General features: G+C 71.0%; 55 protein-coding genes and 1 pseudogene (1 of these 56 running past the window's edge). 28 read left to right on the top strand and 28 right to left on the bottom strand.

Annotation, left to right across the window (positions count from 1 at the left end):
• The 12 genes and pseudogenes from mreD to IL992_RS36190 all read right to left on the bottom strand — a co-directional run.
• Positions 1-128 carry the 5' portion of a rod shape-determining protein MreD gene (gene mreD / locus IL992_RS36245; protein ID WP_193207823.1) on the bottom strand. It extends 409 nt beyond the left edge of the window, so the window shows 128 of its 537 coding nt (coding positions 1-128); its start codon is at positions 126-128; its stop codon lies beyond the left edge, outside the window.
• Entirely contained in the window at positions 128-1000 is an 873-nt protein-coding gene (gene mreC / locus IL992_RS36240; RefSeq protein WP_193207822.1) for a rod shape-determining protein MreC, read from the bottom strand. The genes mreD and mreC overlap by 1 nt, the downstream gene beginning before the upstream one ends.
• Positions 997-2031 (bottom strand): rod shape-determining protein, encoded by a 1035-nt coding sequence (mreB, locus tag IL992_RS36235; protein ID WP_226874401.1) that lies wholly within the window; start codon positions 2029-2031, stop codon positions 997-999. Before mreB ends, mreC begins: the two co-directional genes overlap by 4 nt.
• A 1333-nt stretch (positions 2032-3364) precedes the next feature.
• A pseudogene (locus tag IL992_RS36225) lies at positions 3365-3995 on the bottom strand (response regulator); the annotation flags it as partial.
• An 8-nt stretch (positions 3996-4003) separates the two neighbouring features.
• Positions 4004-4288, bottom strand: a complete 285-nt coding sequence (locus IL992_RS36220; protein ID WP_193207821.1) for an ATP-binding protein — start codon at positions 4286-4288, stop codon at positions 4004-4006.
• A 175-nt stretch (positions 4289-4463) separates the two neighbouring features.
• The gene (gene speB, locus IL992_RS36215) at positions 4464-5477 is read right to left on the bottom strand and encodes an agmatinase (protein WP_193207820.1); all 1014 of its coding nucleotides are present in this window, start codon (positions 5475-5477) and stop codon (positions 4464-4466) included.
• 35 nt (positions 5478-5512) lie between these two features.
• A complete protein-coding gene (locus tag IL992_RS36210) occupies positions 5513-7135 on the bottom strand; it encodes a PH domain-containing protein (protein WP_319019053.1) in 1623 nt (540 codons plus the stop codon).
• On the bottom strand, positions 7132-7599 hold the full coding sequence (locus IL992_RS36205) for a PH domain-containing protein (RefSeq protein WP_319019052.1): 468 nt from the start codon (positions 7597-7599) through the stop codon (positions 7132-7134). The genes IL992_RS36210 and IL992_RS36205 overlap by 4 nt, the downstream gene beginning before the upstream one ends.
• A 132-nt stretch (positions 7600-7731) precedes the next feature.
• Positions 7732-8571 carry an LLM class flavin-dependent oxidoreductase gene (locus IL992_RS36200; protein WP_319019051.1) on the bottom strand — a complete coding sequence of 280 codons (840 nt, stop codon included), beginning with the start codon at positions 8569-8571 and terminating at the stop codon, positions 7732-7734.
• Positions 8572-8737: 166 nt separating this feature from the next.
• Entirely contained in the window at positions 8738-8869 is a 132-nt protein-coding gene (locus IL992_RS47970) for a hypothetical protein (RefSeq protein ID WP_256863183.1), read from the bottom strand.
• 129 nt (positions 8870-8998) lie between these two features.
• Positions 8999-10438 carry an MFS transporter gene (locus IL992_RS36195; RefSeq protein ID WP_193207818.1) on the bottom strand — a complete coding sequence of 480 codons (1440 nt, stop codon included), beginning with the start codon at positions 10436-10438 and terminating at the stop codon, positions 8999-9001.
• Between the two features lie 103 nt (positions 10439-10541).
• Positions 10542-10985, bottom strand: a complete 444-nt coding sequence (locus IL992_RS36190; RefSeq protein ID WP_193207817.1) for an ATP-binding protein — start codon at positions 10983-10985, stop codon at positions 10542-10544.
• Positions 10986-11136: 151 nt separating this feature from the next.
• Between IL992_RS36190 and IL992_RS36185 the strand changes: the two genes are divergently transcribed.
• The 5 genes from IL992_RS36185 (at position 11137) to IL992_RS36165 (ending at position 12951) form a co-directional block, all read left to right on the top strand.
• Positions 11137-11988, top strand: coding sequence for a helix-turn-helix domain-containing protein (locus IL992_RS36185; protein WP_193207816.1), 852 nt, complete (start codon positions 11137-11139; stop codon positions 11986-11988).
• On the top strand, positions 11985-12206 hold the full coding sequence (locus tag IL992_RS36180; RefSeq protein WP_193207815.1) for a DUF397 domain-containing protein: 222 nt from the start codon (positions 11985-11987) through the stop codon (positions 12204-12206). Before IL992_RS36185 ends, IL992_RS36180 begins: the two co-directional genes overlap by 4 nt.
• Before the next feature lie 120 nt (positions 12207-12326).
• Positions 12327-12473: a hypothetical protein gene (locus IL992_RS36175; protein ID WP_159454895.1), complete on the top strand. Its 147-nt coding sequence runs from the start codon at positions 12327-12329 to the stop codon at positions 12471-12473.
• Positions 12474-12485: 12 nt separating this feature from the next.
• The gene (locus tag IL992_RS36170) at positions 12486-12713 is read left to right on the top strand and encodes a DUF6158 family protein (protein WP_193207814.1); all 228 of its coding nucleotides are present in this window, start codon (positions 12486-12488) and stop codon (positions 12711-12713) included.
• Positions 12706-12951: a helix-turn-helix domain-containing protein gene (locus IL992_RS36165; RefSeq protein ID WP_193207813.1), complete on the top strand. Its 246-nt coding sequence runs from the start codon at positions 12706-12708 to the stop codon at positions 12949-12951. Before IL992_RS36170 ends, IL992_RS36165 begins: the two co-directional genes overlap by 8 nt.
• A 196-nt stretch (positions 12952-13147) precedes the next feature.
• On the opposite strand, the gene IL992_RS36160 is transcribed toward IL992_RS36165, so the two are convergent.
• Complete coding sequence (locus IL992_RS36160; RefSeq protein ID WP_193207812.1) at positions 13148-13519, bottom strand: hypothetical protein; 372 nt, start codon at positions 13517-13519, stop codon at positions 13148-13150.
• Positions 13520-13649: 130 nt separating this feature from the next.
• Between IL992_RS36160 and IL992_RS36155 the strand changes: the two genes are divergently transcribed.
• Positions 13650-14642, top strand: a complete 993-nt coding sequence (locus tag IL992_RS36155; protein ID WP_193207811.1) for a LacI family DNA-binding transcriptional regulator — start codon at positions 13650-13652, stop codon at positions 14640-14642.
• Between the two features lie 79 nt (positions 14643-14721).
• Here IL992_RS36155 and IL992_RS36150 read toward each other — a convergent pair whose 3' ends face one another.
• Positions 14722-17550, bottom strand: a complete 2829-nt coding sequence (locus IL992_RS36150; protein WP_193207810.1) for a discoidin domain-containing protein — start codon at positions 17548-17550, stop codon at positions 14722-14724.
• A gap of 345 nt (positions 17551-17895) precedes the next feature.
• Between IL992_RS36150 and IL992_RS36145 the strand changes: the two genes are divergently transcribed.
• The 6 genes from IL992_RS36145 (at position 17896) to IL992_RS36120 (ending at position 26612) form a co-directional block, all read left to right on the top strand.
• Positions 17896-18906, top strand: coding sequence for a LacI family DNA-binding transcriptional regulator (locus IL992_RS36145; RefSeq protein ID WP_079319737.1), 1011 nt, complete (start codon positions 17896-17898; stop codon positions 18904-18906).
• 728 nt (positions 18907-19634) lie between these two features.
• On the top strand, positions 19635-21014 hold the full coding sequence (locus tag IL992_RS36140; protein WP_193207809.1) for an extracellular solute-binding protein: 1380 nt from the start codon (positions 19635-19637) through the stop codon (positions 21012-21014).
• Between the two features lie 100 nt (positions 21015-21114).
• Positions 21115-22038, top strand: a complete 924-nt coding sequence (locus IL992_RS36135) for a carbohydrate ABC transporter permease (RefSeq protein ID WP_193207808.1) — start codon at positions 21115-21117, stop codon at positions 22036-22038.
• An 11-nt stretch (positions 22039-22049) separates the two neighbouring features.
• Positions 22050-23027, top strand: coding sequence for a carbohydrate ABC transporter permease (locus IL992_RS36130; RefSeq protein WP_079319734.1), 978 nt, complete (start codon positions 22050-22052; stop codon positions 23025-23027).
• Between the two features lie 43 nt (positions 23028-23070).
• Positions 23071-24639 carry a glycoside hydrolase family 13 protein gene (locus tag IL992_RS36125; RefSeq protein ID WP_193207807.1) on the top strand — a complete coding sequence of 523 codons (1569 nt, stop codon included), beginning with the start codon at positions 23071-23073 and terminating at the stop codon, positions 24637-24639.
• Positions 24636-26612 (top strand): glycosyl hydrolase family 28-related protein, encoded by a 1977-nt coding sequence (locus IL992_RS36120; protein ID WP_193207806.1) that lies wholly within the window; start codon positions 24636-24638, stop codon positions 26610-26612. The genes IL992_RS36125 and IL992_RS36120 overlap by 4 nt, the downstream gene beginning before the upstream one ends.
• 74 nt (positions 26613-26686) lie before the next feature.
• Here IL992_RS36120 and IL992_RS36115 read toward each other — a convergent pair whose 3' ends face one another.
• The 3 genes from IL992_RS36115 to IL992_RS36105 form a co-directional block, all read right to left on the bottom strand.
• Positions 26687-26890, bottom strand: coding sequence for a DUF397 domain-containing protein (locus IL992_RS36115; RefSeq protein ID WP_182901120.1), 204 nt, complete (start codon positions 26888-26890; stop codon positions 26687-26689).
• A 108-nt stretch (positions 26891-26998) separates the two neighbouring features.
• Positions 26999-27214, bottom strand: a complete 216-nt coding sequence (locus IL992_RS36110) for a DUF397 domain-containing protein (RefSeq protein ID WP_193207805.1) — start codon at positions 27212-27214, stop codon at positions 26999-27001.
• A gap of 62 nt (positions 27215-27276) precedes the next feature.
• A complete protein-coding gene (locus IL992_RS36105; protein WP_193207804.1) occupies positions 27277-28140 on the bottom strand; it encodes a helix-turn-helix domain-containing protein in 864 nt (287 codons plus the stop codon).
• 364 nt (positions 28141-28504) lie between these two features.
• Between IL992_RS36105 and IL992_RS36100 the strand changes: the two genes are divergently transcribed.
• Positions 28505-28783 carry a hypothetical protein gene (locus tag IL992_RS36100; protein ID WP_193207803.1) on the top strand — a complete coding sequence of 93 codons (279 nt, stop codon included), beginning with the start codon at positions 28505-28507 and terminating at the stop codon, positions 28781-28783.
• On the top strand, positions 28780-29373 hold the full coding sequence (locus IL992_RS36095; protein WP_193207802.1) for a hypothetical protein: 594 nt from the start codon (positions 28780-28782) through the stop codon (positions 29371-29373). The genes IL992_RS36100 and IL992_RS36095 overlap by 4 nt, the downstream gene beginning before the upstream one ends.
• Before the next feature lie 27 nt (positions 29374-29400).
• Here the strand turns inward: IL992_RS36095 and mscL are convergent, their stop codons facing one another.
• The gene (gene mscL / locus IL992_RS36090) at positions 29401-29829 is read right to left on the bottom strand and encodes a large conductance mechanosensitive channel protein MscL (protein ID WP_193207801.1); all 429 of its coding nucleotides are present in this window, start codon (positions 29827-29829) and stop codon (positions 29401-29403) included.
• 42 nt (positions 29830-29871) lie between these two features.
• Here mscL and IL992_RS36085 point away from each other — a divergent pair, with 42 nt between their 5' ends.
• A complete protein-coding gene (locus IL992_RS36085) occupies positions 29872-30660 on the top strand; it encodes a class I SAM-dependent methyltransferase (protein ID WP_319019050.1) in 789 nt (262 codons plus the stop codon).
• 66 nt (positions 30661-30726) lie between these two features.
• Here the strand turns inward: IL992_RS36085 and IL992_RS36080 are convergent, their stop codons facing one another.
• Positions 30727-32199, bottom strand: a complete 1473-nt coding sequence (locus IL992_RS36080) for a serine/threonine-protein kinase (protein WP_319019049.1) — start codon at positions 32197-32199, stop codon at positions 30727-30729.
• Positions 32186-33190, bottom strand: a complete 1005-nt coding sequence (locus tag IL992_RS36075; RefSeq protein ID WP_030510556.1) for a LacI family DNA-binding transcriptional regulator — start codon at positions 33188-33190, stop codon at positions 32186-32188. The genes IL992_RS36080 and IL992_RS36075 overlap by 14 nt, the downstream gene beginning before the upstream one ends.
• Positions 33191-33551: 361 nt before the next feature.
• On the opposite strand from IL992_RS36075, the gene IL992_RS36070 reads away from it, so the two are divergent.
• On the top strand, positions 33552-34280 hold the full coding sequence (locus IL992_RS36070; protein WP_193207799.1) for a DUF305 domain-containing protein: 729 nt from the start codon (positions 33552-33554) through the stop codon (positions 34278-34280).
• Between the two features lie 27 nt (positions 34281-34307).
• Here the strand turns inward: IL992_RS36070 and IL992_RS36065 are convergent, their stop codons facing one another.
• Positions 34308-34940 (bottom strand): hypothetical protein, encoded by a 633-nt coding sequence (locus IL992_RS36065; protein WP_193207798.1) that lies wholly within the window; start codon positions 34938-34940, stop codon positions 34308-34310.
• Positions 34941-35096: 156 nt separating this feature from the next.
• On the opposite strand from IL992_RS36065, the gene IL992_RS36060 reads away from it, so the two are divergent.
• The 3 genes from IL992_RS36060 to IL992_RS36050 all read left to right on the top strand — a co-directional run bounded on the left by IL992_RS36060 (position 35097) and on the right by IL992_RS36050 (position 40473).
• Positions 35097-35780 (top strand): response regulator transcription factor, encoded by a 684-nt coding sequence (locus tag IL992_RS36060; protein ID WP_193207797.1) that lies wholly within the window; start codon positions 35097-35099, stop codon positions 35778-35780.
• Between the two features lie 28 nt (positions 35781-35808).
• Positions 35809-37134 carry a sensor histidine kinase gene (locus IL992_RS36055; RefSeq protein ID WP_193207796.1) on the top strand — a complete coding sequence of 442 codons (1326 nt, stop codon included), beginning with the start codon at positions 35809-35811 and terminating at the stop codon, positions 37132-37134.
• A gap of 87 nt (positions 37135-37221) precedes the next feature.
• Positions 37222-40473 (top strand): BTAD domain-containing putative transcriptional regulator, encoded by a 3252-nt coding sequence (locus IL992_RS36050; RefSeq protein WP_193207795.1) that lies wholly within the window; start codon positions 37222-37224, stop codon positions 40471-40473.
• Positions 40474-40475: 2 nt separating this feature from the next.
• Here IL992_RS36050 and IL992_RS36045 read toward each other — a convergent pair whose 3' ends face one another.
• The gene (locus IL992_RS36045) at positions 40476-41081 is read right to left on the bottom strand and encodes a hypothetical protein (protein ID WP_193207794.1); all 606 of its coding nucleotides are present in this window, start codon (positions 41079-41081) and stop codon (positions 40476-40478) included.
• 153 nt (positions 41082-41234) lie between these two features.
• Complete coding sequence (locus tag IL992_RS36040) at positions 41235-42095, bottom strand: SDR family oxidoreductase (protein ID WP_193207793.1); 861 nt, start codon at positions 42093-42095, stop codon at positions 41235-41237.
• Positions 42096-42171: 76 nt separating this feature from the next.
• On the opposite strand from IL992_RS36040, the gene IL992_RS36035 reads away from it, so the two are divergent.
• The 5 genes from IL992_RS36035 to treZ all read left to right on the top strand — a co-directional run bounded on the left by IL992_RS36035 (position 42172) and on the right by treZ (position 49912).
• Positions 42172-42543: a winged helix-turn-helix transcriptional regulator gene (locus IL992_RS36035; protein WP_193207792.1), complete on the top strand. Its 372-nt coding sequence runs from the start codon at positions 42172-42174 to the stop codon at positions 42541-42543.
• 54 nt (positions 42544-42597) lie between these two features.
• Positions 42598-43362 (top strand): oxygen-binding di-iron domain-containing protein, encoded by a 765-nt coding sequence (locus tag IL992_RS36030; RefSeq protein WP_193207791.1) that lies wholly within the window; start codon positions 42598-42600, stop codon positions 43360-43362.
• A gap of 286 nt (positions 43363-43648) precedes the next feature.
• A complete protein-coding gene (glgX, locus tag IL992_RS36025) occupies positions 43649-45805 on the top strand; it encodes a glycogen debranching protein GlgX (protein ID WP_193207790.1) in 2157 nt (718 codons plus the stop codon).
• A gap of 182 nt (positions 45806-45987) precedes the next feature.
• Positions 45988-48186, top strand: coding sequence for a malto-oligosyltrehalose synthase (gene treY / locus IL992_RS36020; protein WP_193207789.1), 2199 nt, complete (start codon positions 45988-45990; stop codon positions 48184-48186).
• 28 nt (positions 48187-48214) lie between these two features.
• On the top strand, positions 48215-49912 hold the full coding sequence (gene treZ, locus IL992_RS36015; RefSeq protein WP_193207788.1) for a malto-oligosyltrehalose trehalohydrolase: 1698 nt from the start codon (positions 48215-48217) through the stop codon (positions 49910-49912).
• Positions 49913-49914: 2 nt separating this feature from the next.
• On the opposite strand, the gene IL992_RS36010 is transcribed toward treZ, so the two are convergent.
• Genes IL992_RS36010 through IL992_RS36000 form a run of 3 tightly spaced genes read right to left on the bottom strand, consistent with a single transcriptional unit; the run spans position 49915 to position 50861 of the window.
• Positions 49915-50124, bottom strand: coding sequence for a hypothetical protein (locus IL992_RS36010; RefSeq protein WP_193207787.1), 210 nt, complete (start codon positions 50122-50124; stop codon positions 49915-49917).
• Entirely contained in the window at positions 50112-50330 is a 219-nt protein-coding gene (locus IL992_RS46945) for an NAD(P)-binding protein (RefSeq protein WP_404804813.1), read from the bottom strand. Before IL992_RS46945 ends, IL992_RS36010 begins: the two co-directional genes overlap by 13 nt.
• Before the next feature lie 51 nt (positions 50331-50381).
• Complete coding sequence (locus IL992_RS36000; RefSeq protein WP_193207786.1) at positions 50382-50861, bottom strand: PIN domain-containing protein; 480 nt, start codon at positions 50859-50861, stop codon at positions 50382-50384.
• A gap of 145 nt (positions 50862-51006) precedes the next feature.
• Between IL992_RS36000 and IL992_RS35995 the strand changes: the two genes are divergently transcribed.
• The 3 genes from IL992_RS35995 (at position 51007) to IL992_RS35985 (ending at position 54264) form a co-directional block, all read left to right on the top strand.
• Positions 51007-52998 (top strand): N-6 DNA methylase, encoded by a 1992-nt coding sequence (locus tag IL992_RS35995; RefSeq protein ID WP_319019048.1) that lies wholly within the window; start codon positions 51007-51009, stop codon positions 52996-52998.
• Between the two features lie 11 nt (positions 52999-53009).
• A complete protein-coding gene (locus IL992_RS35990) occupies positions 53010-53366 on the top strand; it encodes a nucleotide pyrophosphohydrolase (protein ID WP_319019047.1) in 357 nt (118 codons plus the stop codon).
• Positions 53367-53442: 76 nt separating this feature from the next.
• Positions 53443-54264, top strand: a complete 822-nt coding sequence (locus tag IL992_RS35985) for a hypothetical protein (RefSeq protein WP_193207784.1) — start codon at positions 53443-53445, stop codon at positions 54262-54264.
• On the opposite strand, the gene IL992_RS35980 is transcribed toward IL992_RS35985, so the two are convergent.
• Positions 54215-54727 (bottom strand): ATP-binding protein, encoded by a 513-nt coding sequence (locus tag IL992_RS35980; RefSeq protein WP_193207783.1) that lies wholly within the window; start codon positions 54725-54727, stop codon positions 54215-54217. The two genes, IL992_RS35985 and IL992_RS35980, sit on opposite strands and share 50 nt — an antisense overlap.
• Before the next feature lie 226 nt (positions 54728-54953).
• Between IL992_RS35980 and IL992_RS35975 the strand changes: the two genes are divergently transcribed.
• The gene (locus IL992_RS35975; protein WP_193207782.1) at positions 54954-55319 is read left to right on the top strand and encodes a hypothetical protein; all 366 of its coding nucleotides are present in this window, start codon (positions 54954-54956) and stop codon (positions 55317-55319) included.
• Positions 55320-55369: 50 nt separating this feature from the next.
• Here IL992_RS35975 and IL992_RS35970 read toward each other — a convergent pair whose 3' ends face one another.
• Positions 55370-55735 (bottom strand): nuclear transport factor 2 family protein, encoded by a 366-nt coding sequence (locus IL992_RS35970; protein ID WP_193207781.1) that lies wholly within the window; start codon positions 55733-55735, stop codon positions 55370-55372.
• Positions 55736-55931: the final 196 nt, after the last annotated feature.

The raw sequence follows: 55931 nt of genomic DNA, 5'->3' as shown, positions 1-55931 counted from the left end.
GCGAGCGCGATGACGCCGACCAGCACGACGTCGGGCCCGCCGCCGGGCAGCGACAGGCCGTTCACCACGGCGACCTGGAGCACCGGTGCGACGAGGACGACGAGAACGGACAAGACGACCGCCTTCATCAGGCCCCCTTCGCCTTCTTCGAGCCGCCCTCGTCTCTGTCCGCGGCTCTGTCCTCGTCTCTGTCCGCGTTTCTGTTCTCGTCCCCGGCCTTCGCCGTGCTCCCGTCGGCGGACGCGTCCGTCGCCGTGCCGTCCGGCTGCGGTCCCAGCACCACGGTGACGAGGTCGAGCGCGGTGAACCGGGCGAAGGGACGCACGAGCGCCGTCCTGGTCAGCGCGTCCGGCGCGGGCTCGGCCGTGACCACCGTGCCGATCGGCACGTCCGGCACGTACGGCCGCATGTCGCGCGAGCCCAGCGTCACCACCCGGTCGCCGGGCTTCACCTCGGCCGAGGGGTTGAGCAGGCTCAGCCGCAGCAGCCCGCGCTCGGGGACGCCGGTCACCAGGCCGACCTCTCGCGAGCCCTCGAGCCGCGCGCCGATCGAGGCACCGGAGGCCGTGGCCAGCTGGACCGTCGCCGTGCCGGGCCCGGCTCGCAGAACCCGGCCGACCAGCCCGTTCCCGTCGAACACGGTCATGTCGCGGGCAACGCCGGCGTCGGCGCCGGTGTCGACGGTGACCGTGCCGTCCCGGCCGAAGCCGATGACGTGGGCCGGCACGGCCCGGTAACCGTCCGCCTGAGCGGGGGAGGGCGTCGTCCCGCGGGCGGCCAGCAGGTCGGCGCGCAGCCGGGCGTTCTCGCGTTCGAGCTCCTCCAGGCGGCGCTCGCCCGACACCCAGCGGACGCCGGCGGACGCCGCGTCCTCCAGCCCGCCGTACACGGCCGCCCCGAACGCACGCAGCGGGCCGAGCGGGGTGACGGTGTCGGCGACGATCAGCGCGGCGGAGACGAGCGCCAGCAGCGCGGGCGCCCGGCGACCGGCGGCCCTCATCTGCGCGTTTCGGGGAGGAACACGTCCTGCATGTCGTCGAAGCGCTCGACGCACCGGCCCGCGCCCAGCACCACCGACTGGAGCGGCTGGTCGACGAGGTGGATCGGCATGCCGACGGCCTTCTCCAGCCGTTCGGCCAGCCCGTCGAGCAGTGCGCCGCCGCCGGTCAGCACGATGCCGTTGTCGATCAGGTCGCCCGCCAGCTCGGCCGGGCACTGGTCCAGCGTGCTCTGCACGGCGTCGACGATCGTCTGGACCTGGTCCTCGATCGCCTCCCTGACCTGCGCCCGGTTGATCGTCGCGGTCTTCGGCAGGCCGGTCACCAGGTCGCGGCCCCGGATCGGCAGCGGTGTGGTGTCGTCGCCACCCGGCCGCGCGCTGCCCAGCTTGATCTTGATGTGCTCGGCCGTGCGCTCGCCGAGCATCAGGGAGTGTTCCTTCTTGACGTAGTTGACGATCGCCTCGTCGAGCTCGTCGCCGCCGACCCGCACGGACTTCGACACGACCACCCCGCCGAGCGAGACGATCGCGACCTCCGTCGTGCCGCCGCCGATGTCCACGACCATGTTGCCGGTCGTGTCGCCCACGTTGAGTCCCGCGCCGATCGCCGCGGCCATCGGCTCCTCGATGATGTGGACGCGGCGGGCGCCCGCCTCGTACGCCGCCTCCCTGACCGCGCGCTGCTCGACGCTCGTGGTGCCGCTCGGCACGGCGACGACGACCCGGGGCTTGGCCAGGTAGCGGTTCTTGTGCGCCACCTGGATGAAGTGCCGCAGCATGCGCTCGGCCGCGTCGAGGTCGGCGATCACGCCGTCCTTGAGCGGGCGCAGTGTGGCGATGTGGGGCGGGGTCCGCCCGATCATCTCCTTCGCCGCGGTCCCGACCGCGACGATCCTGTCCGTGTGCAGGTTGATCGCCACCACCGAGGGCTCGTCGAGTACGACGCCCTTCTTGCGCACGTACACGAGCGTGTTGGCCGTGCCGAGATCGACCGCCATGTCCCGGCCGAGCAATCCCCACGGGAAACCCATCGCCGACCAGCTTTCAGAGAGGAGGGAGAGCACGCGTGATCGCTGCCCGGCGGCCCCGCCTCTAAACAGAACGGTCCTTCCCGTACGAACCGGACCGCTAGGCGACGCTGAGATAGAGGTCTCTCGCCAGCTTCGTCACCCGCTCGGCCGACTGCGTGAAGGACGCCCCCGAGGGCTGCAGGGTGAGCACCACCATGATCAGCCGGTCGCCGATCACGCCAGTAGTGTGGAGCACCGGACGGCCGAAATCAACCGGGTTGCCGCCCATTGTGACCGCCCCGATACGGTACGACGTCGCCCTCGCGCGGGTGCACCTGACGGGAGGAACCGCGCCATACCCGGACCAGCCCTGCTTGATCGCCCAGGGCCGGGGAACGGCCCTGGGGATGCCGAAGAACTGGTCGAAGCCGTCGCGGGCGCACTGGGACGCCTTGCGCAGGTTGCCGAGGACGAAGTCGCGGACGCGGGGCTCGGCCCGCCGCAGCAGATATCGGTAGACGAGCGCGATGTCGGCCGCGCTGATGGCGGTGTAGCCCCAGAAACCGGGTTTGGCGGCGGGCGGTGGGGAGGTTTCGGTCAGGCCGATCCTGCGCGCCATCCGCCGCACGATCTCGCCCTGGCCGCCGCGCCGCCACAGGGCCGTCGCCGCGTCGTCGTCGCTGCCGCGGAGCATGGGCGTCAGGAGCGCCAGGTCCCCGGCCGGGATCGTCCCCTTGCGCCGCTCCAGGTAGTCGACGGCGATGAGGATCTTCACCACCGACGCCGACCGGAACCGGTGGTGCGCCTGGCGGGACGCGACCGTCTTGCCCGTGGTCACGTCGACCACGGCGTACCCGGCCGTCACCCCGGCGGGCACCCGCACGGGCTTCGCGGGGGACCGGACCGGGCGGGCGGCTCCTTCCGACGCCTCCCTGGTCGCCGGTCCGCTCGCCCGTGCCCCCTCGCCCGTGTCGGCGGAGCCGGCCGGACCGGGGGAGCCCGCGTTCGCCCGGCCCGATGAGGCCGCCTGGGACCGCGTGCCCGGCATCGCCAGGGTCGTCGCTCCGGTCGCCGTCGCGGCATCGCCTGAGGATGGCATGTCCGGCGTGGCTCGCGTCGCCGCCGCCCGCGCCGAGCCCGTGACGTGGCCGTCGGCCGCGCAGCCGGTCAGGAGGGCCGGGACCACGGCGGCGACGGCCAGGACTGCGGCGGTTCTCGATCGCGTCACCCGACCATGCCTACCAGACCGCCGATCGCCGATGTGCGGAAATGTCCGGTGCCGGCCGGTCCTACCCCACCGGCTACCACCGCCCAGGCATACTCCCCGACGACCGGTCGGGGGGCGCGCCTGGGCGACCAAGCCGGTCTCGTAGGCGAGCACGACCGCCTGAACCCTGTCCCTGAGGCCGAGCTTGGACAGGATGCGCGCGACATGAGTCTTCACCGTCGTCGGGCTGAGGCTCAGCCGATCGGCGAGCTCGGCGTCGCTCAGCCCGAGCAGGCGCAGCACCTCCAGCTCGCGGGGTGTCAGCTCCGACGGATCCCGGTGTACGGCCGCCTTGGCCTCGTCGCGGCGGGCGAACCGCTCGACCAGCCGCCGGGTGATCGCCGGTGCGAGCAGGGCGTCCCCCGCGCACAAGACGGACCGCGGCCACCAGATGCTCGGGCGTGACGTCCTTGAGCAGGAAGCCGCTGGCCCCCGCGGTGAGCGAGGCGTAGACGTAGTGGTCGAGGTCGTAGGTGGTCAGAATGAGGACGCGGGTCTCGTCCGCGCCTTCCGCCATGATCTGCCGGGTGGCTTCGAGGCCGTCCATCTGCGGCATCCGGATGTCCATGAGCACGACGTCGGGCCGAGTACGCCGGACGGCGGCGACGGCTTCCGCTCCGTTGGCCGCCTCGGCCGTCACCTCGATGTCGTCGGCGGCGAGGATCATCCCGAACCCGCTGCATACCAGCGCTTGATCGTCGGCGATCACCACGCGCATAGAGCCGTTCACGTGGTCGTCCACGGAACCCGCGCCTTGATCTGGTAGGCGCCGTCGCCTCGCGGCCCGGCCTGCGGGGTGCCGCCGTAGAGGGTGAGCCGCTCCCGCAGCCCGATCAAGCCCCGGCCCTGGCCCTCTCCGGCGCGGGTCGTCTGCCTGCCGCCGGTATCGGTGATCTCGATCTCCAGCCGGTCGCCGCGGTGGCCGATGGTGACGGACGCCGCCGCACCGGCCGCATGCTTGATCGTGTTGGTCAGCGCCTCCTGGACGACGCGATAGACGGCCAGCTCCACCCCGGGCGGCAGTGGGCCGGGCGGTGGAGAGATCGCGACGCACGTTCCTGTACCTCAAGGACACCTCACGCGTCGATCCCTGGTTCCCCGGCGCGAAGGCGAGGGAACCGGCCGTGTCACGTCGAGCGGTGCGCGATCACCCAGCACCGCGCGCGAGGCGGTTGGGCGGTGTGGATCAGCGGCCGTCGAGGAGGGGCTGGGCGGGGTCCCAGCGCGTGCCGTCGGCGGCGTCCCTGCGGCGGCGGGCGATCGCCGACAGCGCCTCCAGGACGACCCGGTTGCCGAGATACGCCGTGATGTCCGCGTGGTCGTACGGCGGGGCCACCTCGACGATCTCCAGACCCACGACGGGCAGCTCGTAACAGGTCCTGCGTACGGCGTCGAGGAGCTGGCGGGCCGACAGGCCGCCCGGCTCGGGCGTGCCGGTGCCGGGCGCGTGGCCCGGGTCGCAGACGTCCACGTCGACCGACAGGTAGACCCCGTCGCAGTCGTCGAGCGCGATCGCGTACGCCTCGGTGAGGCACTCGTCGAGGCCCCTGGCGACGATCTCGGTCATCTCGTACGACCGCATGTGCTTCCCGGCCATCCAGTCGAGGATCTCCGGCCCGGGCCAGTAGCCGCGCAGGCCGATCTGCAGGAAGCGGTCGCCCCGGATGGCCCCCGACTCGATGAGCCGCCGCATCGGCTGCCCGTGGCCGTGCAGGTGGCCGAACTCGATGTCGCCGGTGTCGGCGTGCGCGTCGAAGTGGATCATCGAGACGCGGCCGAAGCCGTGGTGGCGGGCCACGCCGGTCGCGTCGGGCAGGGCGATCGTGTGGTCGCCGCCGAGGACGACGGGGATCGCCCCGGAGGCCGCGATCCTGGCGACCGCGTCCTCGATCGCACGCAGGCTGCCCTCGATGTCCCCGGCGTAGGTCTCCACGTCCCCCGCGTCCAGCACCCGCAGGTCCTTGAGGGCGTCCACGCGCAGGGCGAGGCTCGGGCGGGAGCCGTCGTGGGGGAGGTAGCAGGTCTGGCGGATGGCGTTCGGGCCGAAGCGCGCACCCGGGCGGTGGGAGGTGCCGCCGTCGAACGGCGCGCCGAGGATGACGATGTCGGCGTCCGCGTAGCCGGCCGGGTCGCCGAGGTCGCACCGCTCGACGCCGAGGAACGTGATGTCGGGGCCGAACATCTGGCCGTAGCGGGACAATCCAACTCCTCAGGTAAAACCGGGCTTATCGGGCATCACATGCTATTAGGCGACAGGGTTGGCGCGGACTCGACGAGGAACGGGTCGAGCAGGCCGGGCGTGCCTGCGGCGGCCAGGCGCAGCGCCTCGGCGAGGTCCACGTCGCGCACCTGGTAGCCCTGCTTGCCCGCCGCCGTGGTCGCCGTCAGCGTCGCCAGGCGGGCCCGGCGCTGGAAGAACGACCGCTCGATGTTCCAGCCGATCACGCCGTCGCACTCCAGGGCCACCCGGCGGCGTGCGAGCGAGCCCCAGCGGGTGACCAGATAGCCCGACGTCAGAGTGTGGCCGAGCGAGCGGTAGCGGTCGGCGGCCAGCAGGGCCGTCAGCGGCAGCAGGGCGGCGGCGGTGACCCACGTCCACGAGGGCAGTCCGGCCCACCACCACAGCGCGAGCAGCGCGGCCAGCACCAGCGCGTGCACGCCGTACGCCCGGGTGAACCTGCGGCGCAGCGCGGCAGGGCCGTGCGCGGTCAGGTCCGCGGTGACCGGCGAGGGGTCGGAGGCGGAGGAGGCGGCGGGGGCATGGGCGGCACGGGGGAGCACGAGCCGGGCCACCGACACGGCGTCGGCGCGCGGCGCGGGCGGCAGCAGCAACGACCCGCCGCGCTGGGCGCCCTGCGCCGACCGCAGACCGGTCGTCACCGCGGACAGGCGGGCCCCGCGTACGGCGCGCAGCAGCAGCGGCTCGCCGACCTCGACCCCGCGCAGCCGCCGTTCCTCGATGGTGGTGGCCCGGGTGGTCAGCAGCCCCCGGGTCACGTGGAGGGTGCCCTCGGCGTGCCGGGTGAGCCGGAAGTTGCCGAAGGCGAGGACGTAGCCGAGCGTGGAGGCGACGCTCACGAACACCACCAGCACGAGCACCACCGTCGCGATCTCCAGCGGGAGCGACATCGCGCTGAACCACCGCCAGGTCTCCTGGACGGGCCCGACCCTGCCGAGGTCGACGTTGCCCTCCGAGACCAGGCGGGACACGAAACCGGCGACGACGCCCACGGTGACGAGCCCGGACATCGTGAACGGCCCGAACCTCACCCACTCGGGACGCATCCGCGCGAGTTCGGTCTCGGCGGCCGGTGTGCTTCCGGCGGGCGGCGCCACGGGGGAGGCCGTGGCGGACACCGTGGCGGACACCGTGGAGGACGCGGCGGCAGGGGTGGCGGGAGAGCGGTGCAGCAGTTCCACGCGCAGGCGGGCGGCCTCGGCGGCGGTCAGCGCGTCCAGCTTGAGCCGGCCCTCGTGCCTGCGCTCCGACGTGCCCGTTCCCACCTCCACCCGGGCCAGGCCGAGCACGCGGTGCAGCACGTGGGAGGTGACGTCCACCGTGCGGACCCGGTCGCGGGGCACGGTCACCACCTTGCGGGTCAGCAGGCCGCGGCGGACCTGCACGTGCTTGGGGGTGATGCGGTAGGTCGTGGTGAACCAGCGGAGCATGCCGAGCACGACCATGAGAGCGACGCCCGCGACGCTCCACAGATGGCCCTGCCCGCCGCTGCTCGACCCCGCGACCAGCAGGCCGAGCAGCGCCGGTGCGGCCCGTACGACCTCCTGGAACGGGTGGATCACCAGCATGCGCGGGCTCAGCCGCCGCCAGGTCAAGGTCGTCTCGATGACGTCGATCACGTGGCGTCACCCGCCGTCGCCTGCGCGGTGGCGGTGAGCTCGGCGACGAGGCGCTGGGCCGTGTCTCGGTCGAGGCCGCTGACCTTGATCGGACCGGCGGCGGAGGCGGTGGTGACGGTGACGTTGGCCAGGCGGAAGATCTGCTCCAGCGGGCCGCGCTCGCTGTCCACGGTCTGGATGCGGGAGACGGGAGCGATGCGCCACTCCTGCTTGAACCAGCCCGACTGGGTGAAGACGGCCGCGGACGTCGCCTCCCAGCGGTGCACCCGATAACGCCACTGCGGCATGACCGTGACGTGCGCCACCGCGACGACGGCGGTGACGGCGAGACCGGCCACATGGGCGGTGACGGGCAGGGCGTTCCCGTCGCTGGCGGCCACGAGCCAGACCACCTGGGCCGCGAGGATGACCAGCCAGCCGAGGGCGGCCCGCGCGGTCCAATACCAGATGGCGGTACGGCTCACACGGTGCTGAGGGGATCGGAGGGTCGGGGTGTCCACGCCCCAACTCTGCCCGATCGTGCGCGTCCCGGCGTAGTGGGGCCGATCCTGGTTCTCCCCGGGACAAATGTCATGCCCTCGGCGCCGTACGGCGGGTCAGAGGGCGGACAGCAGCTTGTGGACGTGGGAGAGCGGGTCGGCGCCCACCGGGCGGACGGCGACCGTGGACACGCCCGCCTCCCACAGTCGCCTGACCTGGGTGGACGCCTCCTCCGGCGAGCCCGCCGCCATGACGACCTCCTCCGGCGCCACCTGCAGGAACCCTGCCTGCTCCTCCGCCGCGTGCCGCATGGCCTCGCGTGCGTCGTCGCCGACGTAGAGGTGGACGAACCCCACCACTTCATGATCGCCGGTCGCGCCGATCCGCTCGATCATCGACCGCAACCGCTCCGGACTGAGACCCTCGGGGAGGATCGTGCCCTGGGCCACCCGTCCCGACAGGGCCAGCGAGCGCGGGCTCACCACCCCGGCGAGGACGGGCGGCGGCTCGGCCGGCGGGTGAACGAGGCGGACGCCGTCCAGGCTCACCTCGCGTCCGTGCAGGGTGACGGTCTCACCGCGCAGCAGCGCGCGTACGGACGTGATCGTCTCCTCCAGCAGCGACAGCGGCGACGCGGCGGCGGCGCCCACCTGACGCATCCACGCCTGCACACCGTGCCCGATTCCCGCGGCCAGCCGCCCGGGGTGGAGACGGGCCAGGTTGGCCAGCTCCATCGCCAGCAGCATCGGGTTGCGCAGGGGCGCGGGGGTGATGCCGATGCCGACGCGCAGGCGCGAGGTCGCGGCCAGTGCGGTGGCGGCCGAGGAGATCGCGCCCGTCCAGCCGAGGTCCTCCACCACCCACAGGTCCGAGACCGCCGTGCCGTCGAGTTCCCCGGCGAACGACGGAAGCGACTCCGGCGGCAGGTCGCGGTCGAAGACGACTCCAAGCCTCACGGGTGGCCCTCCAGAACAAGCGAGATCGGCTTTACGGCCCTCCGAGTATCCAGGACGGAGGGAGGCGTCGCATACGGGGGCGGGTGGTGAAGAAGGTCCGGGTGAAGGAGGAGGGCCGGGCCACGGGGGCCCGGCCCGGATCATGGTGGCACCGGCCGTGCGGCCGTCACTCGCTCGCGCCCTCGGCGGGGCGGTTGGCCTTCTTCGCCTGCTTCGCCGAGCGGGCTTCCTTGATGGCCGTCCTCTTCGCCTTGCCGGTGGACTTCGCGGGCTTCTTCTTCTGAGCGTCGTCAGCCATGATTCCCCCGAATGTACGAGGATGCGCCTTATGTGCGCATCTGAGGGGATTGATACCCAGGAGAGCCGTGAGACACCCGGCCAGGTACGGCTCGCACAGTGAAGGTGCGAGCCGTACCGGTACGCCCGGTCAGACCATCTGGCGCTGCTCGGCGCTGAGCGGGGCGGCGATGTCCTCCAGCGAGCGCCGGGCCGCCTCCACGCCCATGAACCACTGCACCAGCCCGGCCGCCATCATCAGGAGGGCGCCGACGACGTAGCCGACCACGACGTTGCCGACGACCCCGCTCTCCACCAGGCGGCCGAACAGCACGGGCCCGATGATGCCGCCGAGCCCGGTTCCGACGGCGTAGAACAGCGCGATCGCCAGGGCCCTGGTCTCCATCGGGAAGATCTCCGAGACCGTCAGGTAGGCGCTGCTCGCCCCCGCCGAGGCGAAGAAGAACACCACCATCCAGCAGGCCGTGAGGGTCACCGGGGTCAGCACGTGCGCGTTGAACAGCGCGGCGGTGCCCAGCAGGAGCAGGCCCGACAGCACGTAGGTGCCCGCGATCATCGTCCGGCGCCCGATCGTGTCGAAGAACCGGCCGAGCAGGACCGGGCCGAGGAAGTTCCCGATCGCGATCGGAACGAGGTACCACGGCGTGCTGCCGTCCGGCACCTTGAAGAACGTCGACAGCACCAGCGCGTAGGTGAAGAAGATCGAGTTGTAGAGGAACGCCTGGCCGATGAACAGCGACAGGCCGACGGTCGTGCGCTTGGGATAGCGGCGCAGCAGCGTGGCCGCCACCTCCGACAGCGGGGTGTGACTCCGCTGGTTGATCCGCATCTCCCCGTGGGCGGGTTCGAGCGTCTTGCCGCTCTCCTCCCGGATCTTCGTCTCGATGTCCCGCACGATCTCCTCGGCCTCTTCTCCGCGGCCGTGGATGAACAGCCAGCGCGGGCTTTCGGGCACGGTCTTGCGGACCAGCAGGATGCCCACGCCGAGGACGGCGCCCAGGCCGAACAGCAGGCGCCAGCCGAGCTCGGCCGGCAGCAGGCTCGTGTTCAGCGCCGGGATCGCGATGAGCGCGCCGAGCGCGGTGCCCAGCCAGTAGGAACCGTTCACCACCAGGTCGACCGTGCCGCGCACGCGGGCCGGGATGAGCTCGTCGATCGCCGAGTTGATCGCGGCGTACTCGCCTCCGATGCCGGCGCCGGTGAAGAACCGGCACAGGTAGAAGTACCAGGCGTCGTGCGAGAAGGCCGTGGCCACGGTGGCGGCGAGGTAGAGGGCGAGCGTCACCAGGAAGAGCTTCTTGCGCCCGAACCGGTCCGTCAGGTGGCCGAAGAAGAGAGCGCCGAGGCAGGCTCCCGCGACGTACACACCGGCGGCGATCCCGACCTCGCTGTCGGTGAGCCCCAGCCCGCTGCTCGGGTCCGTGATCCGGGGGCCGATGACCCCCACGATGGTCACCTCGAGCCCGTCGAGGATCCAGACGGTGCCGAGTCCGATGAGCACGAGCCAGTGCCAACGGGCCCAGGGGAGCCGATCCAGCCGCGCGGGAATGTCGGTGCTTATTTGCGCCATATCGTCCCCTTCTCCGCAAGATATGGCGCCCGTCTACCCCGGATCCGGCCAGAAATTCGTTCTGCTTCTCACCGGTCTCGGCCGTGGCGGTGCGGACCGGCGTTCAGGCCGTTCTCGTGCTCTCGCTCTCCACGCTCCTGGGCGGCGGCACGGCGGCGTCGTGCCCGAGTTCGAACCACACGCAGACCCCGGTGCGGCTGGCCGACACCCCCCACCGCCGCGTGAACAGGTCCACGAGGTGGACGCCGCGGCCCGGCGTCAGCTCGGGAGACGTCCAGCACCCGCAGCCCTGGGTCGACAGCGTGACGCGGACCGCGGCGGATGTGGCCAGGACCGACACGCCGTACCCCGGCGGGCGTCCGCAGGAGACGGCATGCCGCAGGGACTCGGCGACCAGCTCGCCGATCAGTTGCACGGCGTCGTCGCGGCAGGGGTGGCCGTCGCCGAGACGGCTCGCCACGAACCGCCGGGCGGCCCGCACTTGGGACGGGTCTCCCGAGAAGGGGCGTGAGATCGCGATTCTCCCCGAGAGGTTGAGAATTGTCATCCCGTGATAACTCCCTGTGCACCCGTCTGCGGATGGCGATTCGAGGTCCGTGTAAGACTTCGTTCATCCTGCACTTTGCAAAACGACTACGCAATATGGCGAATGCACGATTGCATAGTTTCCTTTTGCGGCGAAAGGGAGAGTTCGGTTCATGAGGGGAGTTGGCGGCCCTACGGTCCGGCTCCGTCGGCTTTCCGGTGAGCTGACGCGTCTGCGGCGTGAGGCCGGGTTCGTCCGCGAGGAGGTCGCGCGACGGCTCGGCATGGCGGTCTCCACCGTCTACCGGATCGAGGCCGGTCACACCCGCCCGCAGGCCCGGACCATCCGCGACCTGCTCGACCTCTACGGCGTCGAGGGCTCGGAACGGGAGGCGCTGGTCGCGCTGGCCAGGGACGCCGCCCGGCGGGGGTGGTGGCGCGCCTACGACGACGTCCTGCCCGGGCCGTACGTCGGGCTGGAGGCCGAGGCGTCGTCGGTGCGCAACTACGAGCCGCTGCTGGTCCCCGGGCTGCTGCAGACCGAGGACTACGCCCGCGCGGTCATCGGTGCGGCCCTGGTCAAGGACCCGGCGGAGATCGAGCGGCGGGCGGCGGCCCGGATGGAGCGCCAGCGGCGCCTGACCGGCCCCGCCCCGCTGGAGCTGTGGGCGGTCCTCGACGAGGCGGCGCTGCGCCGGCCCGTGGGCGGCCCGCCTGTGATGGCCGAGCAGTTGCGCAGGCTGCGGGAGATGGCCGTCCAGCCGAACGTCACCGTCCAGGTGCTGCCGTTCGACGCGGGCGCCTACCTCGGCATGGGCAACTCGACGGCGATCCTGGCCTTCCCCGATCCCGGCGACACCGACGTGGTGCTGCTGGAGAACATGAGCGGCGAGCTCTACCTGGAGGATCCGGCGGAGATCCGCGGATACGTCCAGGTCTTCGATCATCTTCGTGCCGCCGCGCTCGGCCCGGAGAAGTCCATGGAAATGATCATTTCGGTCGAGAAGGAGATGGCAGGACGATGAGGGGACTCGTACCGGCGGACGACCTGGCCTGCGCGGTCTGGCGTAAGGCGGCGCGCTCGAACACCGTCGGCAACCAGTGCGTGGAGGTCGCGCGCCTGCGTGACGGCGTCGCCGTACGCGACTCGAAGGATCCGCAGGGGCCGCGGCTGATGTTCACCCCCGGCGAGTGGGAGGCGTTCGTCGAAGGGGTCAAGGGCGGGGAGTTCGACCTGTCCTGAGAGCTCCCGTACCCGTAGGGCCCGTCTCCGTCGTGGATGGAGCGGGCCGTACGGCATTCGGGGGCGGTGCGGTGCGGCCGGTCCGGAATGGCGGGCGCTCCACCGGGCAGGAGACCTGGCATGCGAAGGGAAGACGACCGATACATCGATACCGAGGATGAGCCGGATATCGCCGGCGAGTGGACGCCGTCCGCCACGGATCCGCCCAACGCGGAGCCGGACGACAAGAACCCTGACGAACGCTGGGACAAGCCGACAGAGGTGTGAGGGAGGACCGTCATGACCATGGGAGTCGACCCGCGGGACCTGGGCGACGAGGACCTGATCCGCGAGTTGCGCCACCTGCACGAGACCCGGTCGGAGACGTTCTTCCACGGGTCGGATGACGCGCTGGAGCGCCACACCTCGCGGACGCAGGAACTGGAACGCGAGTACCTCGAACGCTACCCGGACCGGCAGGTCGATCCGGAGCGGCTGCGTGAGGGGGCGAGACAGCGAAGTGCCTGACGAGGAGAGCCTGGAAGACGTCCAGGAGATGACGACGGCGGACATGACGGTCTACGAGGCCGTCGCCGCCCTGAACACGGAGGAACGGCCCGCGACGTCCGCCGAGGTCGCCGAGATGACCGGTCTCCCGGAGGACGACGTACGGCGGTGCCTCGCCGGCCTGGCCGAGGGCGGCAGGCTGGTGCCCAAGGGAGACGCCTACCTCCTCGGCACCCACGACTGGGGGCTCGAGTACTGACGCCGCGGCGGGCTTTGCCCCACCACCAGGCGGACACGCGCACGGGCGGGCGGGTGCTCCGGCCGGCCGTGATAGTGGCGGTCCGGTGAGCCGCGGGAGCGGCCATCGCGGGCGCGGTGGTACCTGGCACGGTCTTACGCCGGCCCGCCTCGCCCGCCCCCGGCGCTTCGCGCCGGCGGGCGAGGCGGGCCGGAGGTCAGGAGCAGGCGGAGGCGAGCTGCTGGGTCGCCTGGGTGGCCTTCTGGCCGAACTCGGCGAGCTTGGTCGCGGCGGCCGGGTCCGACAGGTCGATCTTGAAGGACGCCCACGAGTCGGCCATGCCGGTGAGCGCCACCTTCAGGTCGCCGTCGGCCTTGCCGGACAGGTCCTTGAGCTGCGCGGCCAGGTCACTGGTCGCGGCGTTGATGCCCTTGATGTCGCCGGCCGCGGCGGCGGCCTTGCCGCTGTAGTCGGTGAACGCCTTGGTCGCCTCCTCGCAGACGGCCGTCTGGCTCCCGCTGCAGGCGGCGGTCAGACCGAGAAGGGCGGACGCCGCGACGACGGCGAGGCTGTTCCTGAGGATGTTCATGATGCCTTCCTGAGTGATCTGTAACGCGTCAGACACTAGGAATGGCCTCTTTCACGGTGCTTTCAGCCCGCTTGCAACCGTGTCGTCGAAGATCCTTGGCCTGTCCGCTCCGCGTCGTATGCTTGCCGCCATGACGCGACGGCTTGCGGAGGTTGCGAAGAAGGTCGGGGTCAGCGAGGCCACGGTGAGTCGCGTCCTCAACGGCAAGGCCGGGGTCTCCGAGGCCACCCGGGAGGCCGTGCTGACGGCTCTCGACGTGCTCGGGTACGAGCGGCCCACGCAGTTGCGCGGCGAGCGCGCCCGCCTGGTCGGGCTCGTCCTGCCCGAGCTGCAGAATCCGATCTTCCCGGCGTTCGCCGAGGTCGTCGGCGGGGCGCTGGCACAGCAGGGGTTCACCCCCGTGCTCTGCACGCGTACGGTCGGCGGGATCTCGGAGGCCGACTATGTGGATCTGCTGTTGCAACAGCAGGTGTCCGGCGTGGTCTTCGCCGGGGGGCTCTACACGCAGACCGGCGTCGTCCACGAGCACTACCTGCGGCTGGTGGAGCGGCGGCTGCCCACGGTGCTGGTCAACGCCGCAGCCGATCACTGGGACTTCCCCCGCGTCTCCTGTGACGACACGATCGCGGTGGAGCAGGCGCTGGGCCACCTGCGCGCGCTCGGCCACCAGCGAATAGGCCTGGTCGTCGGTCCCGCCGACCACATGCCGTCCATACGGAAACTGGAGGCGTTCCGGGCGGCGGGCGGCGAGCTGGTCGAGCACACGATGCACTCGCTGGAGGGCGGCCACGCGGCGGCGCTGAAGCTCGTGCGGCAGGACGTCACGGGGATCATCTGCGGCAGCGACCCGCTGGCCCTCGGAGCCATCCGCGCGGCGCGGCGGGCCGGTCGGCGCGTGCCCCACGACGTGTCCGTCGTCGGATACGACGACTCCGCGCTCATGACGTGCGTGGACCCGCCGCTGACGACGGTGCGTCAGCCGATCGAGGCGATGGGCCGGGCCGCGGTGGAGCTGCTGGTCAGCCAGATCGAGGGCGCCGCCGTCGCGACGGGCGAGCTGTTGTTCGAGCCGGAACTGGTGGTCCGCTCCTCCACCGGCCGCGTCGGCGTCCCCGTCACCTGACGGCCTGCCGGGGGTCATGCTGTGTGGGGGAGCCCGGAGGAGGAGGCGTCCACTCCTCCTCCGGGCGTCCCGTTCCGGGTTACGAGGCGTACGCCTCGAACTCGGAGATCTGCGCGGCCGGCCAGCCGGTGTTACCGGTGACGCTCAGCCGCAGGTAGCGCCGGGCGGCGGCGGGCACGGCGACCGTGACGGTGTTGCCGGTCGCCGGGTCGAAGGTGTGGCCCGCGGGTCCGGCGATCGTGGTGTAATTCGTGCCGTCCGTGCTGCCGAGGACCGAAAGCGTCTGGGTGCGGGCGCCCCAGGCGGCGCTCGGCGGCAGCTTGAGCACAACCCTGCCCACCGTGACGGACGCGCCGAGGTCCACGGTCAGGGTCTGCGGGAAGGCGTTGCCGGCCGACTCCCAGTAGGAGTTGGCGTCGCCGTCCACGACGTTGGCGGGGACGTACGTCTGGGTGGTGCTCGTCGCCGTGACCGTCTTGCCCCGGGCGAGGTTCCCCGTGGGCGGCGGGCTGGGGGAGACGCTGGGTGACGGGCTGGGGGTGGCGCCGGTGCCGTACACCTCGAAGGCCGACAGCTGCCCTGCGGGCCAGCCGGTGTTGCCGGTGACCGTCACCCGGACGTAGCGGACGTTCGCGGTCGTGAAGGGGATGCTCGCCGTGTTCCCGGTGGCCGGGTCGAACGTACGGCCTGCCGAGGGGGACAAGGTGGTGTAGTTCGTCCCGTCCGCGCTGCCCAGGACCGCAAGGGTCTGGGTGCGGGCGCCCCAGGCGGCGCTCGGCGGCAGCTTGAGCACCACCCGCTGGACCGGGGTCACCGCGCACAGGTCCACGGTGATCGACTGCGGGAAGGCGTTGTTGGCCGACTCCCAGTAGGTGTTGGCGTCGCCGTCCACGACGTTGGCGGGGACGTACGTCTGGGTGCTGCTCGTCGCCGTGACCGTCTTGCCCCGGGCGAGGTCGCCGCTGCCGGGATCGCACCCCGTGGGACTGGGCGAGGGGGAGGGGGAGACGGAGGGTGAGGCGGGCGGCGAGGGGCTCGGGCTGGGGTCGCCGCCGTCGTAGATGTAGTTCGGCGCGGGCCACTGGCCGGTGCAGACGGTGGAGCTCAGGCTCCAGCCGGAGTTGCCCGTGCCGTACGTGGGGGCGAATCCGGTGCCGACGCAGTTGTGGATCGCGACGCCCGCGCCGATGTGGGCCGCCCGGACGTTGGTGAAGCTCGCCTTCGCCGCCGCCTGCGCCTGGATCATGTACGTCCCGGTGCCGTCGATGTTCACGTTCGAGAAGTTGACGGTCTGGGTGCTGCCCTCGATGAACTGGATGGCCTCGTAGGAACTGTCGATGATGTCGGTGTCGGTCACGTTGATCGTCGCGTTGATCGGCTCGTTGAGGCCGTCGAACCAGATCGCGCCGACGCCGAAGTTCCAGTTGTAGTCGCTGTTGCCGGCCCGGATGAGGGTGTTGCGGGCGACGGTGATCGTGCCGGCGACCGCCGTGCCCTGGCCGGAGTTCACTCCCGGATAGCGGTTGGCGACGTGGATGCCGCCGCCGTTGGTGAGTGTGTCGCTGACCACGTTGTCGGTGATCTTTATGTCCCGGCCGCCGTACGTCACGATGTTGTTGGCCAGGACCGGCGCGACCACGGTGTTGAACGTGAACGCGTTGTTCGCGTTGGCCATCCGGTCGGGCCACATCGCCAGGCCGTCGTCACCGCTGTTGCGGACGAAGGTGTTGGTCACCGTGGAGTTGGTGACGCCGGTGTGGAAGTTCACGCCGTCGGCGGTCTGGTCGAGGATGCGGCTGTTCTTCAACGTGAAGTTGTCCATCGGGCCGTCCATCCAGGCCCCGACCTTGGTGTGCTGGATCCACAGGTTGTCGACCACCGAATTGGTCATCGCGCCCCCGAGGGCGTTGACCTGGTCGTCGTCCACCCGTTCTGTGATGTCGCCGATGATCGCGAAGTCCCGCAGGGTGACGTTGCGGCTCGGCCCGCCCGCCTCGTGCGGCCGAATCCCGCCGGTGTAGCCGCCGCCGCTGACGTACTTGCCGTAGACGCCGACGGCCCGGTTGCGCTGGGTGGGATGGCGGCCGGTGAGCACGCTGTACCAGGGCCCGGCCCCGCGCAGCGTGACCCCGTCCACGACCACGTGGTCCCACAGGGTGTACGTCCCGGCCGGGATGTAGACCTCCTTGCCCTGGGCCTTTCCGGCGTCGACGGCGGCCTGGAAGGCGGCGGTGGAGTCGCTCGTGCCGTTGCGGTCGGCGCCGAAGTCGTCGACCGACAGCGACCCGGCGGGCCGGGGGATCGCGTCCGGCACGAGTTCGAAGTCGGCGAGGTCCACGACGACCCACGGCGCGACCGAGGTGGAGGCCACCTGGATCCTGACCTTGGTGCCCGCCGCCAGGGTGGATCCGAACATCGTCCGCGTCTCGTCGTAGAAGTGGTGCGGCTTGTCGCCGGGCGTGTTGCCGAACGGGTAGCCGCCGTAGAACCAGCCGTACCGGGAGGTGAACTGCAGGTCCTTGAGCTTGGTCCCGTTGATCCGCAGGTCCACCGGTGCCGTGATGCCCGTTCCGGCCGCGTTGTCCGGCACGCTGTAGCGCACGGTCATGGCGTTGGCGGGCTTGGGCAGGGTGAACTCGACGTACTCTCCCGGCGCGTCGAGCCGTACGGTTCGGCGGCCCGACGCCTCGGACGGCAGATGCGTGTAGACGCGGTCCGGGCCGATCTGCTCGCCGTTGGTCGCGGCGGCCTCGGCCTCGATCTCCGTGAACGGCACGGTCGCGCCTCTTCCCGGCACGGAGAAGGGCGACGGCGAGGTCGCGGCCGACGACGTGCCGGGGAACGCCACCACGCTCCCCACAGCGATCAGCGCCCCCGCCACCGCGATGGCGGCTCCGGATCTTCTCATGACGTTCCTTTCTGCATGCGAGACCCGGGAGATGCGGCGTGGACGCTGGACCGCCACACCTCCGAAGAAGGTGAGTGGCCCACACGATAAGTTGGCGAACAACCTTCTGCAATATTCCGACGAGAAGTCGCAAGATGACATGCAGGTTACGACATCACGTAAGCCCAGCCCCGGACCGTCTGGAACGCTCCGCGCATCGCCCGGAGGAGTGCACGGGACGGCGCCCCACGGATCGCGATCGGCGCCGGCCCACCCCGTGGAGCGAGGCAGCGTCTGACGTGCCGTTCGTGACCGGATGCGCAAGCGGATGAAAGCGTTTGCGTTCGCTGTCGTATAGTTGCGTCCATGACACGACGGCTTGCGGAAGTGGCCAAGAAGGTGGGCGTGAGCGAGGCGACGGTGAGTCGCGTGCTCAACGGCAAGCCGGGGGTCTCCGACGCCACCAGAGAGGCCGTGCTCACCGCGCTCGACGTGCTGGGATACGAGCGGCCCACCCAGTTGCGCGGCGACCGCGGCCGGCTCGTCGGCCTGGTCCTCCCCGAGCTGCAGAACCCGATCTTCCCGGCGTTCGCCGAGGTCGTGGGGGGCGCGCTGGCCCAGCAGGGGTTCACGTCCGTGCTGTGCACCCGGACCGTGGGCGGCGTCTCCGAGTCCGACTACGTGGACCTGCTCCTCCAGCAGCACGTGTCCGGCATGGTCTTCGCCGGCGGCCTGTACGCCCAGGGGGACGCCTCCCACAGTCACTACCGCAGGGTCCTCGAACGCAAGCTGCCGACCGTGCTCGTCAACGCGGCGGTCGAGCATCTCGGGTTCCCGCAGGTGTCGTGCGACGACGTCGCCGCGGCCGAGATCGCGCTCGCCCATCTCATGGCGCTCGGGCACCGCCAGGTCGCGATGCTGCTCGGCCCACCCGACCACGTGCCGTCCCAGCGCAAGCTCGCCGCGTTCCGGGCGTACGCGGCCGCCAACGGACTGGAACTCGACCCCGACCACGTCGAGCACACGATGTTCTCGCTGGAAGGCGGGCACGCCGCCGCCACACGCATGGTCGCCAGGGGCGTGACCGGCATCATCTGCGCCAGCGACGTGCTCGCCCTCGGCGCGATCAGGGCCGCCCGCCGCGCGGGGCTGTCGGTGCCCGAGGACGTCTCCGTCATCGGCTATGACGACTCGGCGCTGATGAACTGCGTGGACCCGCCGCTGACCACGGTCCGCCAGCCCATCGACGCGATGGGCAGGGCGGCCGTCGAACTGCTGGTGGCCCAGATCGACGCGGCCGTGGTGCCGGGGGACGAGCTGCTGTTCGAGCCCGAACTGGTCGTCCGCGCCTCGACCGCCCCCGCACCCCGCTCCTAGTTGAGCCTGGGCGGGCCGGTCAGTGCCATGGACCATGGGCAGGCCTGTCTCTGTCGCGAAGCATGGGCGAGCCGGTCAGTGTCATGGACATTGGGCGGGTCGTCACTGTCATGGACCTTGGGCGGGCCGGTCACTGCGCCGGAAGGAACCTCCGGTCCTCGCGAAGCCCGCTCCGCTGGGCCTTCGCTGCGGTCCTCGCTCCCTTCCGCTCCGCTCCCTCCACCCCGGTGAACGTTGTGTAGACCGTCAATCAGCACGGAGCGCCGGGGGCGGGCGGGTGCGGAGGCCGGCGTAAGACCGTGCCAGGTACCACCGCGCCCGCGATGGCCGCTCCTGCGGCTCACCGGGCCGCAACTATCACGGCCGGCCGGAGCACCCGCCCGCTCTTGAGCGCGTCCACTCCTGACAAGCCAAAGTGCAATACAACGTCAACAAGCCAAGCAGCTCTTGAGCGCGTCCAGCCCCCATAAAGCACGCTTCTGAGCGCATCCAGCCCTACAAGCCCGCTCGTGAGCGCGGCTTCCGGATTGCCGTGCCTTGCCCGCTCGCCATGGCATGCCAGTCACAGACCGATCACTGTCACTTTTTTGCAGAGTTAATGACGAACTATTGCTCAGTCCTGCATGTCTCTGTATGTTTCTCGCAACCGAGCGGATCGGGGCGCTCCAGTCGGCCCCGAGCCGTGTGCTTCGACGGGTCGTGGTGCGCGGTTCCAGAAGGGAACGAGGATGAAATCCCACAAGCTCTCGATACTGCTGGTCTCGGGACTTGCCATTGCAGCGGCCGCGGCGTGCGGCACCGACGACAGCGGTAACAGCGGCGACAAGGCCGGCGCGGCGCCCGGCAGCGCCGGACCGGTGTCGATCTCGGTCAACTGCGAGCCGCCGAAGACGAACAAGGCGGAGCGGGCGACCTTCGAGGAAGACCTGGCGGCCTTCCAGAAGCTGAACCCCAACATCAAGGTCTCGAAGGTCACCGACGCCTTCCCCTGCTACGACCCGCGCACCTTCGAGCCCAAACTGGCCAGCGGCGAGCTGGAGACCGTCTTCTACGTCAACTTCCCCAACGTCGGCCGCCTGATCGAGAGCGGACAGGCCGCCGACATCACGCCGTACGTCAACGAGATCAAGACGTTCCAGGACTACAACAGCTCGATCGACCTGTTCAAGAAGGACGGCAAGGTCTACGGCCTGCCGACCGACGGCTACGGCATGGGCCTCGTCTACAACAAGGAGGTCTTCACCAAGGCCGGGCTCGACCCGAACAACCCGCCCAAGACGTGGGCCGACGTGCAGGCCGCCGCGAAGAAGATCGCCGGGCTCGGCCCCGGCTACGTCGGGTACGGCGAGTACAGCGGCAACAACGTCGGCGGCTGGCACTTCACCGCCTCCATCTACGGCCGCGGTGGATCGGTCATCACCGACGACGGCAAGAAGGCCGCCTTCAACACCCCCGAGGGCAGGGCCGTGCTGGAGAACCTCCACCAGATGCGGTGGGTCGACAACAGCATGGGCTCCCAGCTCTACATCGACTGGCCGGCCCTGATGAAGGCCATGGCCGGCGGCAAGATGGGCATGATGCTGGGCGCGCCCGACGTGCTCATCTCGCTGCGCAACGACTTCGGCGGCAAGTTCGAGAACTACGCCATCACCGCCCAGCCCGAGGCCAAGGCCCTGTTCAACGGCGGCGCCGGCTACATGATCAACCCGAAGGCCACGCCGGAGCAGATCAAGGCCGGCCTCAAGTGGATCGAGTACAAGTTCCTCACCCCCGGTAAGGGCCAGTTCGACTACGTGCGGGCCAAGGGCGCGAACCTGACCGTCGGCCAGCCGTACCCCGACCTGTACGGCGCGGACACGCCGTCCGGCCAGGCCGTGAACGAGCTGCGCAAGGCGAACGCCAACATCGACGCCGCGCAGTTCGCCGGATGGGTGGAGGGCTCCAAGGGCATCCCGCCGAAGGCCGAGCCCGGGCCGTACGCCCAGGAGATCTACAAGATCCTCGACACTCCGATGTCGGCCGTGCTGACCCGCAAGGACGCGAACATCGACCAGCTCCTGTCCGACGCCGAGTCGAAGGTCAACTCCCTGCTGGCCTCGAAGGGCTGACCGCCCTGATAATCCGGGCCTAATCCCGGGGCGCCGCCCGCGGCCGTGACCCTCGCGCGGCCGGCGCCCCGGCAAACACGTCGAGATCGGATTCACAACGATGACCACAGCGAGCATCCCGGCAGCGGGCGGCAGGCGGCGGCAGCCGACGAAACTGCGGCGCGCCGTGCGGCGCAACGTCACCGCCTACGGCTTCCTGTGCGGCGCTCTGATCTGTTTCGCGTTCTTCTCCTGGTATCCGATGGTCCGGGAGGTCATCCTCAGCTTCCAGAAGACCAACTTCGTGGACCCGCCCGAATGGGTGGGGCTGGAGAACTTCCGCACCGTCGTCAACGACCCCGCGTTCGGGCCGGCCTGGGTCAACACCGCGGTGTTCACGCTGCTCGCCCTGCTGTGCGGCTACGGGATTCCCTTCGTCACCGCGATCGTCCTGAACGAGCTGCGGCACGCCCGCGCCTACCTGCGCTTCGTGGTCTACCTGCCGGTCATGCTGCCGCCCGCGGTGAGCGTCCTGCTCTTCCAGTGGTTCTACAACCCCGATTACGGGCTGTTCAACCAGGTCCTGGACCTGTTCCACCTGCCCGGCCTGCAGTGGCTCAACTCGACGAGCACCGCGCTGATCTCGCTGGTCATCGTCTCCACCTGGATGAACATGGGCAGCGGCACCCTGATCTACCTCGCCGCCCTGCAGACGATCCCGAGCGAGCTGTACGAGGCCGCGGAACTCGACGGCGCCGGCCTGTTCAAGCGGATCTGGCACGTCACGATCCCGCAGACCAAGCTGATCCTGCTCGTGATGCTGCTGTTGCAGATCGTGGCGACCATGCAGGTCTTCATCGAGCCCTACCTGCTCACCGGCGGCGGCCCCGAGAACGCCACGGTCAGCGTCGTCTACCTCATGTACCAGTACGCCTTCAACTTCGGCAATCTCAACGCGGGCAACGCGCTCGGCCTGATGCTCATGATCGTGCTCATGGTGTTCTCCGCGATCTACCTGCGCGTCTCGCGCGACAACACGGTGTGAGGGGAGCGACCATGTCCAACATCACCGTCATGCCCGACCGCTCGGCCGGGACACCGGCCACCTCCGCCCGGCACGAGCGCCGCGGGCAGCGGCGGCCCCGCAAGCCGATCAACACGCAGTTCCGCACCGCCGTCTCGCCGCATCAGCTCAACACGACGCGTGGCCGGATCATCTACTGGATCGTGCTGGTGATCGTGGTGGTGAGCTTCACCGCCGCGTTCGTCTTCCCGCTCTACTGGATGATCACCGGTGCGATGAAGTCCACCGAGGAACTCAACGCGATCCCGCCGACCTTCCTGCCGTCGCACTTCTCCCTGGACGGCTACCTGCAGGCGTGGGATCTGCTCGGCCTCGGCACGCTGCTCGGCAACACGGCCCTGTACGCCGGCGGCGCCTGGCTGCTGACACTCGCGGTGGACGTCTCGGCGGCCTACGCCCTGTCGAAGCTCCGCCCGGCGCTCGGCAAGGTCGTCCTGGCCCTGATGCTGTCGACGCTGATGATCCCGCCCATGGTCATCATGCTCCCGGCGTATCTCACGGTGAAGGACGTGCCGTTCTTCCACTGGAACCTGCTGAACACGCCGTGGGCGATCTGGCTGCCGGCCGCGGCCAACGGCTTCAACGTCTTCCTGCTCAAGCGGTTCTTCGACTCGATCCCGCGGGAACTGCTCGAAGCCGCCGAGATCGACGGAGCGTCGCCGGGCCGCATCCTGTGGTCGGTGGTGATACCGATCTCCCGGCCCATCCTCGGCGTGGTCTCCATCCTCACCGTCGTCAACGTCTGGCGCGACTTCGTCTGGCCGCTGCTGGTCCTGCCGGACAGCGACAAGATGTCGGTGAGCATCGGCATCGCCTCGCTCTCCTCGCAGATGCCGCAGAACGTGCTGGTCGCCTCCCTGGTGATCGCGAGCATCCCGACCATCGTCGTGTTCTTCCTGTTCCAGCGGCACATCATGGCCGGTCTCACCGCCGGCAGCCTCAAGGGCTGACGCCCCGATCTGTCGCCTTCACCCGTAAGGAGTTGTATTCAGCATGCCCGGCAACACCTCGACCCCCGATTGGTGGCGCGGGGCCGCGATCTACCAGGTCTACCTGCGCAGCTTCGCCGACGGGAACGGCGACGGGACGGGTGACCTGGCGGGGCTGCGGTCACGCCTGCCCTACCTGGCGGATCTCGGCGTCGACGCCATCTGGCTGAACCCCTGGTATCCCTCCCCCATGGCCGACGGCGGTTACGACGTCGCCGACTACCGCAGCATCGAGCCGGTCTTCGGCACCCTGGCCGAGGCGGAGAAGCTGATCGAGGAAGCCCACGGCCTGGGCATCCGTACGATCGTCGACGTCGTCCCCAACCACGCGTCCGACCAGCACGCATGGTTCCAGGAGGCGCTGGCGGCCGGTCCCGGTTCGGAGGCCCGGGAGCGGTTCTGGTTCCGCCCCGGCGTCGGCGACGGCCCGCCCAACGGCTGGCAGTCGATCTTCGGCGGCCCGGCGTGGACGCAGGTGCCGGACGGCGAGTGGTACCTCCACCTGTTCGCCCCCGAGCAGCCCGACTTCAACTGGAACAATCCCGCCGTACGCGAGGAGTTCCTCGACGTGCTGCGGTTCTGGTTCGACCGGGGCGTGGACGGCGTACGCATCGACTCCGCGGCCGTCCTCGTCAAGGACCTCGACAGCGTGGAGGAGTCGTACACCGACCACGACGGGGTCCACGAGATCTACCGCGAGTGGCGGCGGGTGTCCGACTCCTACGGCGGGCGGATCCTCATCGGCGAGGTGTGGCTGCCCGACCAGGAGCGGTTCGCCAACTACCTGCGCCCCGACGAGCTCCACACCGCGTTCAACTTCGACTTCCTGTCGAGTGCGTGGGAGCCGGCCGCTCTGCGCGCCAGCATCGACCTGACCCTCGCCACCCACGTGCCGATCGGCGCGCCTGCGACCTGGGTGCTGTCCAACCACGACGTCGCCCGTCCGGTCACCCGGTATGGCCGGGCCGTCACGTCCTGGGACAACGCGGAACGCCGGGACGGCATGCCGTCCGACCTGGAGCTCGGCCGCCGCCGGGCGCGGGCGGCGGCGCTGCTCGCGATGGCGCTGCCCGGGAGCGTCTACGTCTACCAGGGGGAGGAGCTCGGCCTGAACGAGGTCGAGGACATCCCCGAGGAGCTCATCGACGACCCGATGTGGGAGCGCTCCGGCCACACGGTCCGCGGCCGCGACGGCTGCCGGGTGCCGCTGCCGTGGTCGGGCACCGAGCCGCCCTTCGGATACAGCACCGGCGAGCCCTGGCTGCCGCAGCCGACCGGCTGGCGCGACCTCACCGTGGAGACTCAGGAGGCCGATCCGGGCTCGATGCTCTGCCTCTACCGTTCGGCCCTGCGCCTGCGCCGCGAACTGCTCGGTGACGGCACGCTGACCTGGCTGCCGTACGGGGACGAGGTGATCGCGTTCCGCCGCGATTCCGGCCTGGTCTGCCTGGTCAACCTCGGCGCCGAGCCGGTCGCGCTTCCGGAGACGGGTTCGGTGCTGCTGGCCAGCGGCCCTCTCGACGGCGACCTGCTTCCGTCCGACACCGCGGTCTGGATCACGGAGGGCCGATGAGAATTCTGCTGGCGGCGGCCCTGGCCGCCACCGGGCTCGCGGTCTTACAGACGCCCGCGTCCGCCTCCGCGAAGGCCCCCGTCGTGACGCGGGCCGCCCTCGACCCGGCGCTCGTGTCCGGGCGCGGCGCCGATGTCGACTTCGCCGAGCAGGAGGCGGAGAACGCCGCCACGAACGGCACGGTCATCGGCCCCGGCCGCGACGCGTACACGCTGCCCGCGGAGGCGTCCGGCCGCAAGGCGGTCAAGCTGACCCCCGGGCAGTACGTCGAGTTCACGCTGCCCAAGGCGGCCAACGCGATCACCGTGCGGTACAGCATCCCGGACGCTCCCGGGGGCGGCGGCATCACCGCGCCGCTCGACGTCGCGGTCAACGGCCGCAAACGGGCCACCATGACCCTCACGTCGCAGTACGCCTGGCTCTACAACCAGTATCCGTTCTCGAACGATCCGAACGCCGGGCTGCTGCACCCCGACTGGTGGATCACCGAGTGCTCCTGCGTGCCGGACGCCACCACGCCGGCCCCGGAGATCGCCAAGCCGTTCCGCCCGAACCACTTCTACGACGAGCAGCGCCTCCTGCTCGGCCGCACGTACCGGGCGGGCGACACCGTACGGCTGACGGTCCCGGCAGGGAGCAACGCGGCATGGACGGTCGTCGACCTGCTCGACTCGCACCTCGTCGGCCCGCCGCGCGTCGAGGTCGTCGCGGCGAACGTGCTGGCCTTCGGCGCCGACCCCACCGGCAGGCGCGACTCGGCCGGAGCGATCGACAAGGCCGTCGCCTTCGCCAAACGGGCGCACCTGAAGGTCTACATTCCGCCGGGCACCTACCAGGTGAACCGCCACATCGTCGTGGACGACGTGACGATCACGGGCGCCGGAAGCTGGTACACGATCATCAAGGGCCGCCAGGTCGACCTGGACGCCCCGGCCCCGGACGGCTCGGTGCACACCGGTGTCGGCTTCTACGGCAAGGACGCCTCGGCGGGCGGCAGCCGCAACGTCCACCTGTCCGGCTTCGCCATCGAGGGCGACGTCCGCGAGCGTATCGACACCGACCAGGTCAACGGCGTCGGCGGCGCGATGAGCGACTCGACCATCGACGGGCTCTACATCCGCCACACCAAGGTGGGCATGTGGTTCGACGGTCCGATGCGTAACATCAAGATCACCAATAACGTGATCGTCGACCAGATCGCGGACGGGCTCAACTTCCACACCGGCGTGACGGGCTCCGTCGTGTCGAACAACTTCGTCCGCAACACCGGGGACGACGCGCTCGCCATGTGGTCCGAAAAGACCGCCGACGCGGGCAACACGTTCGACCACAACACGATCCAGACGCCCGTGCTGGCCAACGGCATCGCGATCTACGGCGGCACGGACAACACGGTCTCGAACAACCTGATCGCCGACCCGATCAGGGAGGGCAGCGCCATCCAGGTCGGCTCCCGGTTCGGCGCCGAGCCGTTCGCCGGCAAGCTCCGCATCACGGGCAACACGACCGCACGGGCCGGCACGTTCGAGCTGAACTGGAAGATCGGCCTGGGGGCCATCTGGTTCTACGCCCTGGAGAAGGACATCGACGCCGACATCGAGGTCGGCGGCGACCACTACCTGGACAGCACGTACAACGCGATCATGCTGGTCAGCGAGTGGTCGGTGAAGGACCTGTACGCGATCCCGAAGGTCCGTTTCACGGATATCCGGGTCGACGGCACGGGCACCTCCGTGGTCAGCGCCCGCGTGAAGGGCTCGGCGTCCTTCGAGAACGTGGACGCCCGCAACGTCGGCGCGGTGGGCGTCAACAACTGCGGGTCCTTCAACTTCCCGCCCACCGGGTCGGAGTTCTCCCTGACCGACCTCGGCGGCAACGACGGCGGCTGGCTCGCTCCCTGGATGCTGCCCAACACCATCACCTGCGACGACCGTCCCCCGGTCGTCCCCCCACCCGCCCCGTCCCCCTGGTGACGGAGCACGCGTAGAGGTAGAGGGCTTCCCCGGCGCCGGCCGGGGAAGCCCTTCGTCCGTTCGCGCGCGGAACGTCAGGGCAGGTCGAAGCGGCCGTCCTTGACGTGCTCGACGAAGGTCTGCCATTCCTCGGCCGTGAAGGTGAGGATCGGGCCCTCGCCGCCTCGCTTTCCGTCACGTACGCCCACGTGTCCATCCTGGAAGGCCACTTCGACGCAGTTCCCGCCGCCGCATGCCCGCCGCCATGTCACCTCGCTGAACGTGGGTCGGCCGGCCATTCACCCTCCCGAATGCTCACCCGCAGGCTGCGTGATTAACCGCGAAAGTACCTAGTTACGCTAAATGTACCTTCGGAGGCCTTGCGCGCATAGTGGCGAGTGAGCACGTCACTTCGTCACGTCGTAGGCACCCGCCTTCGCGGCCGTCAGGAAAGCGCGCCATTCCTGTGGCGAATAGAAGAGCGTGCCCATGCTGGGATTCTTCGAATCCCGCAATGCGATCCCTTCGTTGACCTGGGCAAACTGTACGCAGTTCCCGCCGCTGCAACGCGAGGAGATACGCCATTCCGGCTCGGTGGCCGGCAACTCGTCGGATGGTTTCATCTGTTCATGTCTCTCGGCTAGAGTGTCCGCAGAGACGTAGGCGCTCCTGAGTGGTCAATATTTCAGGTGGTGCTGAAGTCCGTTTTCGCACCGGCAATGTGCTTGAGGGACTCGTTGGGGGAGAGCGCCACCGCGCGCAGGCGGTCGACCGCTTCCCGATAAATGGCTAACTCGTTCGGCCTCTCCAGGTACTCGACCCGGTCCAGGGACTCCCGGTAGACGACGTCCGACAGGCTCTGGTCCTTGAACTTGAACATCACGAACGGGTCGTCCGCGCACATGTACGGCCCGGCGGTGAACGGGATCACCTGCACCGTCACATGCGGCGCCTGTCCCAGGACAAGCAGCCGCTCCAGTTGCGCCTCCATGATCGCGGGATCTCCCGTCACCCGGCGCAATGCCGCTTCGTCAATGAAGGTCCAGTAGCGAGGTGGATCGGTGCCCAGCAGGAGTTTCTGACGATTCATGCGGGCTTCGACCCGTCGTTCCAGTACTTCCTGCTCGATGCCCGGGAGCAGACCGCGGATCAGAGTGCGGGCGTACTCCTCGGTCTGGAACAGAGCGGGCAGGTAGGTGATCTGCAACTCGGTGATCGAGGACGCGGCCGCCTCCAGATCCATATAGGTGTAGATCGCGTCGTAGCCGAGGTCGCCGTACTCCTGACGCAGGCCAGGAAGGCGGGATTCCCTCGCCCAGTTCATCAGCTGCCGAACCAGGTTCTCGTCCGTCACCCCGTAAATGCGGCACAGGTCGCGCACATCTCGCTGGCTAACGCCCCGTTGCGCGGTCTCCATCCGGCTGATCTTGGCTGGGCTGCATAGCAGTTCCTCGGCTGCCTGCTCCACTGTCAGGTCGGCGGCGTGCCGCAGTTCTCTCAACCGGTTGGCCAGCTGGCGCCGGCGAAGTGTCACGTTCGTCCCGGCCATGTGCGGTCACCTTCTGGGCCCGTGAAGCTTCTAGATCCGCACGTTACCACGCAGCTGGCATATGCCGCTGGGGAATGCCAATGGCAATTGCCAAAAGGCGATTGCCAACGGCAAAGAAGGGGTACGAACACGGCATAAGCCTCAACGTGGTGGCTGCGCCAGTCAGTTCCCGAGGGATGCGGCATCGCGTCCCGACGGCACCCGGAGGGCTTCAGATCGCGGCCCTCTCGTTCAAAACGTCGCTGGGCCGATGGTGGCACATCGACCCAGCGGAGAGACCATCCGACCCGCTGCTCGGCGAAGGAATGATCCCATGGGATACAACCACCAGAACACCCGTAATCGTCCACCAATCGGATTACGGATGCGCATCGTCGGTCTCGTGTGGAAGCTCACCGGCGAGGCGTTCGCCGAGATCGACGCGTTCGCGTGGGTGCAGCGCTGGGAGATCCGGCGCACCTGGCACACGCACACCTACCGCGACACGCGGTTCGATGCTCTCACCGCCTGCAAGGTCTGCTCCGCGAAGGGGCTGTGCCCGACGGGGCTGCCGTGCCGCCGATGCCGGGGCACCGGGCGGGTCAACCTGCTCGAACCTCCTGCCTCCCGCAGGCCCGAGCGACCCTCGGGCGGCCGGGCATGAGGCACCCCGTCAGGCGGAACCCGCACCTGGTCCTGCGTTTCATCGAGCGGGAGACCTCTCCCGTCGCGCGGCCGGGACCGCTGGTGGTGCTGTGGAGATGGCGTTACGAGGTGATGCTGCTGGTGGGAGGGCCGGCGGTCGGGATCGTCGCCGTGCGGACGGCGGGTCCGGCCGTCACGATCGTCGTCGGCTCTCTGGTCTGCCTGCTCGTCCTGCTGTGGCCGCAGGCCCGCCGGGAGGTGGCGGGCCGCTTCTGGTGCGTGGTGACGCCCCACCGCGTACGGAAGGCCTGCGCCGAGGCGTTGATCGTCAACCGGCGGGGCAAGCTGCCCGTGATCCTCCGTACGAGGCCGGAGCCGTTCGGCGAGCGCCTGTGGGTGTGGTGCAGGGCGGGGACCAGCCCGGGCGACCTCGAACGGGCCCGGGACGTGATCGCCGCCGCGTGCTGGCTGGCCCACGGGGTGCGGATCAGCAGGGATCCGCACCGGACGTCGCTCGTCATCGTGGACGTGTTGCGGCGCGCCGGCCGCCCCGTTCCCCAGGAGCCGGCGGAAACGGGGGAGCGGACGCTGACCCGGTTCCGGCCCTGACGAGGAGAGGACGGGCCCGCGGAGAGGTCAGGCAGGGGGCTTCTCGGCGGCGGGGACGGTGGACAGTTCGACCGTGCAGAAGGCGCAGCGCCGGGCGTCGACGGGGATGTCCGACAGGCACTCGGGGCACTTCTTCTCGGTGGTTTCCTTCTTGGTGTCGAAGAGGCTCAGGAAGCGGGTCATCGGCAGGACGACCAGCCAGTAGACCACGGCGGCGACGATCAGGAACGTCAGCAGGTGGTTGACGAAGTCGCCGTACTTGAACACCGCGCCGTTGACGGTGAACTTGTAGCTGGAGAAGTCGGGCTGTTTCCCGCCGGTGACGGCCGCGATCAGGGGGGTGATCAGGTCCTGTACGAGCGCCTGGATGAGCCCGCTGAACGTCGCGCCCACGACCACGGCGACGGCGAGCTCCACCAGGTTGCCCCGCATGAGGAACTTCTTGAATCCGCTCATGGGGCAACGACCTATCCGGTTTTGCCTTGCCTATGCAAGGGCGTGACCCGGACGGGGTACTCCGAAAAGATCAATAGAAGGAAGGGGAAGAAGTTGCCGGAGCGATCGGAAAGCCTCGCCGACGAGCCTTTCGGTGGCCGTTGTCCGACCAGCCATGAACGGATGACGGGGCTGCCGTGGGACGCGTCGTACCACGACGGTCCCGCGCCTTGGGACACAGGACGGCCGCAGCCGGCGATAGTGCGTCTGGCATCGGAAGGCGGATTCGCCGGCGCGGTTCTCGACGCGGGCTGCGGGACCGGGGAGAACGCTCTTCACGTCGCCTCGCTGGGATTGCCGGTCCTGGGCGTCGACGTGGCCGAGACGGCACTGGCGATCGCCCGGGCGAAGGCCGGTGACCGCGGGATCGAGGCCGAGTTCGCCGCGGCCGACGCGCTCCGTCTGGGGCGATTGGGGCGCAGGTTCGAGACCGTGCTGGACTGCGGGCTGTTCCACACCTTCGACGGCGACGAGCGCTCCGGATATGTGACGAGTCTCGCGTCGGTGACCGAACCCGGTGGCACTCTGTACGTGCTGTGCTTCAGCGATGATGGTCCCGATACCGGCCCGCACCCCGTCAGCCGGGATGAGCTCGGAGCGGCGTTCGCTCCCGGCAACGGATGGAGTGTCGTGGCCATCGAACCGGACCGGGTTCAGACGAGATATCACGACGACGGCGCGCCGGCGTGGCTCGCGACGATCCGACGGATCCGACCGCCGGCCGGGGGCTGGGCGTCGTCGGCCGGCCCCACGGCAGTAGAAGATAGTTTCGGTCGCGAGCTGAACGCTTAACGGACGCGGTCGGACTTTTGGTCCTGACCGAACTCAACAGAGGGTTGTTCTGGGAGCGCTCCCACTTCAGGTGTCGCTGGCCTCGGTGAGGGCGGCTTCGACCCGGTCGAGCGCGGCCAGCAGTTCCCCCTTCAGCGTGAGCGGCAGCCGTCCCTCCTGATACCGGACCTCGATCTTGGTACGTAGGGTGGACAGCCCCTGACCGTTGCCGACGGCGTTGCGCAGCACCTGCTTGAGGTCGAGTGCGACGTCGTCGTCGATGTCGTGGGTGGCCTCCGCGCCGTCCACGAGCAGGTTGAACTGCCGCACCGCGGTGTCGACCCGCAGCGGCGCGGCCGTGGTGGCCAGGGGTAGTGGCGCCACGTCGGGCTTGCGGGTGGCCGAGGTCTTCGGCCGCCTGACGGTGTCCCCGGCGTGCCGGTCCTTCTTGACGACCTTGACGCTGACCGAGGGGGAGGGGTGGTGCCGGGCCGGCGCGGCGGTGCGTACGGGGTCCGCGACGGGCGCGACCGTATGCCGGGGTTCGGCGGCGGCTTCGGCCTGCGACGGCGGCGAGGCGGTGGCCTGCGCGTACGCGGGCGACGGGCTGGGCAGGACGGTGACGGCTCCGACCTCCGGGCCGTGCGCCTGGGTGAACCAGAGGATGCCGCCCAGGGCCGCGGCCCCGACGGCGGCGGCGCCCCAGCCGGCCCCGCGTGGTCCTGGCGGCTTCTTCACCGCGGTCAGCGCGGCGGCGACCGCCCGGGCGCTCGGCCGGTCCACGGGGTCGGGGCACAGGCAGCGCCGGCACAGGTCGGCGACCTCCTGCGGCAGGCCGGGAACCCCTTCGGGCGCCGGCGGAGGTCCATCCCGCCGTGCCGCCTCGATCGCCTCCCAGGTCTTCTCCGGGTAGGGCAGGGCGCCCGTGAGCATCTCGAACAGCAGCACGCCGAGCGCGTAGACGTCCACGGCCGGGTCGGCCGTCGTCCCCTTCAGCCGCTCGGGCGCGACGTACGGCGGCGTGCCGAAGTCGGCGACGAGCTGGTCGTCGGCCTCGCCGATGAACGCGGCGATGCCGAAGTCGAGCAGCTTGGGCCCGTCGTCGGCGAGCAGCACGTTCTCCGGGGTGACGTCCCGGTGGACGATGCCCCGGTCGTGGGCCGCCGCCAGCACCTTCGCCAGCCCGGCGGCGATCTCCACCGCCTCGGCCCAGGGCAGCGCGCCCTCGATGATCCGGTCGGCCAGCGACCGGCCCTCCAGCAGGCGCATGACCACGAAGGACGCCAGCCTGCCGCCGTTCGTGACCGTCTCGCCGTAGTCGTAGACCTCGATCGCGTCCGGGTGTATCAGCCGGGCGGTGGCCCTGGCCTCCCGCCGCATGAGTTCCCGCCCGGGATTGTCGTCGTCGAGCGAGCCGTCCAGCACCTTGATCGCTACCATGCGCTGGAGTGATTGGTCGAAGGCACGCCAGATGACCGACATCCCGCCCGTCGCTATCCGCTCCTGGAGCAGATAACGACGGGTCAGGACGTCGCCTTCTCGAAGCTCAGGCCGATTCACGAACCACCAGTTCCGTGGGCAGCACCGGATTGCCCTTGGGATTGTCCCCGTCCCCGAGTGTCATGAGAAGCAGTCGTGCGGCGAGCGTGGCCATTTCCTCGACGGGCTGCCGGACCGTGGTCAGCGTCGGCGAGGTGTGCCTGGCCACGGGCGCGTCGTCGTATCCGATGACGGCCACGTCGTCCGGCACCTTCCGCCCGGCGCGGCGCAGCGTCTGCATCGCCCCGGCCGCCATCACGTCCGACGCCGCGAACACGGCGTCGAGGTGCGGCGCCCGTTGCAGCAGCCACTGCATGGCGTGCGCGCCCGACGCGTGGGTGAAGTCGCCGTACGCCACGGGCATGTCGAGCACCCCGGCGTCGCGGAGCGTCTGCCGGAAGCCCTCCAGCCGGTCGCGGGCGGCCGGCAGGGTCGGCGGCCCGGCGATGGTGGCGATGTGCTTGCGGTTGTTGAGCAGCAGGTGCTCGGCCGCCTGCCGTCCGCCGTCACGGTTGTCCATGTCGACGAACGGGAGGTCGATGCCGTCTGGCGGCCGCCCGGCACAGCGCACCGGGACGCCCGAGGCCGCCAGCGTGACCGCGAGGGGATGCCGCGCGCGTGCCCCGATCAGAAGGACGCCGTCGACGGCGCCCGCGACCAGTGGCGGTGCGGCGATGGAGGCGGTCGCAGGGGTCGCGGTCATCACGACCATCGGGACCCCGTGCGTCGTCAGCACCTCCTCGCAGGCGGACAGGAGCCTGGCGTAGAACGGCTCGGTGAAAAGGCGTGGACTGTGCTCGCAGACGACCGCGGCGATGATCTGCTCGGCCCGCCTGCCCGCGGATCCCCTGGGGGCGCGGCGCCGTACATAGCCCAGACGCGACATCGCGTCGTGGACCTGTCGGCGGGTCGACGTGGTCACGCGTACCGAGCCGGTCAGGACCCGGGAAGCTGTTGCCGGGGAGACGCCGGCTGCGGCGGCTACCTCTGCGAGGGTGGGAAGATCGGCCATCCGGTCTCCTCGGCCCGAAGGTTCACACGGCTTGGGAGCGCTCCCAAGCGAAAGTATCACTGTTTCGCTCGTGTCAACAGAGGTTTCCTCGGTGTGAAACCTTTCGTAGAGTTTCGCTGCCCTTTGGCACAGTTGGAGGCTAGAGCACAGGGGTGATCCAGGGAAGCGAATGGGAATTTTGACACGGGATGCCCAGCTTGTCCGTTAATCACCGTAAATATGCCGAAACGACGTGCGAGGGCGGCCGAAGCCGCCGCCCGGCTGTAGGGTCCTGCGGCAAGGGATCACGGACGGACCCGATCGCGCCCGGCCCCGGCGGCCGTCGCGTCCGTCCCCGAGCCAGAACCGGAAAGGCCCTCCAGTGACGACCACTATCCGCCGGCTCCCCGCCGCGACGGCTCGTGTGACGAGCGCGTTAACGGGCGTGCTCGCGACGGCCCTGCTCGCCGGATGCGGCGCGCCGGACCTGGCGGGCGATGCCGCCTCGCCCGCCCCCGCGGTCCCGGCATCCGTCTCGTCCGCCACCACCCCCGGGACGGCGCTCAGCCCCGAGGCGACGCCGAGCTCCGAGGCCACGGCGACCCCCGAGCCCGCGCTCAGCGCCACGCCGGACGAGACCGGCGCGGCGGAGCCGTCCACCGGGACCAACGCCGCCGACGTGGCGTTCGCCCGGCAGATGATCCCGCACCACCTCCAGGCCCTGGAGATGGCGAGGCTCGCGCAGACGCGGGCGGGCGACCCGTGGGTCGGCGAGTTCGCGGCGAAGGTCGCCACGGCCCGCGACACCGACATCCGCACGTTGAAGGACTGGCTCGACATGTGGGGCGCGGAGCCGCTGCCGCGCGACCACGCGATGCCGGGCACGCAGACGCGGGCCGAGATCGAGGCGCTCGCCAAGTTGCACGGCCCGTCCTTCGACCGGAAGTACGTGACGCTGATGATCGAGCACGACAACGGCGCGATCAAGCTCGCCCGGGCCGAGCAGGCAGACGGTGCCTTCGGGGGAGCCAAGGCGCTGGCCGTCGCCACCGCCACCTCGCTGGGCGCCGAGGTCAAGGAGCTCAAGAAATACCGCGCCCTGCTGGACTGACGTTCTCCCGGCGGAAGGCCGGAGCCCTCAGTTCTCGTACGTGTCGAGCCTGGGCGGCAGGGCGTTCCACGTGCAGAACGCCGACGACTCGTGGACGTCCCGGAGGAACGCGACCCGCAGCCACTGGTCGGCCTCCCAGACCTTGACCTCGTAGCCGTCGTTCGGAGTCGCCGTCACGACACGGCAGTCCTCGGAGGTCACCGCGATCGTCGCCCTGCCGCCCTTCAGCGTGAAGGTGTGCAGGCTCTCCCCGTCGGCGGCCTTGCGCTGCCGGGCGGTGGAAGAGGACTCCGCCGACCTCGCCGGCTGTGTGGGACGGGACGGGCGCGGCGCCGGGGAGGTCCGTGCCGCCCGCGCGGTCCGCACCGGAGTGACGGCGGCCCTGGAGGGCGACGGCTGCCCGGTCGGCTCCTCGGCCGGCCCCTCTGACGGTTCCTCGGACGTGCCGCCGGAGGCTCCGTCGTCCGGCGTGCCCTGCGGAGTGGGAACGGGGGCGCCCGGCGAGGCGGACAGGGGCGCGGCGACGGCCACCACGGGGGCGAGGGGCGCCTCGTCCAGGATCGCGCTGCGCAGCACGTCGCGCACGCCGAGCCAGGACACGCCGACGGCGAGCGCGGTGGCCCCGCACCAGGCGATCAAGTAACCGGCGGCCCTTCTCATGTGGCCGCTCACTCTATCTCCCCATCCGATTGGCCGCTCGATTGTTTTCGGTCAACCTCTATGGATTTGTGCATGCCTTAAATAGCCGCAAATCCCCGTGTTTCGGATTGGTCTTCCCGGGACGCCGTACCGGGCGGGAGTGTACGTTTCTGCCCCATGGCGACCGTTCTGGTGGTTGAGGACGACGAGTTCGTCCGATCCGCGATCATCCGCGACCTGACCGGGCGCAGCCACGCGGTCCGCAGCGCGGGCCGGGCACTGGACGCCCTGCGGGAGATCGCCCACGCCGCCCCCGACGTGGTCGTCCTCGACCTGGGGCTGCCCGACCTCGACGGCGCGGAGGCGCTGAAGATGCTCCGGGCGATCTCCGACGTCCCGGTCATCGTGGCCACCGCGCGGGACGACGAGGCCGAGATCGTCCGCCTGCTGCGCGGCGGCGCGGACGACTACCTGGTCAAGCCGTTCTCCGGCGACCACCTCAACGCCCGCCTGGAGGCCGTGCTGCGCCGGGCCAGGCCCGGGGCGCCGTCCTCGGTCGCGAGGGTCGGCGGCCTGGTCGTCGACGCAGACCGCAGGCAGGCCCGCCTCGACGGCGTGCCGCTCGACCTCACCCGCCGGGAGTTCGACCTGCTGGCCTACCTCGCCGCCCGTCCCGAGCGCGTGATCTCGCGCAGGGAACTGCTGGCCGAGGTGTGGCGGCAGTCGTACGGGGACGACCAGACGATCGACGTCCACCTGTCCTGGCTGCGGCGCAAGCTCGGCGAGAGCGCCTCCCGTCCCCGATATCTGCATACCGTCCGGGGTGTCGGCGTACGCCTCAGCCCCCCTGTCGGGGGCTGAGCCCTCAAGGCCCTGAGCGGGAGCGGCGGTGAGACGGAGCCTGGCCCTGGTGGCGGTGGCCGTGACGGCGATGGTCGCGCTGGCCTTCCTCATCCCGCTGGCCGTGGCGGTCAAGGAGATCGCCGAAAGCCGCGCGCTCGCGGACGCCGAGCGCCAGGCCGCCACGATCGTGCCCGCCCTCGTGGTGACCGACGACGCGGCCGCGCTGGAGCGCGCACTCGCCAGCACCCCGGCGGGGACCTCACGCCTGGCCGTCCACCTCCCCGGCGGGCGTACGGTGGGCGGCTCCCGGGTCACGGCCGCCGACGTCGCGGGCGCGGCGGAAAGCGCCAGGACCGTGCCGGTCCGGAAGGGATACGTGCTGCTCAGGCCGGTCGCGCTGGGAGGCGGGCGGCGGGCCGTCATCGAGGTGTACGCGCCCGAGGCGGACGCGAGGAAGGGCGTGTCCACCTCCTGGGCCGTGCTGACCGGCGTCGCGATCACCCTGGTGGTGGGGTCGGTGGTGGTGGCCGACCGGCTCGGGGCCCGGGTGGTCCGGGCGGCCCGCAGACTCGGGCAGGCGGCGGCGGCCCTCGGGGCGGGCGACCTGACGGTGCGCATCGTCCCGGACGGCCCGCCCGAGCTGGTGGCCGCCGGGCGCGCGTTCAACGCGATGGCCGACCAGGTGGCGGGACTGCTCGCGGCCGAGCGCGAGCTCGCCGCCGACCTGTCGCACCGGCTGCGCACTCCGCTGACCGCGCTGCGGCTCAACCTCGGCGGCACCGGCCCCGAGGCCGAGCAGCGCAGGCTCGCCATCGACCGGCTCGAACAGGCCGTGGACGAGATCATCGAAGCCGCCCGGCGGCCGTCCCGGGCCGTGCCGGCGGGCTGCGACGCCGCGCTCGTGCTGCGGGAACGGCTCGCCTTCTGGTCGGCGCTCGCCGAGGACCAGGCGCGGCCGTGGCAGCTCGTCGGCGCCGACGAGCCCAGCCCGGTGCCGGTCGCCGCGGCCGATCTCGGCGCGGTGGTCGACGCGCTGCTCGGCAACGTCTTCCGCCACACGCCGCAGGGGACGGCCTTCCGCGTCACCCTGCACCGGGGGAGCGGCATGGTGGGCATCCTCGTCGCGGACGCGGGCCCGGGCATCCCCGATCCGGAGAAGGCGCTGCGGCGGGGCAACAGCGGGGCAGGCTCCACCGGGCTCGGCCTCGACATCGCCCGGCGCCTGGCCGAGTCGACCGGCGGCGGGGTGCGCATCGAGCCCTCGGCGCTCGGGGGGACCGGCGTCAACCTGTGGCTGCACACCGACGGCCGAGCCGCCGGTCCCCGTCGCCGTCTGCTGCGGCGCACCCGCGCCCGCGGCTTCCGTCACTGACCCTTTGTTGCGAATCGTCCGCCGATCGTCCGAAAACTCCTGCTGTGGCGGGATACATTCGGGGGACCGCAACCGGAGGGGATCGCGTTGGAGTTCCGCGTGCTCGGCCCGGTCGTCGTGCTCGACGACGGAGGGACGCCGCTCGACATCGGGCCGTCCCAGCAGCGGGCGGTGCTGGCCCTGTGCGTGCTGGCGGCGCCGCGCCCGGTGAGCACGGCCAGGATCGTGGACGCCCTCTGGGAGCAGGAGCCGCCGCCGGGGGCGGTCAACACCGTGCAGGCGTACGTGTCGAAGCTGCGGCGCGTGCTCGAACCCGGCCGGGTGCGCAGGGCGAAGCCGTCGGTGCTGGTGAGCAGGCCGGGCGGCTACGCGATCGAGCTGCCGCCCGAGCGCTTCGACCTCGGCCGCGCCGGCGCCGCAGTCGCGGCGGGCAGGCGGCTGCTGGAGGCGGGCGACCACGCGGGAGCCGCCGGGCAGTTCCGCCTGGCTCTGCAGGAGTGGCGGGGCGAGCCGCTGGCGGGGTTCGAGGACGAGCCCTGGGCGCGCGACGAGATCGCCCATCTGGCGGAGCTCAGGCTCTCGATCGTCGAGGACGCGGCCCAGGCGGAGCTCGCGCTCGGGTCCGGGCGGGCGCTGGTGCCCGAGCTGACGAGGCTCGTGGCGGCGCATCCCCTGCGCGAGCGGCTGCGCAGGCTCGGCGCGCACGCCCTCTACCAGGCCGGTCGTCAGGCGGACGCGCTCGCCCTGCTCACCGAGGGCCGCCGGCTGCTCGTCGGCGAACTCGGCCTGGACCCCGATCCGCGCTCCCGCGAGCTGGAGCGGCGGATCCTGGAGCAGGACCCCGCGCTGACGCCCCCGCCGGCGACTCCCCAGGACCCCGCTCCCGCCGCCGAGGCGGACATGGAGGACGCCGGACAGCGGGAGAGCGCGCTCGTCGGGCGGGCGGCCGAATCACGCGTCCTGCGCCGCGCCGTCACCGCGGACGGCCCGCGGATCGCGCTCGTGGCGGGCGAGCCGGGCATCGGCAAGACCAGCCTGGCGGAGGACGCCGCGGCGCACGCGCCGGTGGCGGTCTTCGGCCGCTGCTGGGACGGCACGGGCGCGCCGCCGTTCTGGCCCTGGGCCCAGGCCGTACGGCAGCTCACCGGACGGCACGGCGAACTGGCCGAGATGCTCGGCGCGACCGGGGAGTTCGCGCTGTACGAGGCGTTCGCCCGGCTCGTCGCCGAGCACGCCGCGGCGCACGGCAGGGTGCTCGTCGTCCTCGACGACCTCCAGTGGGCCGACGTCTCGTCCCTGCGCCTGCTGGAGTTCCTCGCCACCACGCGGGCGTGCCCGGAGCTGACCGTGATCGCGACGTACCGCGACACGGAGGTGGGCGGGCCGCTGGCCCGCACGCTCGCCACGCTCGTACGGCTCCCGCAGGTCGAGCGGATCACGCTGGGCGGCCTCGGCGAGGACGCCATCGCCGAGTATCTGCGGCGGGCGGGCGCGGACGCGACGCGGGCGGCCGAGGTGGCCAGGCGGACCGGCGGTAACCCCTTCTTCCTGGGCGAACTGGTCCATTTGGACGGCGGCGAGGTGCCGGGCGCGGTCGCGGACGTGCTGCGCGGCAGGATGGCGGCGATGCCGCCGGGCGCGCCGGGCGTCCTGTCGGCGGCGGCGCTGCTGGGCCGCGACGCCCCGCTGGACGTGCTGCTCGACGTGGTGCACGACGTGATGGACGTGCCGCGCGACGAGGTGCTCGACGTGCTCGACGCGGCCGTCCGGGCGCGCCTGCTCACCGAGCACGACATGGTCTACCGGTTCGCCCACGACATCGTCCGCGACGTGCTGCGCGACGGCCTCGCCCCGCTGCGCAGGCGGCGCCTGCACGCCGGCATCGCGGCCGTGCTCGAACGGCGCGGCACGCACCTGGCCGAGCTGGCGCACCACTACCGCGAGGGCCTGGTCATCTCGGGCATGGCGGCCAAGGCGATCGAGTACGCCCGGCAGGCGGCCGCCCACGCCATGGCCCAGTTCGCCTACGAGGACGCGGTCGAGCACCTGCGGCACGCCGTCGCCCTCACGGGTCAGCTTCCGGTCACCGCCGCGAGGGAGAGCCGCGTGCTGCGGTGCGACCTGCTGCTCGGCCTCGCCGAGGCGCAGTCGGCGGCCGGGATGAGCGTGCAGGTCCACGCCTCGCTTGAGGAGGCCGCCGAGATCGCCGACGCTCTCGGGGACGACGACCGGCTGGCCCGCGCCGCGCTCGGGTTCTCCGACCCGCTGTCGTGGGCGATGTACGAGGAGTGGGCCGCGGGCGGCGCGCTGACCGGGCGGATCGAGCGGGCGTTGCGGAGCCAGGGGGAGGGCTCGCCCTGGCGGTCGCAGCTCCTCGCGGCCTTCGCCGTCACGGGCTGTTTCACCCGGCCGGTCGAGGAGAGCTGCGCGCTCGCGGCCGAGGCCGTACGGGAGGCCCGCCCGCGGGGGGACGACAGGTCGCTGCTGCGGGCGCTCAGCGCGTACGAGATCCTCTCGCGGGGGGTCGCCGGGCACGCGGAGCGGCAGGCGGCCATCGACGAGATGACCGAGGTGGCCCGCCGGACCGGCGACCTGGTGGCCGAATGGCTGGCTCGGGAGGCCGAGCACGTCGAGCTGGTCAAGCAGGGCGAGCTGGAGCGGGCGGACCTGCTGCTGACCTGGCTGTCGGACACCGCGCGCAGGATCAGGCAGCCCGCTCTGCTCAGCCTCACCGCCTGGCTGTCGGCGATCCACGCCTATCTCCGCGGCGACCCCGGCCGCGCCCTGGCGGAGGCGGAGGAGTCGGCCCGGCTCCATCCGGAGGGCGCGCTCGGCCGCGACCACGCCGAGAGCCGGGCCGGCGTCTTCCGCTGCCTGGCGGCGCGGATTCGGGGTGACGCGGCGGCGGCGCTGACGCTGGCGGAGGAGGCGCTGGCGCGGCGGCCCGGCCAGCCCGGATGGCTGGTGCTGCGCTGCGCGGCCCTGCTCGACCTCGGCAGGAGGGACGAGGCCGCGGAGGTCCTCGCCGGTCTGGCCCGCGACGGCTTCGCCGGGATGCGGGGCGATCTCGCCTACCGGTTCGTCCCCGACCTGCTGAGCGAGGCCTGCCTGGCCCTGGGCGACACGGCCGCGGCGGCGGCGCTGCACGACCTGCTCCTGCCGCATCAGGGCCGCCTGCTCGGCTGGTCGGTGACCGACCTGTGCCTGGCCCGCCTGGCGCTCGCGCGAGACGACCGCGAGGCCGCGGGCCGCCGCCTGCGCGCCGCGCTCGCTCTCGTCCGCCGCTCCGGGGCGGCCCTGTACGAGAAGCCGATCCTGGCGCTGCTCAACCGGGTGTGAGGTCAGTGGGCGAGCCTGACGGAGGTGGCGATGCTCCACGGGCCGCAGTCGGAGCCGAAGGTGCCGCGATCGCAGCCCTGGACGACGAAGACGACCCGGTTGACCTCGTGGCCGTTGGTGCTGCTGCAGACGCCGTTCCCGCAGTAGGGGTTGACGGAGTACGCGCCGCTCCACGGGGTCAGCCTGCCGACCTTCACCTGGGTGACGGGACCGCCGTCGACGCTCCAGCGGACGTTGAAGAAGTCCCAGTCGCGGCCGAGACCGCTCCACCGGAACACGGCCTTGCCCTGCGCGTAGTAGGCGCGGACGAGCGCGCCCCCGCCGATGTTGGGCGACCACACGATCTTGCCGTTGCGGAACTCCTGGTACGAACCGCGCTTGCCGGCGAAGCCGTACTCCTTGGTGATGGGACAGCCGTACACGCTGTTCTCGCCGCCGTTGGACCGCCACAGGTCGCCGACGAGGCTGCCCGCGGGGGCCACGAGGGCGGGGTCGCAGGTGGCCGCGGCGGCGGGGGAGACGCCGGCGGCGAGGGCGATGGCCACGGCGCCGAGGGCGGTGCCGGCAGCGGTGGCGAGGCCGAGGAGGGAGCGGGAGGCGCGGCCCATCGGACTGGTCCTTTCCAAGAGGACGGGGTGGACGCCTCAGGTGTACGACCGGCCGCTTACAACAGGCCGACATGACTTGCGAGATGCTTGCCCGACACGGCGAGGGTCCGGCGGAAGGCGACCGGGAGCCGTACGGGTCCCGGCCGCCGCCGGTCACTCGCCGTTCTTCAGGGCCTCGGCGAGGGTGTCGCGCAGCGGGGTGGTCGGGCGGCCGATGAGGCGGGACAGGTCGCCGGGGGTCTCGCCGAGCCACCCGTCGGCGATGTCGGCGTCGACCTGGGCGAACAGGGCCGCGACCGGTCCGGGCAGGCCGCTCGCCTCCAGCGCCTCGGCGTACTCGGCGACGGGCAGGTCCTGATACTCGACCGGCGTACCGGACAGTTCGGAGACCACGGCGGCCAGCTCGGGCATGCTCCAGGCGACGTCACCCGTCAGCTCGTACACCGCGTTCCGGTGCCCTTCGCCTGCCAGGACGGCGGCCGCGGCGGCGGCGAAGTCGGCGCGCGCCGCCGAGGCGACGCGGCCGTCGCGGGCGCTGCCCGGGATGACGCCGCTCTGCGCGCCCTGCCGGGCCGCCGCGACGTAGTTCTCGTGATACCAGCCGTTGCGCAGGAAGGCGAAGGGCAGCCCGCTCGCGCGGATGTACTCCTCGGTCGCCCTGTGGTCGGGCGCGAGGCCCAGCGGGGTGGTGTCGGCACGCGGAATGCTCGTGTAGGCGAGCAGCTCGACGCCCGCCGCCTGAGCGGCGTCCACCACGGCCTTGTGCTGGCCGACCCGCCGGCCGGGATCGGTGCCGGAGACGAGCAGGACCCTGGTGGCGCCTTCCAGCGCCGATTCCAGGGTGGCGGGACGGTCGTAGTCCGCCTCGCGCACCTGGATGCCCCGCTCGGCCAGGTCGGCGGCCTTCTCCGGGCTGCGCACCGCCGCGACGATCCGCGAGGCGGGGACGCGCCCGGCGAGTTCCTCGACGACCAGCCGGCCGAGGTGCCCGGTGGCTCCGGTCACGACAATCATGGTTTCTCCTCCACAGTGCTTTCTACTGGTTAGTGCTTTCTATCAGAAAGTACTACGAGAGCGTAAGCTGGCGGCCATGGAGGAGTTCGAGGACCTCGTCGCCGACGTCTTCTCACGGAAGTGCACCTCGCGCACCGTGCTGGAGACGCTCACCGGCCGGTGGGCGATCCTGGCGCTGGCGGCCCTGTACGAAGGGCCCTACCGCTTCAACGCCCTGCGCCGCCGGGTGGACGGGGTGAGCGAGAAGATGCTGTCCCAGACCCTCCAGGCGCTGGAACGCGACGGCATGGTGCTGCGGGAGGCCGAGCACACGATCCCGCCCCGGGTCGAATACAGCCTCACCCCGCTCGGCCGTGAGGCCGCCGAGCGCCTGCTTCCCCTCATCGACTGGGTGGAGGAGCGCATGCCCGAGGTCGTCACCGCCCGGGAGCGCCACGCGGGACGGTGACCGGGCAAGCCCGTGCCAAGTTCGGAACAAGACCGCCCGCCGAGCCTGTGGGGCATGGACACACAGCTGACAGGTCCCTGGCGGATCGCGCCCGACGTGGTGCTCGTCCCGATGATCGAACCCGCGGCGGCGGGGTACGCGCACATCAACTCGATGGTCATCACCGGGCGCGAGCCGGTGATCGTGGACACCGGCGCGGCCGAGCACCGCGAGCGCTGGACCGAGGACGTCTTCTCCGTCGTGGAGCCGCGCGACGTGCGATGGATCTTCCTGAGCCACGACGACCCCGACCACGCGGGCAACCTGGAGGTCGCCCTGGAGATGTGCCCGGGCGCGACGCTCGTCACCGGCTCGCCCCCGCGTCCCGGGCGCGGCTTCGCGCCGCCGCCGGGCCGTACGCGCCGGATCGACGACGACGAGTCGTTCGACGCGGGCGACCGGCGGCTGACCGCGGTGCGGCCCCCGCTCTACGACGCGCCGGCGACCCGCGGCCTGTACGACGACCGCAGCGGGGTCTACTGGGCGGCCGACTGCTTCGGGGCCGGGACGCCGGTCGCGACCGCGGACGCGGGGGACCTCCCGCTGGAGCTCTACCTGGAGGCCGTGCGCGCCTTCGGCGCCGGGCTCAGCCCCTGGCACCGCTGGCTCGACCCGCGGATCTTCGGCCGGTACGTCGACCGGCTCGCCGCCATGGAGATCATCGCGATCGCCTCGGCCCACGGGCCCACCGCGACCGGGGACCGCGTCGCCGGGGTGATCGGCGCCGTACGCCGCCTCGCCGGCAACCCGGATCCCCGGCCGGACGACTGCGGTCCGTGACGGACGGGACGGAGGCCCCGCGCCCGTACGCGGCGAGTCGGTCCAGGTCACCGGTGCTTTGCTCGTTGATGGGCGGTTCAACCCGTTGCCATACACGCAGTTAACGTGGCGGGACTGTCGAAGCCTTTTCTGGGCAGGCACGATGTCTTGTGAACGACATCCAGCACCACGATCTCGCGCGCGGGGTTCCCGGGAGGGGCCGGACCGTGAGCGAGCGCGACCATAGAGCCGGTGGGCTCCGGGACCTTCCCGGCGTGACCGCCGAGCCGGAGGGCGAGGAGGTCCAGTGAGGGAGATCTGGCCGGGGGATTCCTATCCGCTCGGGGCGACGTACGACGGCGCGGGCACCAACTTCGCGCTCTTCTCCGAGGTGGCCGAGCGCGTCGAGCTGTGCCTGTTCGACGACGACGGCAACGAGGAGCGCGTCACGCTGAGCGAGGTGGACGGCTTCGTCTGGCACTGCTACCTGCCCGGGGTGGGTCCGGGCCAGCGGTACGGCTACCGCGTCCACGGGCCCTACTCGCCCGCCGACGGCCTGCGCTGCAACCCCAACAAGCTGCTGATCGACCCGTACGCCAAGGCGGTGGAGGGCTCGGTCAACTGGGACCAGGCGGTGTACGGCTACCGCTTCGGCGAGCCGGACAGCCGGGACGACAGCGACTCGGCGCCGTACGTGCCGAGGTCGATCGTCGTCAACCCCTTCTTCGGCTGGGGACACGACCGGCCGCCGGCCACGCCGTACCACGACACGGTGATCTACGAGGCGCACGTGCGCGGCCTGACGATCAGCCACCCGAAGATCCCCGAGCGGATCCGGGGCACGTACGCCGCCCTCGGCCACCCCGAGATCATCGACCACCTCACCTCGCTCGGCGTCACCGCGATCGAGCTCATGCCGGTCCACCAGTTCGTGACCGACCACATGCTGGAGAAGCGGGGGCTGTCCAACTACTGGGGCTACAACACGATCGGCTTCTTCGCGCCGCACAACGCGTACTCGAGCTCGGGGCAGCGCGGCGGGCAGGTGCTGGAGTTCAAGGCGATGGTGAAGGCCCTGCACGAGGCGGGCATCGAGGTGATCCTCGACGTCGTCTACAACCACACGGCGGAGGGCAACCACCTGGGCCCGACCCTGTCCATGCGCGGCATCGACAACGCCAACTACTACCGGCTGGTCGAGGACGACCGGCGCTACTACATGGACACCACCGGCACCGGCAACAGCCTGCTGATGCGCAGCCCGCACGCGCTGCAGCTGATCATGGACTCGCTGCGCTACTGGGTGCGCGACATGCACGTGGACGGCTTCCGCTTCGACCTCGCGGCCTCCCTCGCCCGCGAGCTGCACGAGGTCGACCGGCTGAGCGCGTTCTTCGACCTCGTCCAGCAGGACCCGGTGCTGTCGCAGGTCAAGCTCATCGCCGAGCCGTGGGACGTCGGCCCCGGCGGCTACCAGGTCGGCAACTTCCCGGCCCGCTGGACCGAGTGGAACGGCCGCTACCGCGACACGATCCGGGACCTGTGGCGGGGCGAGCCCGCCGCGCTGCCGGAGTTCGCCAGCCGCCTCACCGGGTCGAGCGACCTCTACCAGGACGACAGCCGCCGCCCCGCCGCGTCGATCAACTTCGTCACCTGCCACGACGGCTTCACGCTTCAGGACCTGGTGTCGTACAACGACAAGCACAACGAGGCCAACGGCGAGGACAACCGCGACGGCGCGGACGACAATCGCTCCTGGAACTGCGGGGTGGAGGGCCCGGCCACCGGCCCGGTCGCCCAGCTCCGCGAGCGGCAGAAGCGCAACTTCCTGGCCACGCTGTTCCTGTCGCAGGGCGTGCCGATGCTGTCGCACGGCGACGAGATCGGCCGCACTCAGCAGGGCAACAACAACTCCTACTGCCAGGACAACGAGATCAGCTGGGTCGACTGGGGTACGATCCTGGAGGCCGGCGCGAGGGACGACGCGGGGACACGGGAGAAGCGCCAGCTGCTCGACTTCACCCGGCGCCTGGCCCGGCTGCGCCGCGACCACCCGGTCTTCCGCCGCCGCCGCTTCTTCTACGGCCGGCCCGTACGCGGATCGCACGACGAGCTGAGCGACATCGCCTGGCTCACGCCGTCCGGCACGGAGATGGCCGACACCGACTGGACGAACGGCTACGCCAAGGCGCTGGCGGTGTTCCTGAACGGCGACGCCATCACCGAGCCCGACCGGCGCGGCCGCCGGATCCGCGACGACTCGTTCCTGCTGCTGTTCAACGCCCACCACGAGGTCATCAAGTTCACGATCCCCGACGACTACGGCGAGCTGTGGGCGACCGAGCTGGACACGGCGATGCCGGTGCTGAGCGAGTCGCGCGTGTGCCGGGCCGGCGAGGCCGTGCCCGTCAGCGGCCGGTCGGTGCGGGTGCTGCGCCGGGTCCGGCCTGTGCTGGGGTCCTGACCAGCACCGATGCCCGAATAGAGTGCGATGCGGCGTTAGTCCGCGTCGCACCGGGCAAGAGGGGTTCCCAGTCCGTCGCTCCTCCAGTCCGTCGCTCCTTGCCGTCGCGGTGCTGGCCGGGGCGCGCTCGTGACGTGCACTATGAACACGACCTCCGGAAACGCGCTGCGAAAGGCGGTTCGGTGACTTCTACCTATCGGGTGCAGCTGACGCCTGACTTCGGTTTCGCCCAGGCCGCGAGCCTCGTCGGATACCTCCGTGACCTGGGGGCAGGCCACCTCTACCTGTCGCCGATCCTCCAGGCCTGCCGGGAGTCCCAGCACGGGTACGACGTGACCGACCACGGCCGCGTACGCGAGGAGTTCGGCGGTGAGGAGGGCCTGCGGGCGCTGGCGGCCGAGGGCATGCCGCTGGTCTCCGACATCGTGCCCAACCACATGACCGTGCCGGTGCCGGAGTCGGACAACGCCCAGCTGTGGGCGGCGCTGCGGGACGGCCCGGGGTCGCCGGCCTCCCGGTGGTTCGACTTCCAGTGGCCGGTCACCCTGCCGCTGCTGGGCGACGACGCCGACGAGGCGCTCCGCGTGGACGGTCAGGTGCTGCGCTACCACGACCACGCCTTCCCGATCAGGCCGGGCACCGAGCACCTGCCGCTGCCGGAACTGCTGGAGGCCCAGCACTACCGGCTGGCTCACTGGCGCGAGAGCCCCGGCTACCGGCGGTTCTTCGACGTGTCGTCGCTGATGGGCCTGCGCGTGGAGGACCCCGAGGTCTTCGAGGCCACCCACGCCGTCACCTTCCGCCTCATCGACGAGGGAGTGATCCACGGGCTGCGCGTCGACCACCCGGACGGACTGGCCGACCCCCGCGGCTACCTGCGGTGGCTGCGTCCGCACGTGCCCGGCCCGCTGTGGGTGGAGAAGATCCTCATCGACGGCGAACGGCTGCCCGCCGACTGGCCGTGCGACGGCACCACGGGATACGACGCGCTCAACATGATCACCCGGCTGTTCGTCGACCCGGCCGGCCGCGACGCGCTGATCGAGACGTTCGGCCGCCACACCGGCGTACGCGACGACTACGAGACCGTGCGCCACGACTCCAAGAAGTACGTCATCGACCTGTTCTTCCGCGGAGAGGTCGACCGGCTGACCGACGATCTCGGCGACCCGGAACTGCGCGAGGCCGTCGTGGAACTGCTGGCCGCGATGCCCGTCTACCGGGCGTACGTGAACCCGGGCGAACAGCCGTCCGCCGAATCCGAGGCGATCATCCAGGAGGCGGCCGGGCTGGCGGCCACCAGGACCGACCCCGACGCGGTTGCCAAGGCCGCCAACCTCGTCCTGTACGGCCCGCCCGAGGCGGTCACCCGCTTCCAGCAGACCTGCGGGCCGGTCATGGCCAAGGGCGTGGAGGACACCGCGCTCTACCGGTGGTATCCGCTGGCCTGCCTCAACGAGGTGGGCGGGGAGCCCGACAGGTTCGGCGTGTCGCCCGCCGAGTTCCACGAGTTCTGCGCCGGGCTGCCGCCGCGGACGATGACCACGCTGTCCACCCACGACACGAAGCGGTCGGAGGACGTGCGCGCCCGACTCGCGGTGCTGTCGGAGATGCCCGAGGAGTGGGCGATGGCCGTCGACTCCTGGACGGCGGCCGTGTCGTTCGACCCCAAGCTCGACTACCTCGCCTGGCAGTCGCTGATGGCGGCCTGGCCGATCGGCCTCGACCGCTTCACCGACTACCTGCTCAAGGCCGCGCGCGAGGCCAAGACGTCGATCTCCTGGCTGAACCCCGACCCTGCGTACGAGGAGGGGATCAGGGACTTCGCCCGGCGGGCCATCGACGCCTGCGGCTACTCGGTCGCCTCGTTCACGGAGGTCGTGGACCGGTACGCCCGGGTCAACTCGCTGGGGCAGAAGGCCGTCCAGCTCCTCATGCCGGGCATTCCGGACGTCTACCAGGGCAACGAGATCACCGACTTCTCGCTGGTCGACCCGGACAACCGGCGGCCGGTGGACTTCGAGCGGCGCCGCCGGCTGCTGGCCGAGCCCGACGACAGCTGGGACGGCCAGAAGATCCGCGTCACCGCCGCCGCGCTCGGCCTGCGGCAGCGGCTCGACCCCGAGGCCCCGTACGCGCCGATCGAGGCGGGGGAGCACGCGGTCGCGTTCACACGGGGCGTTCCCGGGCAGGGGACGGCCGCGGTCGTGGTCGCGACCCGGTTGCCGGTCGGGCTGGAGCGCAGGGGCGGCTGGGGGAGTGAGACGATCACGCTGCCGCCGGGGCGCTGGCGCGATTTGCTCACCGGCGCCGAGCACGCGGGTGAGGTGCGGATGGCCGACCTGCTGTCCGCGTACCCGGTCGCGATTCTCGAAGGCTGACGGCTTCGTCCGATAGGGGGAGATGCGCATGTTCGAGGTGTGGGCGCCCGAGGCGGTGCGGGTCCAGGTCGAGTACGGGGGCGCCCGGCACGAGATGTCGCGGGGCGAGGGCGGCCGGTGGACCGCCCCCGGCGACGAGCACGACCTCGACTACGCCTTCTTCGTGGACGGCGACGGGCCGTTCCCCGACCCCCGGACGCGGCGGCAGCCGTACGGGGTGAACGGCCCGAGCCGGGTCTACCACCACGACAGGTTCACCTGGAGAGACCAGGACTGGCTCGGCCGCGACCTGCGCGGCGGGGTTATCTACGAGCTGCACGTCGGCACGTTCTCGCCCGAGGGCACCTTCCGCGGAGTGGCCGACCGGCTGGAGCACCTGGTCGACCTCGGCGTCGACTTCGTCGAGATCATGCCGGTGCCGCCCGTGCCGGGAAAGCGCAACTGGGGCTACGACGGCGTTGACCTCTACGCGGTCTTCGAGGAGTATGGCGGGCCGGACGGGCTCAAGAGCCTGGTGGACGCCTGCCACCGGGCCGGTCTCGGCGTGATCCTCGACGTCGTCTACAACCACCTCGGTCCTTCGGGCAACTACCTCGCCAAGTTCGGGCCCTACTTCCACGACGCGAAGGGGTCCTACTGGGGAGACGCGGTCAACCTGGACGGGCCCGGCTCGGACGAGGTGCGGCGCTACTTCATCGAGAACGCCCTGCAGTGGCTGCGCGACTACCACATCGACGGGCTGCGTCTCGACGCCGTGCACGCCCTGCACGACAAGCGCGCCGTCCACTTCCTCGAGGAACTGTCGGCCGAGGTCGACGCGCTGTCCACCGCGGTCGGCCGCCCGCTGACGCTCATCGCCGAGTCGGACCTCAACGACCCCCGCATGGTCACCCCGCGCGAGGCCGGCGGCCTCGGCATGCACGCGAGCTGGAACGACGACGTCCACCACGCCATCCACGCGAACGTCACCGGGGAGACCAACGCCTACTACGGCGACTTCGCCACCCTGTCGTCCCTGGCCAAGGTGCTGACGTCCGGCTATTTCCACGACGGCACCTACTCGTCGTTCCGGGGGCGCTCGCATGGCAGGCCGGCGGCCGGGATTCCCGGCCACCGGTTCGTCTGCTGCGCGCAGAACCACGACCAGATCGGCAACCGGCCGGAGGGCGACCGCATGCGGCCCGAGCAGCTCCGTCTCGCCTCCGGGCTGCTGCTGACCTCGCCGTTCACCCCGATGCTGTTCATGGGCGAGGAGTGGGGGGCGACCACCCCGTTCTACTTCTTCACCGACCACTTCGAGCCGCACCTGGCGGAGGGCGAGGGCGAACGGCGCAGGAAGGAGTTCGAGGGCTTCGGCTACGACTGGAAGGCACCCGAGCCGGGCGAGGAGACGACCTTCCTGCGCTCCAAGCTCGACTGGGAGGAGTTGGCCAAGGACGAGCACGCCTCGCTGCTGGGCTGGTATCGCGACCTGCTCGCGCTCCGCAAGTCTCGTCCCGATCTCACCGATCCCCGTCTGGACCGGGTGCGGGTCGAGGTGGACGAGGAGCGGCGCGTCCTGGTGATCGAACGCGGCGCGCTGCGGATCGCCGCCAACTTCGCCGAAGGCCCGGTGCCCGTACGGCTGGCCGCGTCGCGGCTCCTGCTCGCCTCCGACGAGTCCGCCCGTCTGACCGACGACGTTCTCGACCTGCCGGGCCGCTCCCTGGCCGTCCTGGAGGTGTGAGCTCAGGGGCGCGGAGCGAGCACGTCGGCGACGATCTGACGTACGGTCGCGACCACCTCGTCGCGGCCGTACGGCGCGCCGCCGGCCGGCGCCTCGTGAAGCGTGCCGTGCGCGCCGTGGTAGACGACGTTCGCGAAGGCCGCCGGATCGCAGGGCCGCAGGGCGCCCGCGTCCACACCGCGCCGGATCGCCTCGGCGATCACCTCGACCACCCTCTGGTTGATCTCGCGGCAGAGGGCGAGAGCCCGGGCGTCGGCGGAGCCCGCGGATCGTCGAAGAGCTTTCCGAATCCCTTGGGCATCTGGTAGAGCGGGTGGCGGTCGGCGCCGCCCGCCTCGACGAGCAGCACGCGGACGGACGGATCCTCCGACAGCCGGTTGGCCAGGACACATCCGGCCGACCCGGCTCCGATCACCAAACAGCCGATCGTGCCCTCATCTTGCCCACGCCGCTCCAGCGAGCGTAGGCCTCAAGCGGCCTGGGCGACGGGCAGCTCGAAGGTGACGGTGTCGGGGACCGCGGTGTAGAGCCGCCAGCTCAGGTGGTCGCGCTGGGAGACGACGGTGACGTGCAGGCCGCGGCCCGCCAGCCAGAGGGCCAGGTCGGCGAAGTAGCCGTCCCCCGACCCGATGACCGCCCGCTCGAACCGCAGGTCCACCCGGGCCGTACGGGCCGCTTCGTCGAGGGCGTGGTCGGCGCCGTCAGGTCCCGAGCGGGCCAGCAACTGCACCCCGCGCAGCGCGATCCCGACGGAGACGAGCGCGTTGTGGTTGACCGCCACGATGAACTGGTCCAGCGGCCCGACCGGCACCGTGCGCTGGTAGGCGCTCATCACCTGCCGTACGCCGTGGGTGGTCGGGAGGGGGGACCCGGTCAGGTTCTCGATGTCCAGGAGATGGATCCCGCGCCCGCGACGCAGTGACCTGAGGCGTGTGATGGGGGTGCTCACGATCCTTCTCCCTTCCATGACAACTCCTGGCGTCAATTAGAGCATGTGTTGACACAATCAACCAGTACTTGGCGCGACGTTGCCCATGTCCGGGGCATCGGATATGGTCCGGTCTGATCGGAGAACTGGCGGAAGGCGGAGCGGCGTGCGGCGAGACGTACACGTCACCGCGGCGGACATCGCCCGCTTGGCCGGCGTGGGACGTGCGGCGGTCAGCAACTGGCGGCGCAGGCACGACGACTTTCCCGAGCCCGTGGGAGGCACGTCCACCAGCCCGGCGTTCTCACTCGCGGAGATCCGGGAGTGGCTGCGCGGCCACGCCGAGGGCAGGGACCTGCCCCCGGACGAGTGGCTCTGGCAGGACCTGCGCACCACCGTCGACGACGACGACCTCGCCGACCTGATCGCCGACCTCGGGGCCTTCCTGGTGTACGTGCGGCACGAGGCGGACGACTGGGACAGGCTCTCGGCCGAAACCGACGAGGAGGTGGCGCGGGAACTTCCGGCCCGGGTGCGCGCGGCGTGCGCGGAGACCGTCAGCGCGGAGGCGTTCCCCGAGACCGTACCGGCGACCCGCGTGCCGCTGGTCCGCTCGATCGCCCGGCTGGCCGCGGAACGAGGCGTCCGCGACACCTTCGAGTTCCTGCGCGAGCGGTACTTCGAGGTGCACACCCGGCGCGTCTACTCCACCCCCGCCGAGATCGTCACGCTCACGCTCGACCTCGTGGGCGACGGGTTCGGCTCCGTGCTCGACCCGGCCTGCGGCTCGGGCCGCATCCTCGGCCGCGCGCTCGAGCGCTCGCCCGGGGCCCGGTTGCTCGGCCAGGACGTCGATCCCGTGGCCGCCCGGCTCACCGCCGTACGGCTCGCGCTGCGCTGCGACAACGCGCGGATCAGGCCGGGAGACTCCCTGCGTGCGGACGCCTTCCCCGGCGAACTGGTGGACGCGGTGGTGTGCAACCCGCCGTTCAACGACCGCAACTGGGGATACGAGGAGCTGACGGCCGACCCCCGGTGGGAGTACGGCCTGCCGCCACGGGTGGAGCCGGAGCTGGCCTGGGTGCAGCACGCGCTCGCCCACCTGGCGCCGGGAGGCGTGGCCGTGCTTCTCATGCCCCCGGCCGTCGCCAGCCGCAGATCGGGCCGGCGGATCAGGTCCCAGCTGCTGCGGCGCGGCGCGTTGCGCGCGGTCGTCGCGCTCCCGCAGGGCGCCGTGCCCAACGTGGCGGTCGGCCTGACGCTGTGGATCCTGCGCCAGCCCGCCGAAGGCGGCACACCCAGCCATGTGCTGATGGTCGACACCTCCGGCAGGCCGGACGACTACGCCGGGGTGACCGTCGAGGCGTGGCGGGAGTTCGGCGCGGGGCGCGAGCTGGACGAACCGGGCGTCAGCAGGTCGGTGCCGCTCGTCGACCTGCTCGACGAGGACGTGGACCTCACTCCCGCCCGCTACCTGTCCACGGCCGCCGACGACCTGTCACAGGAGCGGATCGCCGGAGCCCGTTCCCGGCTCGCCGACGTGTTGAGGACCGTCTCCAGGCTGCTGCCGTCCGCCGCGGCGCCGCCGGACGAGCTCGCCCTGGTCCCGCTGCCCGAGTTGGTGCGGCGCGGCATGCTCGTCCTGGAGCAGCAGACGCCGGCCCGGCCGGGGGCGGTACCCCCTCGGGGGGCGCCGGTGCTCACCGTCGAGGACGTGCTCGAAGACCGGCCCGCGACGGGCACCGCGGAGCACGCCGGGGCGAGGCCGATCCTCACGCGGCCCGGTGACGTCGTGGTGCCGCAGGTCGTGACCGCCCCGGTCGCGCGGGTGCTGACGAAGGGCGACGCCCTGCTCGGCCCCTACCTGTCCCTGTTGCGGCCGGATCCCGAGGTGCTCGACCCCGACTTCCTCGCCGGTTTCCTCTGCGCTTCGGTCAACGTCCGCCACTACACCTCCATGTCCTCGCGCTATCGGGTGGACGTACGGCGTGCGGAGCTGCCGCTGCTGCCGATGGAGGAGCAACGCAGGTACGGCGAGGCGTTCCGGCGCCTGGCCGAGTTCCGGTCGGCCCTGCGCGAGGCGGCGGTGCTCGGCGAGGACCTGGCCAGCCTGGTGGCCGAAGGCCTCACCCACGGCGCGGTACGGCCGCACGAGTAGGGTCGGGTGCCGTGAGCGGTGAACTGGAGCACCTGGCCGCCCGGCTGCGTGAGTTCGTACGCGTGCGGGAGTGGGAGAAGTTCCACACGCCCAAGAATCTCGCCATGGCCCTCGCCGGCGAGGTGGGGGAGCTGGTCGCGGAGTTCCAGTGGCTGACGGCCGAGGAGTCGGGCGAACTCGACGAGGAGGCGATGCGCAGAGTTCGCGCCGAGCTCGGGGACGTGACGTTGTATCTGGTCAGGCTGGCCGACGCGCTGGGCGTCGACCTCGCCGAGGCGGCGAACGCCAAGCTGGACGACAACGAGCGCCGGTACGACCCCGGGACCTATCGCGGTTCCGCCAGAAAGGCGCCCCCGCTGACTTCCTGACGACCCTGGCGTCGCCCGGGCGGCGCGTTTACCGTCGAGACGAGCGTTGTGAGCGTCGTCCGTGGATGGGGCCGGAATGCGTCGGGTACTCGTCGTGCTGGCAGCGGGGGCCCTGTGGGCGGTCACCGCGTGCGCCGGTGGCCACGCCGGCAGGAACGCCGTCACCGACGACTCGTTGAAGCGTGCGGTCGCCCAGTGGGCGGCCTTTCCGGCCGGACGCCATCCGCGTCCCATCGTCCTGCTGGACGATCTCCCTCTGCTGACGGGAGAGGCCAAGGCCGCGAACCGCGCCGAACTGTCCGCTCGGCTGCCGGGGGACGATCCCGGGCCCGCGATGGTGGCGCTTCCCGACCAGGAGGCACGGCTCTCCCGGATCTCCGCCGCCGAGGCCTACGGCGCGATGGCGGCCCGTCTCGCGAGAACTCGTGGCGAACCCCGCCCGATCCGGATAACCGGAAGCCGCTACGAGGAGCGGGAGTGGGCCACCGACCGCGGCCCGCTGAGCCTGCCCACCTGGACGTTCCTGGCCGAGGGCGGCGGCACGGCGGCGTGGCCCGCACTCACCCCGGACGCCTTCTGGCGGCCGGGCGAGCTACGCTCCTCCGGGTCCCTCGGCGTGATCTCCGTCGATCCGGAGGGCACCCGCCTCGTCGCGTTGATGGACTGGCCGCGTGCCGGCTGCGACGGTGAAGCACCGCAGATCGAGGTGCTCCGGCGCGAGTCCGAGGCGGTGGTGCTCATCGGTCTGCGGGAGACCGGGTCCCGTGACGACGATTGCGTCCAGAGTGCGTTCGGCCTGCTCAAGGAGCAGGTGTTCGAGCTGGGCAGCCCTCTCGGCGGACGCGTCGTCATCGATCCCCTCGGAAACCCTGCCCACGTACGGCGATCGCAGGGGTAGGCGACGGCCAGGCGACGAGCTGGAACCAGACGGACTTGCCGTACGGGGTGAGGGCCCAGCCCCAGTGGTGGGAAAAGGCCTGGACGATCGCGAGTCCGCGGCCGTGCAGGTCGAGCGCGCCGGCCTGACGTAGCCGGGGAAGCGCGGGGCAGAGGTCGTGGACGTCCACGACGAGCAGGTCTTTCTCCCGGCTGACGGTGACGCGGACCGTGCTCGTCGCCGCGCTTCCGGTGATGCCGTGGGTGAGCGCGTTGGTGACGAGTTCCGATGCCAGGAGTTCGGCGACCTCCGGGACGTTGTCGGCCGCGTTCCAGTCGAGCGCCACGTCCCGGACGAACCGCCGCGCCGAGCCGACGCACCGGATGTCGCGCGGCAGCCATTTCTCGCCGAGGACGGGAACGAGGCGGTCGGGCGTGTAGCGGTATTCGGCCAGCACCGTGCGGGCCACGACTGCCTTGGTCATCGGAGTTCTCCCGGTTGTGGAAATCCACGTCCAGACTGTCGAATTCCGGCTACTGTCGGTATCGATTTCGTTACCAAGGACGACATTTGAAGGCCAGGTCCATGTCGTTGAACTCGGGCACGAGGGGGCATGGTGGTTGATGTCTACTCACCACAGGCGATATGGGGCAGGGAGCTGCGTCAAGCCGGGGCGTACGCGCGTGCTGTTGTCGGGGGACGAGACGGCGGTGGCCGCGCGGCTGGACCGTCAGCGGATCCTCGCTCGTGAGGATCCGCAGCCGCCTGCCACCATCGAGGTTTTCGGCCTCAACCGGGCCGATCTCGTGCGAGGCCGCGCCTCTGCTTTCATCCGGACGATCTCCATGCTTCGTGATCGGGCCAGGCGTCTCCGAGCGAGGGACGGCGTAGAGGCGGGTGAGATCGTCACGTCCCTGCGCGATCAGCCGTTCGCCGACGTGCTCTATGCCATGCTCCGTTACAGGAGCCTTCCCGGAGCTCATGTCGTCCTTCGCGGCAGGGAAGTCGTCGACGCCCCCGGGGATCCGGCACTCCACTTCTGGCCCCTCGCCGGAGAGCTCGAGCCGAGCCGCTGACCGGCCCTCGTGTCGCGGGGTGGTCCGTACGCGAGGGCCGGTCAGTGAGGTCAGCTCTCGATGAACTGGTGGTCGGTCCTGATCCGGCCGTTCTCGTCGAGCGTGAGGAAGTCGAACCCGACCGAGTCCACCTCACCTGAGGCGGTCTGCACCATCTCCCAGTTGAAGCGGACGGCGCCGTGGTGCCCGTCCGCGTTCTCCACGGCCCGGAAGACGTACCCGCCCGGCGCGACCCACGTGCCGTAAGACGTGGCGATGCGCACCTCAAGCTCCGCGTGGCCGTGGGCCTCCACGGACGGGGTGTAGTGGGCGGCGCCGGGGGCGAAAAGCTGGGCGATCATCTCGCGGCGTACGGCGGCGTCGGGCTCGTTCCACACGGCCACATAGCGGCGGGCCAGGTCGTTGAGGTCGTTCATGTCTCTCCCTAAGATCGATTTGTCTGGAGTGAGTCGCTCTGGATTCCCGGGGCGACGGGGTGTGGCTGTTGTCTGTCTGCTGCGGTTGTGGCTTCGAAGGAATGGCCGCCTCGTCGCCCTGGACGCCTTGGCCGCTCATTGAGATCTGATGCGGATCGTCGCTGATTAGGGACCTGGCGGCGGGGTCGTCCACGGG

It is taken from the genome of Microbispora sitophila, assembly GCF_014892245.1.
Taxonomy (GTDB): domain Bacteria; phylum Actinomycetota; class Actinomycetes; order Streptosporangiales; family Streptosporangiaceae; genus Microbispora; species Microbispora siamensis.
Note: the sequence above shows the minus strand (reverse complement) of the source record. Positions and strands in the feature narration are given on the sequence as shown.

Excerpts from the sequence above, each read along its gene's own strand:
- IL992_RS36135 (WP_193207808.1), top strand. The coding sequence starts at position 21,115 with ATGACCACAGCGAGCATCCCGGCAGCGGGCGGCAGGCGGCGGCAGCCG.
- IL992_RS36105 (WP_193207804.1), bottom strand. The coding sequence starts at position 28,140 with ATGGCCGGGACGAACGTGACACTTCGCCGGCGCCAGCTGGCCAACCGG.
- IL992_RS36160 (WP_193207812.1), bottom strand. The coding sequence starts at position 13,519 with ATGAACATCCTCAGGAACAGCCTCGCCGTCGTCGCGGCGTCCGCCCTT.
- IL992_RS36185 (WP_193207816.1), top strand. The coding sequence starts at position 11,137 with ATGAGGGGAGTTGGCGGCCCTACGGTCCGGCTCCGTCGGCTTTCCGGT.
- mscL (WP_193207801.1), bottom strand. The coding sequence starts at position 29,829 with ATGAGCGGATTCAAGAAGTTCCTCATGCGGGGCAACCTGGTGGAGCTC.
- IL992_RS36100 (WP_193207803.1), top strand. The coding sequence starts at position 28,505 with ATGCGCATCGTCGGTCTCGTGTGGAAGCTCACCGGCGAGGCGTTCGCC.
- IL992_RS36060 (WP_193207797.1), top strand. The coding sequence starts at position 35,097 with ATGGCGACCGTTCTGGTGGTTGAGGACGACGAGTTCGTCCGATCCGCG.
- IL992_RS36075 (WP_030510556.1), bottom strand. The coding sequence starts at position 33,190 with ATGGCCGATCTTCCCACCCTCGCAGAGGTAGCCGCCGCAGCCGGCGTC.
- IL992_RS36095 (WP_193207802.1), top strand. The coding sequence starts at position 28,780 with ATGAGGCACCCCGTCAGGCGGAACCCGCACCTGGTCCTGCGTTTCATC.
- IL992_RS36065 (WP_193207798.1), bottom strand. The coding sequence starts at position 34,940 with ATGAGAAGGGCCGCCGGTTACTTGATCGCCTGGTGCGGGGCCACCGCG.
- IL992_RS36130 (WP_079319734.1), top strand. The coding sequence starts at position 22,050 with ATGTCCAACATCACCGTCATGCCCGACCGCTCGGCCGGGACACCGGCC.
- IL992_RS36195 (WP_193207818.1), bottom strand. The coding sequence starts at position 10,438 with ATGGCGCAAATAAGCACCGACATTCCCGCGCGGCTGGATCGGCTCCCC.
- IL992_RS35970 (WP_193207781.1), bottom strand. The coding sequence starts at position 55,735 with ATGAACGACCTCAACGACCTGGCCCGCCGCTATGTGGCCGTGTGGAAC.
- IL992_RS36030 (WP_193207791.1), top strand. The coding sequence starts at position 42,598 with ATGGACACACAGCTGACAGGTCCCTGGCGGATCGCGCCCGACGTGGTG.
- IL992_RS36170 (WP_193207814.1), top strand. The coding sequence starts at position 12,486 with ATGACCATGGGAGTCGACCCGCGGGACCTGGGCGACGAGGACCTGATC.
- IL992_RS36190 (WP_193207817.1), bottom strand. The coding sequence starts at position 10,985 with ATGACAATTCTCAACCTCTCGGGGAGAATCGCGATCTCACGCCCCTTC.
- IL992_RS36140 (WP_193207809.1), top strand. The coding sequence starts at position 19,635 with ATGAAATCCCACAAGCTCTCGATACTGCTGGTCTCGGGACTTGCCATT.
- IL992_RS35985 (WP_193207784.1), top strand. The coding sequence starts at position 53,443 with ATGCGTCGGGTACTCGTCGTGCTGGCAGCGGGGGCCCTGTGGGCGGTC.
- IL992_RS36045 (WP_193207794.1), bottom strand. The coding sequence starts at position 41,081 with ATGGGCCGCGCCTCCCGCTCCCTCCTCGGCCTCGCCACCGCTGCCGGC.
- IL992_RS36145 (WP_079319737.1), top strand. The coding sequence starts at position 17,896 with ATGACACGACGGCTTGCGGAAGTGGCCAAGAAGGTGGGCGTGAGCGAG.
- mreC (WP_193207822.1), bottom strand. The coding sequence starts at position 1,000 with ATGAGGGCCGCCGGTCGCCGGGCGCCCGCGCTGCTGGCGCTCGTCTCC.
- IL992_RS36035 (WP_193207792.1), top strand. The coding sequence starts at position 42,172 with ATGGAGGAGTTCGAGGACCTCGTCGCCGACGTCTTCTCACGGAAGTGC.
- treZ (WP_193207788.1), top strand. The coding sequence starts at position 48,215 with ATGTTCGAGGTGTGGGCGCCCGAGGCGGTGCGGGTCCAGGTCGAGTAC.
- IL992_RS36110 (WP_193207805.1), bottom strand. The coding sequence starts at position 27,214 with ATGAAACCATCCGACGAGTTGCCGGCCACCGAGCCGGAATGGCGTATC.
- IL992_RS36125 (WP_193207807.1), top strand. The coding sequence starts at position 23,071 with ATGCCCGGCAACACCTCGACCCCCGATTGGTGGCGCGGGGCCGCGATC.
- IL992_RS36175 (WP_159454895.1), top strand. The coding sequence starts at position 12,327 with ATGCGAAGGGAAGACGACCGATACATCGATACCGAGGATGAGCCGGAT.
- IL992_RS36040 (WP_193207793.1), bottom strand. The coding sequence starts at position 42,095 with ATGATTGTCGTGACCGGAGCCACCGGGCACCTCGGCCGGCTGGTCGTC.
- mreB (WP_226874401.1), bottom strand. The coding sequence starts at position 2,031 with ATGGGTTTCCCGTGGGGATTGCTCGGCCGGGACATGGCGGTCGATCTC.
- IL992_RS36180 (WP_193207815.1), top strand. The coding sequence starts at position 11,985 with ATGAGGGGACTCGTACCGGCGGACGACCTGGCCTGCGCGGTCTGGCGT.
- IL992_RS35980 (WP_193207783.1), bottom strand. The coding sequence starts at position 54,727 with ATGACCAAGGCAGTCGTGGCCCGCACGGTGCTGGCCGAATACCGCTAC.
- IL992_RS36155 (WP_193207811.1), top strand. The coding sequence starts at position 13,650 with ATGACGCGACGGCTTGCGGAGGTTGCGAAGAAGGTCGGGGTCAGCGAG.
- IL992_RS47970 (WP_256863183.1), bottom strand. The coding sequence starts at position 8,869 with ATGGCTGACGACGCTCAGAAGAAGAAGCCCGCGAAGTCCACCGGCAAG.
- IL992_RS36150 (WP_193207810.1), bottom strand. The coding sequence starts at position 17,550 with ATGAGAAGATCCGGAGCCGCCATCGCGGTGGCGGGGGCGCTGATCGCT.
- IL992_RS36115 (WP_182901120.1), bottom strand. The coding sequence starts at position 26,890 with ATGGCCGGCCGACCCACGTTCAGCGAGGTGACATGGCGGCGGGCATGC.
- IL992_RS36120 (WP_193207806.1), top strand. The coding sequence starts at position 24,636 with ATGAGAATTCTGCTGGCGGCGGCCCTGGCCGCCACCGGGCTCGCGGTC.